The organism is Perlucidibaca aquatica (assembly GCF_001676655.1).
GTDB lineage: Bacteria > Pseudomonadota > Gammaproteobacteria > Pseudomonadales > Moraxellaceae > Perlucidibaca > Perlucidibaca aquatica.
Map to the genome: position 1 here is coordinate 230,687 of NZ_LZDB01000002.1, position 56,137 is coordinate 286,823.

Annotated in this window: 56 protein-coding genes (2 of these 56 cut by a window edge); 23 read left to right on the top strand and 33 right to left on the bottom strand. The window is 55.8% G+C overall.

All coding sequences use genetic code 11. The annotated features are described in order from the left end of the window. From A8710_RS04700 to A8710_RS04715, 4 genes are all read left to right on the top strand, one after another. Window positions 1-783: the 3' portion of an alpha/beta fold hydrolase gene (locus tag A8710_RS04700; protein WP_068858346.1), read on the top strand. The gene continues 132 nt to the left of window position 1, outside the view; the window shows 783 of its 915 coding nt (coding positions 133-915); the start codon falls outside the window, past its left edge; its stop codon occupies window positions 781-783. Between the two features lie 65 nt (window positions 784-848). Continuing rightward, on the top strand, window positions 849-2,363 hold the full coding sequence (locus A8710_RS04705) for a fumarate hydratase (protein WP_068858347.1): 1,515 nt from the start codon (window positions 849-851) through the stop codon (window positions 2,361-2,363). A gap of 80 nt (window positions 2,364-2,443) precedes the next feature. Further along, window positions 2,444-2,629 carry an antitoxin VbhA family protein gene (locus tag A8710_RS04710; RefSeq protein WP_068858348.1) on the top strand — a complete coding sequence of 62 codons (186 nt, stop codon included), beginning with the start codon at window positions 2,444-2,446 and terminating at the stop codon, window positions 2,627-2,629. After that, the gene (locus tag A8710_RS04715; RefSeq protein ID WP_082968666.1) at window positions 2,626-3,246 is read left to right on the top strand and encodes a Fic/DOC family protein; all 621 of its coding nucleotides are present in this window, start codon (window positions 2,626-2,628) and stop codon (window positions 3,244-3,246) included. The genes A8710_RS04710 and A8710_RS04715 overlap by 4 nt, the downstream gene beginning before the upstream one ends. Window positions 3,247-3,344: 98 nt before the next feature. Here the strand turns inward: A8710_RS04715 and A8710_RS04720 are convergent, their stop codons facing one another. The 5 genes from A8710_RS04720 to A8710_RS04740 all read right to left on the bottom strand — a co-directional run bounded on the left by A8710_RS04720 (window position 3,345) and on the right by A8710_RS04740 (window position 8,802). Continuing rightward, window positions 3,345-4,016, bottom strand: a complete 672-nt coding sequence (locus A8710_RS04720) for a hypothetical protein (RefSeq protein ID WP_068858349.1) — start codon at window positions 4,014-4,016, stop codon at window positions 3,345-3,347. A gap of 36 nt (window positions 4,017-4,052) precedes the next feature. Continuing rightward, entirely contained in the window at window positions 4,053-4,454 is a 402-nt protein-coding gene (locus A8710_RS04725; RefSeq protein ID WP_068858350.1) for a hypothetical protein, read from the bottom strand. Window positions 4,455-4,714: 260 nt separating this feature from the next. Then, window positions 4,715-8,167 carry a class I SAM-dependent DNA methyltransferase gene (locus A8710_RS04730; RefSeq protein ID WP_068858351.1) on the bottom strand — a complete coding sequence of 1,151 codons (3,453 nt, stop codon included), beginning with the start codon at window positions 8,165-8,167 and terminating at the stop codon, window positions 4,715-4,717. Window positions 8,168-8,254: 87 nt separating this feature from the next. Further along, a complete protein-coding gene (locus A8710_RS04735; protein ID WP_068858352.1) occupies window positions 8,255-8,578 on the bottom strand; it encodes a type II toxin-antitoxin system PemK/MazF family toxin in 324 nt (107 codons plus the stop codon). Further along, window positions 8,578-8,802: an antitoxin MazE family protein gene (locus A8710_RS04740; RefSeq protein ID WP_068858353.1), complete on the bottom strand. Its 225-nt coding sequence runs from the start codon at window positions 8,800-8,802 to the stop codon at window positions 8,578-8,580. Before A8710_RS04740 ends, A8710_RS04735 begins: the two co-directional genes overlap by 1 nt. 178 nt (window positions 8,803-8,980) lie before the next feature. Here A8710_RS04740 and A8710_RS04745 point away from each other — a divergent pair, with 178 nt between their 5' ends. The 6 genes from A8710_RS04745 (at window position 8,981) to A8710_RS04770 (ending at window position 13,312) form a co-directional block, all read left to right on the top strand. Next, complete coding sequence (locus A8710_RS04745) at window positions 8,981-9,793, top strand: class I SAM-dependent methyltransferase (protein WP_068858354.1); 813 nt, start codon at window positions 8,981-8,983, stop codon at window positions 9,791-9,793. 148 nt (window positions 9,794-9,941) lie between these two features. Further along, window positions 9,942-10,313 (top strand): toxin-antitoxin system TumE family protein, encoded by a 372-nt coding sequence (locus A8710_RS04750; RefSeq protein ID WP_198341619.1) that lies wholly within the window; start codon window positions 9,942-9,944, stop codon window positions 10,311-10,313. After that, window positions 10,310-10,657, top strand: a complete 348-nt coding sequence (locus tag A8710_RS12390; RefSeq protein ID WP_068858356.1) for an HVO_A0114 family putative DNA-binding protein — start codon at window positions 10,310-10,312, stop codon at window positions 10,655-10,657. The genes A8710_RS04750 and A8710_RS12390 overlap by 4 nt, the downstream gene beginning before the upstream one ends. 81 nt (window positions 10,658-10,738) lie before the next feature. After that, window positions 10,739-10,924, top strand: a complete 186-nt coding sequence (locus tag A8710_RS04760) for an antitoxin VbhA family protein (RefSeq protein WP_068858357.1) — start codon at window positions 10,739-10,741, stop codon at window positions 10,922-10,924. Next, window positions 10,921-11,541 carry a Fic/DOC family protein gene (locus A8710_RS04765; RefSeq protein ID WP_068858358.1) on the top strand — a complete coding sequence of 207 codons (621 nt, stop codon included), beginning with the start codon at window positions 10,921-10,923 and terminating at the stop codon, window positions 11,539-11,541. Before A8710_RS04760 ends, A8710_RS04765 begins: the two co-directional genes overlap by 4 nt. 178 nt (window positions 11,542-11,719) lie before the next feature. Further along, window positions 11,720-13,312, top strand: coding sequence for a GMC family oxidoreductase (locus A8710_RS04770; protein WP_068858359.1), 1,593 nt, complete (start codon window positions 11,720-11,722; stop codon window positions 13,310-13,312). Window positions 13,313-13,315: 3 nt separating this feature from the next. Here the strand turns inward: A8710_RS04770 and A8710_RS04775 are convergent, their stop codons facing one another. Next, window positions 13,316-14,035, bottom strand: a complete 720-nt coding sequence (locus A8710_RS04775) for an esterase/lipase family protein (protein ID WP_068858360.1) — start codon at window positions 14,033-14,035, stop codon at window positions 13,316-13,318. A 146-nt stretch (window positions 14,036-14,181) separates the two neighbouring features. Here A8710_RS04775 and A8710_RS04780 point away from each other — a divergent pair, with 146 nt between their 5' ends. Continuing rightward, window positions 14,182-15,216, top strand: a complete 1,035-nt coding sequence (locus tag A8710_RS04780) for a helix-turn-helix domain-containing protein (RefSeq protein ID WP_068858361.1) — start codon at window positions 14,182-14,184, stop codon at window positions 15,214-15,216. Here A8710_RS04780 and A8710_RS04785 read toward each other — a convergent pair. After that, window positions 15,196-15,996: a hypothetical protein gene (locus tag A8710_RS04785; protein WP_068858362.1), complete on the bottom strand. Its 801-nt coding sequence runs from the start codon at window positions 15,994-15,996 to the stop codon at window positions 15,196-15,198. The two genes, A8710_RS04780 and A8710_RS04785, sit on opposite strands and share 21 nt — an antisense overlap. Before the next feature lie 143 nt (window positions 15,997-16,139). Between A8710_RS04785 and A8710_RS04790 the strand changes: the two genes are divergently transcribed. From A8710_RS04790 to A8710_RS04800, 3 genes are all read left to right on the top strand, one after another. Continuing rightward, on the top strand, window positions 16,140-17,171 hold the full coding sequence (locus A8710_RS04790) for an RNA methyltransferase (RefSeq protein ID WP_068860586.1): 1,032 nt from the start codon (window positions 16,140-16,142) through the stop codon (window positions 17,169-17,171). A gap of 26 nt (window positions 17,172-17,197) precedes the next feature. Continuing rightward, window positions 17,198-17,692 (top strand): TspO/MBR family protein, encoded by a 495-nt coding sequence (locus tag A8710_RS04795; protein ID WP_068858363.1) that lies wholly within the window; start codon window positions 17,198-17,200, stop codon window positions 17,690-17,692. A gap of 66 nt (window positions 17,693-17,758) precedes the next feature. Next, window positions 17,759-18,217: a hotdog fold domain-containing protein gene (locus A8710_RS04800; RefSeq protein ID WP_068858364.1), complete on the top strand. Its 459-nt coding sequence runs from the start codon at window positions 17,759-17,761 to the stop codon at window positions 18,215-18,217. Between the two features lie 26 nt (window positions 18,218-18,243). Here the strand turns inward: A8710_RS04800 and A8710_RS04805 are convergent, their stop codons facing one another. Next, window positions 18,244-19,458, bottom strand: a complete 1,215-nt coding sequence (locus A8710_RS04805) for an iron-containing alcohol dehydrogenase (RefSeq protein WP_068858365.1) — start codon at window positions 19,456-19,458, stop codon at window positions 18,244-18,246. A 147-nt stretch (window positions 19,459-19,605) separates the two neighbouring features. On the opposite strand from A8710_RS04805, the gene A8710_RS04810 reads away from it, so the two are divergent. Together A8710_RS04810 and A8710_RS04815 are read left to right on the top strand one after the other, a co-directional pair. Then, the gene (locus A8710_RS04810; protein WP_068858366.1) at window positions 19,606-19,869 is read left to right on the top strand and encodes a hypothetical protein; all 264 of its coding nucleotides are present in this window, start codon (window positions 19,606-19,608) and stop codon (window positions 19,867-19,869) included. A 15-nt stretch (window positions 19,870-19,884) separates the two neighbouring features. Then, the gene (locus tag A8710_RS04815; protein ID WP_068858367.1) at window positions 19,885-20,226 is read left to right on the top strand and encodes an FKBP-type peptidyl-prolyl cis-trans isomerase; all 342 of its coding nucleotides are present in this window, start codon (window positions 19,885-19,887) and stop codon (window positions 20,224-20,226) included. Here the strand turns inward: A8710_RS04815 and A8710_RS04820 are convergent. The 5 genes from A8710_RS04820 to A8710_RS04840 all read right to left on the bottom strand — a co-directional run bounded on the left by A8710_RS04820 (window position 20,223) and on the right by A8710_RS04840 (window position 25,008). Next, window positions 20,223-21,233: an NAD(P)/FAD-dependent oxidoreductase gene (locus A8710_RS04820; protein ID WP_068858368.1), complete on the bottom strand. Its 1,011-nt coding sequence runs from the start codon at window positions 21,231-21,233 to the stop codon at window positions 20,223-20,225. The genes A8710_RS04815 and A8710_RS04820 overlap by 4 nt on opposite strands. A 98-nt stretch (window positions 21,234-21,331) precedes the next feature. Continuing rightward, entirely contained in the window at window positions 21,332-22,642 is a 1,311-nt protein-coding gene (locus tag A8710_RS04825; protein ID WP_068858369.1) for an NADH:flavin oxidoreductase/NADH oxidase family protein, read from the bottom strand. Window positions 22,643-22,679: 37 nt separating this feature from the next. Beyond that, the gene (locus A8710_RS04830; protein WP_068858370.1) at window positions 22,680-23,336 is read right to left on the bottom strand and encodes a DUF6989 domain-containing protein; all 657 of its coding nucleotides are present in this window, start codon (window positions 23,334-23,336) and stop codon (window positions 22,680-22,682) included. Continuing rightward, window positions 23,333-24,298, bottom strand: coding sequence for an NAD-dependent epimerase/dehydratase family protein (locus tag A8710_RS04835; RefSeq protein ID WP_068858371.1), 966 nt, complete (start codon window positions 24,296-24,298; stop codon window positions 23,333-23,335). Before A8710_RS04835 ends, A8710_RS04830 begins: the two co-directional genes overlap by 4 nt. Further along, window positions 24,295-25,008 carry a TetR/AcrR family transcriptional regulator gene (locus A8710_RS04840; protein ID WP_068858372.1) on the bottom strand — a complete coding sequence of 238 codons (714 nt, stop codon included), beginning with the start codon at window positions 25,006-25,008 and terminating at the stop codon, window positions 24,295-24,297. Before A8710_RS04840 ends, A8710_RS04835 begins: the two co-directional genes overlap by 4 nt. Window positions 25,009-25,113: 105 nt before the next feature. Here A8710_RS04840 and A8710_RS04845 point away from each other — a divergent pair, with 105 nt between their 5' ends. Both A8710_RS04845 and A8710_RS04850 read left to right on the top strand, forming a co-directional pair. Beyond that, window positions 25,114-26,187, top strand: a complete 1,074-nt coding sequence (locus tag A8710_RS04845; protein WP_068858373.1) for an MBL fold metallo-hydrolase — start codon at window positions 25,114-25,116, stop codon at window positions 26,185-26,187. After that, window positions 26,184-27,011 carry an SDR family NAD(P)-dependent oxidoreductase gene (locus tag A8710_RS04850; protein ID WP_068858374.1) on the top strand — a complete coding sequence of 276 codons (828 nt, stop codon included), beginning with the start codon at window positions 26,184-26,186 and terminating at the stop codon, window positions 27,009-27,011. Before A8710_RS04845 ends, A8710_RS04850 begins: the two co-directional genes overlap by 4 nt. A gap of 31 nt (window positions 27,012-27,042) precedes the next feature. Here the strand turns inward: A8710_RS04850 and A8710_RS04855 are convergent, their stop codons facing one another. The 5 genes from A8710_RS04855 to A8710_RS04875 form a co-directional block, all read right to left on the bottom strand. Beyond that, window positions 27,043-28,536, bottom strand: coding sequence for an AbgT family transporter (locus A8710_RS04855; protein ID WP_068858375.1), 1,494 nt, complete (start codon window positions 28,534-28,536; stop codon window positions 27,043-27,045). A 2-nt stretch (window positions 28,537-28,538) separates the two neighbouring features. Next, window positions 28,539-29,939, bottom strand: coding sequence for a VTT domain-containing protein (locus A8710_RS04860; protein WP_068858376.1), 1,401 nt, complete (start codon window positions 29,937-29,939; stop codon window positions 28,539-28,541). Between the two features lie 190 nt (window positions 29,940-30,129). Next, window positions 30,130-30,963: a transglycosylase SLT domain-containing protein gene (locus A8710_RS12030; protein ID WP_082968669.1), complete on the bottom strand. Its 834-nt coding sequence runs from the start codon at window positions 30,961-30,963 to the stop codon at window positions 30,130-30,132. A 5-nt stretch (window positions 30,964-30,968) separates the two neighbouring features. Beyond that, complete coding sequence (locus tag A8710_RS04870; RefSeq protein WP_068858377.1) at window positions 30,969-31,196, bottom strand: DUF350 domain-containing protein; 228 nt, start codon at window positions 31,194-31,196, stop codon at window positions 30,969-30,971. Between the two features lie 261 nt (window positions 31,197-31,457). Beyond that, entirely contained in the window at window positions 31,458-32,267 is an 810-nt protein-coding gene (locus A8710_RS04875; protein ID WP_157686298.1) for a helix-turn-helix domain-containing protein, read from the bottom strand. A gap of 298 nt (window positions 32,268-32,565) precedes the next feature. On the opposite strand from A8710_RS04875, the gene A8710_RS04880 reads away from it, so the two are divergent. Further along, window positions 32,566-32,910 carry a YnfA family protein gene (locus tag A8710_RS04880; RefSeq protein WP_068858379.1) on the top strand — a complete coding sequence of 115 codons (345 nt, stop codon included), beginning with the start codon at window positions 32,566-32,568 and terminating at the stop codon, window positions 32,908-32,910. 3 nt (window positions 32,911-32,913) lie between these two features. Here the strand turns inward: A8710_RS04880 and A8710_RS04885 are convergent, their stop codons facing one another. The 7 genes from A8710_RS04885 to A8710_RS12035 all read right to left on the bottom strand — a co-directional run bounded on the left by A8710_RS04885 (window position 32,914) and on the right by A8710_RS12035 (window position 41,197). Further along, the gene (locus tag A8710_RS04885; RefSeq protein WP_068858380.1) at window positions 32,914-34,401 is read right to left on the bottom strand and encodes a SulP family inorganic anion transporter; all 1,488 of its coding nucleotides are present in this window, start codon (window positions 34,399-34,401) and stop codon (window positions 32,914-32,916) included. A gap of 32 nt (window positions 34,402-34,433) precedes the next feature. After that, entirely contained in the window at window positions 34,434-34,982 is a 549-nt protein-coding gene (locus tag A8710_RS04890; protein ID WP_198341620.1) for a DNA-deoxyinosine glycosylase, read from the bottom strand. Further along, window positions 34,983-35,708 carry a dienelactone hydrolase family protein gene (locus tag A8710_RS04895; protein ID WP_082968671.1) on the bottom strand — a complete coding sequence of 242 codons (726 nt, stop codon included), beginning with the start codon at window positions 35,706-35,708 and terminating at the stop codon, window positions 34,983-34,985. Window positions 35,709-35,719: 11 nt separating this feature from the next. Further along, on the bottom strand, window positions 35,720-36,652 hold the full coding sequence (locus tag A8710_RS04900; protein WP_068858381.1) for an alpha/beta fold hydrolase: 933 nt from the start codon (window positions 36,650-36,652) through the stop codon (window positions 35,720-35,722). 97 nt (window positions 36,653-36,749) lie between these two features. Next, window positions 36,750-38,225: an amidase gene (locus tag A8710_RS04905; protein ID WP_068858382.1), complete on the bottom strand. Its 1,476-nt coding sequence runs from the start codon at window positions 38,223-38,225 to the stop codon at window positions 36,750-36,752. Between the two features lie 163 nt (window positions 38,226-38,388). Further along, window positions 38,389-39,519, bottom strand: coding sequence for an OmpA family protein (locus A8710_RS04910; RefSeq protein ID WP_068860594.1), 1,131 nt, complete (start codon window positions 39,517-39,519; stop codon window positions 38,389-38,391). A gap of 37 nt (window positions 39,520-39,556) precedes the next feature. Beyond that, window positions 39,557-41,197 (bottom strand): ice-binding family protein, encoded by a 1,641-nt coding sequence (locus tag A8710_RS12035; protein ID WP_082968672.1) that lies wholly within the window; start codon window positions 41,195-41,197, stop codon window positions 39,557-39,559. A gap of 337 nt (window positions 41,198-41,534) precedes the next feature. On the opposite strand from A8710_RS12035, the gene A8710_RS04920 reads away from it, so the two are divergent. Further along, window positions 41,535-42,572: an AraC family transcriptional regulator gene (locus tag A8710_RS04920; RefSeq protein WP_068858384.1), complete on the top strand. Its 1,038-nt coding sequence runs from the start codon at window positions 41,535-41,537 to the stop codon at window positions 42,570-42,572. 3 nt (window positions 42,573-42,575) lie between these two features. Here the strand turns inward: A8710_RS04920 and A8710_RS04925 are convergent, their stop codons facing one another. Beyond that, the gene (locus A8710_RS04925) at window positions 42,576-44,660 is read right to left on the bottom strand and encodes a DUF1302 domain-containing protein (protein WP_068858385.1); all 2,085 of its coding nucleotides are present in this window, start codon (window positions 44,658-44,660) and stop codon (window positions 42,576-42,578) included. A 215-nt stretch (window positions 44,661-44,875) separates the two neighbouring features. Between A8710_RS04925 and A8710_RS04930 the strand changes: the two genes are divergently transcribed. From A8710_RS04930 to A8710_RS04940, 3 genes are read left to right on the top strand one after another with little or no spacing between them, the layout of a single operon-like run. After that, window positions 44,876-46,246 (top strand): DUF1329 domain-containing protein, encoded by a 1,371-nt coding sequence (locus tag A8710_RS04930; RefSeq protein ID WP_068858386.1) that lies wholly within the window; start codon window positions 44,876-44,878, stop codon window positions 46,244-46,246. Window positions 46,247-46,254: 8 nt separating this feature from the next. Beyond that, on the top strand, window positions 46,255-47,283 hold the full coding sequence (locus A8710_RS04935) for a WD40/YVTN/BNR-like repeat-containing protein (RefSeq protein ID WP_068858387.1): 1,029 nt from the start codon (window positions 46,255-46,257) through the stop codon (window positions 47,281-47,283). Continuing rightward, complete coding sequence (locus A8710_RS04940) at window positions 47,280-49,631, top strand: efflux RND transporter permease subunit (protein ID WP_068858388.1); 2,352 nt, start codon at window positions 47,280-47,282, stop codon at window positions 49,629-49,631. The genes A8710_RS04935 and A8710_RS04940 overlap by 4 nt, the downstream gene beginning before the upstream one ends. Window positions 49,632-49,633: 2 nt before the next feature. On the opposite strand, the gene A8710_RS04945 is transcribed toward A8710_RS04940, so the two are convergent. The 7 genes from A8710_RS04945 to A8710_RS04975 all read right to left on the bottom strand — a co-directional run. Then, a complete protein-coding gene (locus A8710_RS04945; protein WP_082968674.1) occupies window positions 49,634-50,407 on the bottom strand; it encodes a sulfite exporter TauE/SafE family protein in 774 nt (257 codons plus the stop codon). Continuing rightward, window positions 50,404-50,607: a cbb3-type cytochrome oxidase assembly protein CcoS gene (gene ccoS / locus A8710_RS04950; protein ID WP_068858389.1), complete on the bottom strand. Its 204-nt coding sequence runs from the start codon at window positions 50,605-50,607 to the stop codon at window positions 50,404-50,406. The genes A8710_RS04945 and ccoS overlap by 4 nt, the downstream gene beginning before the upstream one ends. A gap of 20 nt (window positions 50,608-50,627) precedes the next feature. Then, a complete protein-coding gene (locus tag A8710_RS04955; protein WP_068858390.1) occupies window positions 50,628-53,063 on the bottom strand; it encodes a heavy metal translocating P-type ATPase in 2,436 nt (811 codons plus the stop codon). Then, window positions 53,060-53,572 (bottom strand): FixH family protein, encoded by a 513-nt coding sequence (locus A8710_RS04960; RefSeq protein ID WP_068858391.1) that lies wholly within the window; start codon window positions 53,570-53,572, stop codon window positions 53,060-53,062. Before A8710_RS04960 ends, A8710_RS04955 begins: the two co-directional genes overlap by 4 nt. Before the next feature lie 38 nt (window positions 53,573-53,610). Further along, window positions 53,611-55,047 carry a cytochrome c oxidase accessory protein CcoG gene (ccoG, locus tag A8710_RS04965; protein WP_068858392.1) on the bottom strand — a complete coding sequence of 479 codons (1,437 nt, stop codon included), beginning with the start codon at window positions 55,045-55,047 and terminating at the stop codon, window positions 53,611-53,613. A gap of 120 nt (window positions 55,048-55,167) precedes the next feature. After that, window positions 55,168-56,052: a cytochrome-c oxidase, cbb3-type subunit III gene (ccoP, locus tag A8710_RS04970; RefSeq protein WP_068858393.1), complete on the bottom strand. Its 885-nt coding sequence runs from the start codon at window positions 56,050-56,052 to the stop codon at window positions 55,168-55,170. Further along, on the bottom strand, window positions 56,049-56,137 hold the 3' end of the coding sequence (locus A8710_RS04975) for a CcoQ/FixQ family Cbb3-type cytochrome c oxidase assembly chaperone (RefSeq protein ID WP_068858394.1). Its footprint extends 97 nt past the window's final position; the window shows 89 of its 186 coding nt (coding positions 98-186); the start codon falls outside the window, past its right edge; it ends in the stop codon at window positions 56,049-56,051. Before A8710_RS04975 ends, ccoP begins: the two co-directional genes overlap by 4 nt.

Consider the following 56,137-nt stretch of genomic DNA (forward strand, 5'->3'; position numbering starts at 1 on the left):
CCAGACACCCCGCACGGTTGGGATGGCGTGACGCAGGGCTTGCTTGCGGCGGGTTATCGGGTGTTAAGGCCTTGGCTTCGGGGCTATACGCCCAGTTCGGTGCACCCCGATGCCGATTACGATGCCTATGCCGCCAGTCTGGATTTATTGGCGTGGCAGCGTGAAATGGGTGGACTCCCCATCCATCTGGTCGGGCACGACTGGGGCGCTATTGCGGCAATGGCGGCGGTGGCGAATCAGCCGGCCGCTTGGCAATCCTTGAGTATTTTGGCTATTCCACCGTTTCAGCGCGTTGAGCGTGCCTGGCGCTTACTGCCCGCGCAATTAAGAAATTCCGCTTATATGTTGGAGATGCAATCGCTGAATGCCGTGCAAGGTGTTCGTGCCAACGACTGTGCGCGCTTGCGCGAGCTCTGGCAGATTTGGTCGCCGGGCTGGGCGTTTACGCCTGAACAGTTCGCGCCCGTGCAACAGGCGTTTCTAGAGGCTGATGTGGCTTGGGCAGCAACACGGTATTACCGAGCGCTGTTTACCCCGTGGCGAGGTAATACCCGCACGCTCTACGCCTTAGCCAGACGTGCGCTGAACGTGCCGACACTGGCGTTGACCGGCGCTTTGGACGGCTGTATGCAGGCAGATTTATTTAATGTGCTAGTGGACCCGACCATGTTTCCGGCGGGCATTACTTGCCAGCGTCTCAATGATTGTGGGCATTTTTTGCAAGCTGAACAGCCCCAGGCGGTGGTGGCGGCATTGCTTTCCCATTTAGCCGCACGCCGCTAGCTGCGGTTATACTCGAGTCCACATTTTCCGCTAACCCATTCGATCGTTCCGATGGAGCTTCACCCATGACCGTCATCAAGAAAGACGACCTCATCCAGAGCGTCGCCGATGCCCTGCAATACATCTCCTACTACCACCCGGTAGACTTCATCCAGGCCATCAACGCCGCCTACGAGCGTGAAGAAAACCAGGCGGCCAAGGATGCGATGGCGCAGATTCTGATCAACTCGCGCATGTGTGCCGAGGGTCATCGCCCGATCTGCCAAGACACCGGCATCGTCACCATCTTCGTCAAGGTCGGCATGGACGTGCGCTGGGATCTCGGCGACCTCAGCCTCGATGACGCCATCAACGAAGGCGTTCGCCGCGCCTACCTGAACCCGGACAACGTGCTGCGCGCGTCGATCCTGCGTGACCCGGCCGGCAAGCGCACCAACACCAAAGACAACACGCCAGCGGTGATCCACTACAGCATCGTGCCGGGCAACAAGGTCGACATTACCGTCGCGGCCAAGGGCGGCGGCTCCGAGAACAAGTCGAAGATGGCCATGCTCAACCCGTCCGACAGCATTGTGGATTGGGTGCTGAAGACCGTGCCGACCATGGGCGCCGGCTGGTGCCCGCCGGGCATGCTAGGCATCGGCATCGGCGGCACCGCCGAGAAGGCCGCGCTGCTCGCCAAGGAATCGCTGATGGACCCGGTGGATATCCAGGAGCTGATCGCCCGTGGCCCGTCGAACCGCATCGAAGAGCTGCGCATCGAGCTCTACGAGAAGGTCAACGCGCTCGGCATTGGCGCTCAGGGCCTCGGTGGTCTGACCACCGTTATCGACATCAAGATTCTCGACTACCCGACCCACGCCGCCTCGCTGCCGGTGGCGATGATCCCGAACTGTGCCGCCACCCGTCATGTGCATTTCGAGCTGGATGGCTCCGGCCCTGCCGAACTGGAAGTGCCGAAGCTGGAAGACTGGCCCAAGCTCACCTTCGATGCCTCGAAGTCGCGTCGCGTCAATCTCGATGACATCACCCCGGAAGAGATCGCGTCGTGGCAGCCGGGCGAGACGCTGCTGCTCACCGGCACCATGTACACCGGCCGCGACGCCGCGCACAAGCGCATGGTCGAGATGTTCGCCAAGGGCGAAGAACTGCCGGTGGATCTGAAGGGCAAGTTCATCTACTACGTCGGCCCGGTCGATCCGGTGCGCGACGAAGTCGTCGGCCCGGCCGGCCCGACCACGGCCACCCGCATGGACAAGTTTACGGAGACGGTGCTGGCGAAGACCGGGCTGTACGGCATGATCGGCAAGTCCGAGCGCGGCCCGGCTGGCATCGCCGCCATCAAGAACCACAAAGCGGTCTACCTGATGGCCGTGGGTGGCGCGGCGTATCTGGTGTCGAAGGCAATCCGCAAGTCGCGGGTTGTGGCGTTTGAAGACTTCGGCATGGAAGCGATCTACGAGTTCGTGGTTGAAGACATGCCAGTCAGCGTAGCGGTGGATGTGACCGGTAACTCCGTGCATGAGACTGCGCCGAAGATCTGGCAGGCGAAGATCGGGAAGATTCCGGTGACGAACTGAGCTTTATTGTTGTGATGGACAGGGAGGTTCGCATCAGCGGGCCTCTTTGTTTTCTGGCGTATTGAGGTTATCTTGACGAAATGCGTACTCCAGCCGAATTGACAGTCTTCAAGGTTCAGCAAGCCATAGGCTCCATGGCTATTGAAGGCATTCGCCTGTCTCCCAAGACTCAGCATGTCATGCTTGAAATAGCCAGCGGTCAGGTATCGGCCACTGAAGTGAAGCAAGCCTTGATTGCGCAGTACAAGCAGAAAGCCTCTGCATGACCGTTGCAGCGGGCTATGAGCATTACGACATTCAGGATGAAGATCCTTACCTGATTCCCGGCTCTACTTGTTTGATTAATAGCTTGGGCATCACAGACACTCAACTGCTCAACGAGGCTGAAGAAAAAATCAGTGCTGCCGCGTATGCTGAGTTGATCCAGTCACCTGCTGTGCCAACCTTTGATCTGCATCATTTGTGCCTGATACATCAGCGGTTGTTTGGTGACATCTACCCTTGGGCGGGCATACCGCGCTATACAGAAATTGCCAAAGGCGGAGTTCTATTTTTGCCTTACCGTTTGATTGAGGCCAAGGCAATTGAAGTATTCGATGATTTGCATGCTGAAAATCTTCTGCGCGATCTGCCCATGGCCGATTTTGCAACGCGAGCAGGGTATTTTTTGGCGCGTATCAATGCCATGCACCCGTTCCGCGAAGGCAATGGCAGAACACAGCGCATTTTGCTGGATCAGCTGGCTGAACTTTCTGGGTTCGCATTCGCATGGTCGGCTATTTCTGGCGAACAGATGGCAATGGCATGTCGCGCAGCGCGTCAACATGAAGCGGACTTCAACAAGCTGAGTCATTTGTTACGACTGCACATCATGTTGATTTGAAGCACAAAGCTAGGGGCTACTCAAATTTGGGAAAATGTCGGCTCACCGCCACTTTGACTTGGCTCGCAGGCCCTAAGCAAGCCACGCCAGGTTAGGTATCATTCTTTCTCCTTAGCGCCGTCAATCGACTGCCGCAACTCATACAGCTGGTCGAGAAGCTGTTGAAGATCGCTCAACAACTCGTCGAAGCGAGGCGGCGGCGGAAGACTTGCGTTGACTGGAATTGGAGTAAGCGCGTGCGCTGGCTTTTCAGACATAGCCACTTTCATTCCTTCGGCCAAGACACCGATTCCAAAAATGTCGCCGGAGATTCGGACGATTATGTCGACGCAAGTACCTGGCATGAATCGGAAGCCGTCACGCTGCAGAAGTTCCGCATACCGTTCTTCAATGGATTTGGCGATTTGCGCGAGCGCGAGCGTGGGGCGGCCACCTTCACTGAGCATTTCCTTGGCATAGCCAACCCTTGCATGCAGATCCTTCGTGATCGCGATCAAGTGATGGGTTGTTCTAACAAGCTCTTGCCGCCTGTCGTCTTCTCTGAGGATGTGGCCATTTGAGATCAGCCGATTTGCCATCCGGACAGCGACCAAGACCGATAGAAGCGGAACAACTTGAGGCAGCAATGGCCAAAGCTCTTGATGCCGGCACTCGTAAATCAACATTGCTCCACGTAGGGCAAAGGCGAGCAAGAAGGCGATCACCACATACGTCAACGCGTCTATGTCGCGGTCACTTCGCTTGTATGCGGCTAAGAGCGTTTCGATCATGAGTACTTGATCCTTAACCTGTTGTTAGGTCTTGCCTCACAGGAGCCCCTGAACTGCAGTGGCAAGCTTCTGCAGAAAATCTAGATTTACAGACGCAGCGCTCTGCTCGTAAATGTATCGCCACTCCTCAAACGCATTTGCTACGGTAGCCAACTCTCGCTTGAAGTCGACGTCTGTAAATCCAACGGCTGCAATCAGGGCTGCCTGCTCGCTGCCATTCAATTTTCCGAATAATTTCTCAAGGTTATGGCTCTTAAACGTGTCATCTCTTCTGAGCAGAAGTGTTTTCATGCCCAGTTCAACGGAGAAGGCAGCCGAAACAATAGCAGGCACAACCAAGAACTCTATTTGAGCTGGACCCACTTGCCGCTGCTCCATGCAGCGCTGGAATGCTTTGTAAAACGACAACGATGAATTTTGTGTTTGTCCAATGTTCATGATGTTTCTCCAAAGACCTAACTTGGTTTGTTCCGCAGCATTACGGCGTAATAAGTTTCGCCTACTATATCAATCGGAGAGAAGAGCAATGCCTTCAATACCTTGGTACAACAGACACAGCACTCCTTCCCGACAAATACCGCAAATTCTCTGGCCTTGAGCATGCCAGCAGGCTGCAATCGGAGCAACCAGCTAGATATATCGTAAAGGCCGCCGATTCAAAGCAAGCGCTCATGTGAGCGCTTGCTTTCGAACGCCTTTCAGCCCGCCAATCGATATCGCCGCTCTTCACAAATCACCATACCTAAGTCCTGCAATGCATCCAGCACGGACTGAACCGATTGCACGGGTGAGCGCTTGTAGTGGTTCGCGACTTCTTCAATAGTCTGTTGACCTGTGCTGAGAGCCAATCGTACTGCAGCCACTTGCTCGCGCATCTGCTTCGGCCAGGCTTGCTTGTTTGTGCTAGCAGGGATTGGCGCGATGGCGTCATCGCTTGTTTCTTCAAGATCAGCCTCTTGCTGAACGGGTGTGTGATGGGCCGAGGGGTTTTGATATTCAGGCCTCAGCCAACGCACATGGCCCTTGGCTTCTTCGGCAGCGCGTTCAGCGTTTAGGGCAACTAAACGGCGTAGCAATTCTTCCTCGGCTTCGGCCTGTGCTTCAGATTTGTCTGGCAGCGGCGTGGTTGCGCCGGGCAGGCCGACCAACTTGTCGGCCAAGTCATCCCAGCCATAGGCGGTGAACACGGCGCGGTCGAGTTCGTCGTGCAGTTCGCGCAGCACGGAAACCAAACCCTGCTCGTGGATGGTCTTGTCTTTGGCGGACAGAGCCTCGCCGCTACGCAGCTTTTCCAGCACATTGTACATGCCGGTCAGCGTCAGTTCAGGATGTTGAGCTTGTTGGCGTTTACGGTGGGCATCTAGGCGCACGGCCAGGTCGCGGACTAGCGTCTGCTGCTCGACGCTGGCATCAGGAAACGGGAAAGTTTCAAAACAATCAGTATGGTTATAGGTTGAGTCATTACCGATACCTAACCATGCTCCCGATGACATTGCCCAGGTTACGTGAACTCTTGAAGTTAAGCACCCAAGTTCATATCCGGTTTCAATAGCAATAACAACGATTTTACTCTCTGCAATTATTTCGCTACTGAGTAGCTGAAAAACGCGGTGCTTGGCAGTTCTAGTTGTAGCTACGTAGTACTGAAGTCCAGAAATCGCATCTCGAAGTGTTTGACCAGATCGCCTAAATAGCCACCAGTTTTCAGCAGTACGATTCTCCCTGTTTAAAGTTCGCATATCTTTAACACGGTCATAAACCAACTGGTAAAGCTGTGGATACTCTATGCTCAAATTTGTATTGTTAAGCCCGTGAAAATCTAAGACGTAATACTTAATTGCACCATCAACTAGTTGGCTGCCATTCAAATATGGTTTAAGCACTTTATATGTGCCCGGAATTGCTTCAAGTAAAATTCGAGCCTGCTCTTTATCGACAAGAAAACCTTGATTGCCAAGCTCAAACCCTTTTAGAGCTATTTTTTTATTTGATGCTAAGTGAGAAGCGCCAGCCACATCTGCTCCAACCTTCAAGTCAGCAAATAATCGACCATGCCGTTCCTGTAAATTAACTTCAATCTCATCTTGGCTTAGTGCATTGCCGAACTCCTCTCGTACCAGCAGTAGCCGGCCACGCTCGGAGCTCACGTAGCCAACCGTCATCGCAATTCGCACAGCGGCACCATCGGCCGAATCCACCCACGGATGGTCAGGAATGGCAAAGGCCAGCGACAGCGGATTCTTGGCACTTAACTGCTCTTGAATTACGCGGCGATTAAAAGTCTGGCGAATGCTGTTGGTGGTAATAAAGCCGAATCGCTTGGCCTGTCCAGCGCGCACACTTTCGGCGGCAATGTGCCACCAATACATCACAAAATCGGCAGATTCTGGCACGGCCTTCCAGGTATTGCGCACGGCATCCACATAGCCATCACCCAAGGCGCGGCGCATGGTGGATGCGCCAATAAACGGCGGATTCCCCACAATATAATCCGCTTGCGGCCACACCGCTTTGCGCGGGTTGCGATACACAGACTGCTCCACCTGCGCCGATTCATCGGGCACCGGCTCGCCGGTAATCGGGCTGGTCTTGGTGGTCAGGCCATCCCAGCGCGTCACAGGTTTGCTCGTGTCGTCGCGCAGTAGCTCCACCGAGTCGTAGCTCAATAGGGCATCGCGGCTTTCGATGTTCTTGAAGTCACGCAGCACCGGCTCCGGCGGGTTCACCGCGCCGAAGGTGCGGAAATGCCATTGCAGGTAGCCAATCCACAGCACAATTTCGGCGATGCGCGCGGCGCGCGGGTTGATTTCCAGCCCCAGAAACTGGTGTGGGTCTACCGTTACGCCTTGCAGCTCCAGCAGGCCCTGCGATTCGCCCAGGTCATGCAGCAGGTTCAGCACTTCGCCTTCCAGGCGCTTCATGTGCTCTAGCGTGACATACAGAAAGTTGCCGCTGCCGCAGGCGGGGTCCAGCACGCGCACGGTACACAGGTGGTGGTGGAAAGCGCGCACTTCGGCCACGGCGTCTTTGTGCTTGTTCAACGATTCATAGGTCAGGGCGGCGGCCTGCACTTCCTGCCATTCGGCGCGCAGCGGTTCGATGACCGTGGGAAACACCAGCCGCTCCACATAGGCACGCGGCGTGTAGTGCGCGCCCAGCTTGTGCCGCTCGCGCGGGTCTAGCGCACGCTCTAGCAGGGTGCCGAAAATGGCCGGCTCCACATAGCGCCAGTCCGCCTCGGAGGCTTTCAGCAGCAAGGCGATTTGGTCGCGATTCAGCGGGATGGCATGCGCTTCGGCGAACAGCCCGCCGTTGAACTTGAGCACGGTGGTTTCCAGCAGCGGCGAGAAGCCGCCCTGGTTCATGGTTTGCCACAGGTGCTCGACCATGGGCGCGAAGGTGTCGGGCTTGTGCTGCAGCTTGTGCAGCAACTCCGTGAAGCCGCGCTCCGGCAGCAGGCCCACATCTTCGGCGAACATGGTGAACAGGGCGCGCATGAGGAAGCTGGCCACGAGCTGCGGTGGGTGGCCGCCGCCTTCCAGCGATTTCGCCAGCTTGGCGAGCTGGTCGGCAATTTCGCGGGTGACTTTGGCCGAGCGTCGCGCCGGGTCCAGCGCCATCGGGTCGGTCCACACGGCGCGCAGGCGTTCGCGGATGCCTTCGTTTTGCAGGTCTTCCAGCCGAATGCGATGGCTGCGTGCATCGGGGTAGGGCGTGTAAGTGGCCCCGGAGCGGCTGAATTCGGCATACAGTTCAATGTTGCGACCCACATCCACCACCAGAATGAACGGTGGCCGGCCTTCATCGGCGGGCAGGGCGCGGGCGTACTGGTCGGCCTGGTTGTGGGCCTTGAGCATGGCTTTGTCCCAGCCTGAGCTATCCAGCGTTTTGCCGGTTTGCTTGGCTTCCAGCACAAAGCTGCCGCGTTTGTAGAGGTCGATGAAACCGTTGTTTTCGCTACCGTCCGGCTGCTTGATGATCACGCGGCGCTCGAACACATAGGCGTTGTCGCGAGTGTCATCGCCGGCCGGCTCGGGTAGCGGCAGGTCGAGCAGGGTGCAAAGTTCGGTTAGAAATAGCTGGTAGTTGGCGCGTTCAGTGCCGCCGGCTTGCTGCCAGCGGGCCATGAATGTAGGTAGTGCGTCCTTCACATGCTGCTCCCTGAGTTATGTGGCCGACTATAACGGCTGGCAAGCTCACAGAGGTAGCCTGTCGGAAATGTTGCGGCGATACGACCGTTAACGAGCGATCCCGAGAAACACCAGCAATGCCCGCTCCACCGCCACCAGCGTGTCTGCTCCCACGGTACCGAATGCCGGCCCCAGTTTGTCGCGGCGCACTGTCACGGCCTTGTCCACCATGATCTGCGAGGCGGCTTTCAGGCCATTTCGCGCATCAGGCAGCAGAGGAATGCGGAATAGTGGTGAGTGCGTGACCGTGCTGGTCAAGGGCAGTACGGTCACGGAGTCCAGCGCGGTGAAAGCATCAGCTTGCAAAATCAAGGCGGGGCGGGGTTTGCCAAAGTCGCCGGATGTGACAATGGTCACCAGATTGCCGCGCATCAGGCAGTCCAGTGGTCAATGTCGGAGAGCGCATCATCGAGCAGAGTATCTAGTTCGTGATCGCCTGCATCGGCCTGATTGGCGAGCAGGCATTGCTGCCGCGCGATGTCGGCAAAATCTGATCGACGAGTATCCATGACCCAGAATTGCACCGGGCGAAGCCCAGCTTCACGCAGCGCATCGCGATGCTTCTGCACGCGCTGATTGATAGGTTGGTTGGCCATGATGAGGCTCCTGTTGTGTTTCATGTAACATTCTGGCGCAGAAGTGGTGTTACATGCAACATGTGCTGGCGGTTCAATAAAAGGTATAGACTGCTGATTCATGTTTCGCTAGAGCGAGGGGTGCGATACTTCATCGTCATTCGCGCCTCCTTGTTCCCGCTACTGCAGGAGCTTGACCATGTCCGATATCGACAAAGTTTTCTCCGGCTCAATTCCGGCCATCTACGAGTCTCATCTCGTCCCGCTGATCTTCGAGCCTTACGCGGCGGATCTGAAGCGGCGCGCAGGTGCCATGAACATCTCCCGGATACTGGAAGTGGCGGCGGGCACCGGCGTGGTGACGCGAGCGCTTGCCAGCATCCCGAACAAAAACATGATCATTGTTGCCACTGACCTCAATCAGGCCATGCTCGACCAAGCCGCTGCGGTAGGCACCGCACGACCTGTGCACTGGCAGCAGGCCGATGCCATGGCCTTGCCGTTCAACGATGGCGAGTTCGACGCGGTCGTCTGCCAGTTCGGCGCGATGTTCTTCCCGGACAAAGCCAAGGCATTTTCCGAAGCGCGTCGCGTGCTCAAGCCGGGCGGCATCTTCGTGTTCAATGTGTGGAACAGCCTCTCGCACAACGAGTTCGCCGACACGATTGCGACGACGCTTGCGGCCGTCTTCCCGGACGATCCGCCGCGATTCCTGTCACGCGCACCCTACGGCTACCATGACCGCTCGATCATCGCGCAGGACCTTGCGGCCGCCGGCTTCACCAAGTCACCTCGAATAGAGACCATCACGGCGCGCAGCCGGGCACCATCGGCCCGCGAGCCTGCCATTGCCTACTGCCAGGGCTCGCCCCTGCGCAGCGAGATCGAAGCGCGCGATGCTTTGCGACTTGGCGAGGCGACCGACAAGGCGGCCGCTGCACTTGCGCAAAGGTTTGGGCCGAATGCCGTGGATGGCAAAATTCAGGCGCTGGTTGTGACTGTCGAGAAGTAGTGATTTCTGGCGACAAGCGCAGGCTTTTTTGGCTTGCCGCAGCGAGCTCGTCTTTGCTGTACTAGACTTCTTAAGCATTAGGACGCAGCGGGCCAGTCCCGCTTGAAACGTCACGTTCAGTGACAATAGCTATCATCGGATGATACTCTTGAGCGCACATGAAGATCCGGGCATCACTACACTTGTGGACCTTCACGACCAGGTCATTGATCAGGGCAATGGCTACTGGATCAAGATCGAGGCTTGGCGTGTGGGGGCTTCCTCGGACATTCCGCATGGTGTCCGCTACTCGCTGACTCTGCACGAACCTTATGGTGGGCGAATTCTGGGCTATGACAACGCCCATGCCGTCAAGCCACCAGGCAAGTTCAAGTATGCGGGGACGCGGTTGCCCTATGACCACCGGCATCGGCATGTCAGTGACAAGGGCGTGCCCTACGCGTTTCGCGATGCCCATCAGCTGCTGAGCGACTTCTTCACGGAAGTCGATCGCGTGTTACAGGAGATCCGAGGATCATGAAAACCGTCGTGATTGGCATATTGCCGCAGGAGCGCATTCGCGAGCGCATGCTGGCGATTGCGAAGGGTGAGTACAAGCCCAAGCCGGGTGAGCCCAAGATTTGGTTCACCTCCATGCGTTCGCTGGCCGAAGTGCTGAGCGACGAGAATCGTGCGCTACTCAAGATCATCCAAGAGGCCAAGCCGCAATCCATCGCGTCGCTGGCCGAGCTTACGGGCCGCAAGCCTGGCAATCTTTCTCGTACGCTCAAGACTATGTCGAATTACGGATTTGTGGAGATGAAGCGAGAGAGTCGTCAGGTGCGCCCGATTGCCAAGGCAACCGAGTTCAGAATTGTGGCTTGAGCATCATCTGAACGCAGGTAGTGGGAACAGACGCTCGTCGCGTCTCTTTGTTTTTGAGCGTATTGGAGTTATCTTGGGCCCATGCGTACTCCAGCCGAATTAACAGTCTTCAAGGTTCAGCAAGCCATAGGCTCCATGGCTATCGAGGGCATTCGCCTGTCTGCTCAGACTCAGCGCACCATGCTTGAAATTGCTAGTGGCCAAGTCTCGGCCAGCGAGGTCAAGCAAGCCTTGATTGCCCAGTACACGCAGAAAGCCTCTGCATGACCGTTGTCGCGGGCTATGAGCACTACGACATTCAGGATGAAGACCCCTACCTGATTCCCGGCTCCACCTGTTTGCTCAATAGTCTGGGAATCACTGACACCCGGTTGCTCAACGAAGCTGAAGAAAAAATCAGTGCAGCCGCATATGCCGAGCTGATTCAGTCGCCGGTTGAGCCGACCTTCGATTTGCATCATTTGTGCCTGATTCATCAATGGATGTTTGGTGATATTTATCCTTGGGCTGGCATGCTACGCCATACGGAAATCGCCAAAGGTGGGAATCTGTTCCTGCCATATCGCTTGATCGAGGCTAAGGCGCTGGAAGTATTCGCTGATTTGCATGATGAAAGTCTTCTGCGAAATCTGCCCAGGACCGACTTTGCGACGCGTGCAGGCTATTTCTTGGGGCGCATCAATGCCATGCATCCGTTTCGCGAAGGTAATGGCAGATCGCAACGCATTCTGCTGGATCAATTAGCCGAGCTTTCGGGGTTTGCTTTCGAATGGACGGCCATTTCCGGCGAGCAGATGGCTTTGGCATGTCGCGCAGCTCGCCAGCATGACGCGGATTTTAGCAAGCTGAGTCATTTGCTGCGGCTGCACATCATTTTGATTTGAATCAATTTAGGTCGGCACATCGCTCGTTCTATACCTTCTTCAACACATAAGTGACGAGCCAGCGTTGAGCGCAAAAACCATACTTTTGTCAGTTTTGTGCATGACCACTGCGTCACAAGCAAGCTAATATCGCGCCAGACATTTCTCTATACGCATAACAAAAAAATCGGAGCGCAGCATGCAAAGCACAGTGGATTACCTGATCGTGGGTGGCGGCTCCAGCGGCTGCGCCTTGGCTGGCCGTCTCAGTGAGGATGCCAATGCTCAGGTACTGCTGCTGGAAGCTGGTGGTAAAGGTGATAACTGGCTGGTGAACACGCCGGCGGCGGTGGTGCTGATGGTGCCCAAGAAGTTCAACAACTGGGCCTTCGAGACCGTGCCGCAGCCAGGCCTGAACGGTCGCAAGGGCTATCAGCCGCGTGGCAAGGTGCTGGGTGGCTCATCGTCCATCAATGCCATGGCCTACATCCGTGGTCATCGCAACGATTATGATGAATGGGCGGCGCTGGGCAATGCCGGCTGGTCCTTTGATGAGGTGCTGCCGTACTTCAAGCGCTCCGAAGATAATCGCCGCATCAAGAATGAGCTGCACGGGCAGGGTGGTCCGCTGGTGGTCAGTGATCTGCAGACCGATAACCCGTTTCAAAGCCATTATTTGGAGGCTGCGCGCCAGGTCGGCTACCCGATCAGCGACGACTTCAATGGTGCCGAGCAGGAAGGTGTGGGCCTGTATCAGGTCACCCAAGAGAACGGTGAGCGCTGGTCATCGTATCGCGGCTACATCAAGCCGCATCTGGACACGCGCCCCAATCTGCGGGTGGAAACTGGCGCGCAGACGCAGCGCATCCTGTTCGAGGGCAAGCGCGCGGTGGGCGTGGAGTACAAGCAGGGCGGCCGCCTGCTGACCGTGATGGCGCGTAAGGAGGTTATTTTGTGCGCCGGTGCCTTCCAGTCGCCGCAACTGCTCATGCTGTCCGGCATTGGCGATGCCGCCGAGCTGCAGAAGCATGGCATCCCGGTCGTGCATCATCTGCCGGGCGTGGGCAAGAACCTCAAGGATCACCCGGACTTCATCTTTGGCTACAAGTCCAGCGACAGCAATCTGCTCGGCATTTCGCTCAAGGGCGGTCTGCACCTGTTCAAGCAGATCGCACGATACCGTCGTGAGCGCCGCGGCCTGGTTAGCTCGAATTTCGCCGAGGGTGGCGCTTTCCTGAAGACCAGCCCGGACTTGCCCGCGCCGAATATCCAGCTGCACTTCGTCATTGCGCTGGTGGATGACCACGCCCGTACGCTGCATCCGGGCCACGGTCTGTCTTGCCATGTCTGCCTGCTGCGCCCGCGCAGCACGGGCTCGGTGACGCTGCGTGACAGTAACCCGGACAGCCCGCCGCTGATTGATCCTCAATTCCTGTCGGACCCAGCGGATGTGGAGGAGCTGGTCGCCGGCTACAAGATGACCGAGACGCTGATGAAAGCGCCGGCGCTGGCGAAGTTCATCACCGAAGATCCGTTCACCGCTCATGTGCAGAGCGACGAGGACATCCGCGCCGTCCTGCGCCAACGCACGGACACGGTGTACCACCCGGTGGGGACCTGCAAGATGGGTATCGATGACCTGGCGGTGGTCGATCCTTCGCTACGCGTGCACGGCATTGAAGGCCTGCGCGTGGTCGATGCGTCGATCATGCCGACCATCATCGGTGGCAACACCAATGCTCCGGCCATCATGATCGCGGAGAAGGCGGCGGATCTGATCAGGCAGGGCTGACTGTCAAGGCTGCTCCAGAAACTCCCTCACCAGCGTGAGGGTTCCCGCTACATGCAGCAGCCCGGAGTGCGTTGCCACCGCCTTCGGGTACTTGTCTTGCAGCAGGATATTGGTGACATCAGGTTCATCCATAAACTGACGCTCCACGGGCGTTACCACCAGGTCTTGGCGTGTAGCGAGAATCAGCGAGCGCACGCCGGGCGGATTCACTTTTTCCTGATGAAACGCTTGCAGGAAGGCAGATTGGTCGGATTGCTGGGCGCAGGCCGGGCAATGCTTCATGGACATCCCAGCGGGCACTCGCGTGGTGCCGTTCAGGCTGGGCGCCAGCGCCACGAGGCGATCAATCTTTCCTGCCAGAGGCGCTGATCGGGCGATCATGAAGGCCAGCAGGCCGCCCTGGGAGTGCCCGATCAACGTGACCTTCGTTGCGCCCGTGCGCACCAGCACGAGGTTCACGAAATCACTGATCTGTTGCGCAGACTGGTTGATGTCCATCGTGCCGTAAGGACTGAGTGGCCCCTGACGCCCGTAATTCAGCGCGAACAGGCAATGCCCGTCGGCTTTGAGCGCCGGGGCCAGGCTGGAGAAGGCGCGTCGGGTGCTGGCAAAGGTGCCGTGAATCAGCACGATGGGGGTTTGCTTGCTCTGCGGGTCGCAGTCGGCATTAACGAGCCCGGTGGGCAGACCCAGTGCGTCGTTTGCCACGGCAAGTGTCGACATCAGGCAAATTACTGCGGCGGCAAGCAGGTGATGAAGTCGTGCGTTTGGCACTGTCGGAAGTCCTGTCGGCATTTGGGGTAGCGCTTGGTCTGTGAAGTTTAACGTGCAGGCTGATTGCCTGTCCGCTATCGCGCTACTATCACCCCATGCCCACACCTGACGCCATTCTGCAGCAGTTGATTTTCCCCACTCAGTATCTCGATGTGGGTGAGGCGTTGACGCGCGCCTGTGGCGGCGATGTTGCGGCCTACTACCGGCACTGTGGTATTGCCTGGCTACCGGGCGACATGCCCGGTCATTCACTCACCGGTGTACAGCTGCGCCGCTCCAACGAATGGATGCTGGCGATCTGCCCGCCGGGCATGCCGCCGCTGGTCAGCTTCATTCAGCATTTCCCGGTGACCAGCCACGGTGCCATGGGCATGCTGGCCATTACCGCGCGTACCTTAGGCGAGGCACTGGATGGCGCACTGCATTATTTTCCCTTGGTCATGCCGGCCTACACGCTGCGGCGGCAGGATACTCAGGGGCGAGTACATCTGATTGCCGAGCCGCGTTTTGATTTTGGGCTGGTCTCGCATTTCTTCACCGAAACGGTGCTGGCGGCGTTCATGCAGCTTGCGCCTTTCCTGAGCCGCCAGCCGGCGCTGCTGCCGGAGATGCATTTCACCCATGCGCCGATGGGTCGCGTTGAGGATTATGAGCGTGCCTTTCCGTGTCGTTTCGTTTTTGGCAGCACGCAGAACAAGCTGGTACTGGATAAAGAGGCCTTGGCGATTCCGTTGCTCACCCCCAGTGTGTCGTCTCACCGTGTGCTGAAAGCGGGACTGGAGCAGCAGGCTCGGCTACTGGGCGTGTCCAGTCCGGTTACAGCGGATGTGAGGCGCAGGTTGCAGCAGGCCTTGCGTGAGAACCGTACGCTGACCATTGAAGCGCTGGCGGCTCAGCTGGCGATGTCTTCGCGTACGCTGAGCCGGCGCTTGCAGGAGGAGGGGGCGACGCTGCCGCGTTTGCGTACCGAGGTCGGTTGCGAGTACGCGGAGCTGCTTTTGCTGGAAACCGACAAGCCGGTTGCGCAGGTGGCAGCGACGGCCGGTTTTCAGGATGCCGCCGCCTTTACGCGTGCGTTTCGTCGTTGTCGGGGAGTGACGCCTACCGCGTTACGAGCGGGACGAAACTGAGCCAGAGCGCGATGCATCGGCTTCCAGCGCCAGTGCCGGAAAGCGCGAGATCAGAACTTGGCCGCCAAAGTAGACAACCCAGTTCAGCGCATACAGCTCGAAAGTCGCCACGGGCGGATCGCCCGCTTTCAGCCAGGAGTTGAACAGCACCAGGTCGGAGTACGGAATCAGCACGCTGCCGATCAGCACGATTAGCGCGCCGGTACTGTATTGGCTCACCTGGTAGAAGCGGAAGGCCAGCAGCGGCATCAGCACATAGAGGGTCGCGTTGAACACGAAGGAGCCGTAGTAAAGCAGATCGTGGCCTTGCAGATTGGCCTCGACGAACCAGGTCCACAGCAAGACATTGACGATCAGATTCTGCAGCGCCATGCCCAGCAGCAGCACTTTGCTTGCTGGGGCGTTGGCAAACTGGGTGCGGCCATGTTGCCACAGCGCCAGAATGTAGAGGCCGTAGCCGATGCCGAAGAGCAGCATGGCCCAGGTCAGTTTCAGCGATACCGGTTGCACGCTGCTGAGTGTGCCGTTGATGTAGTCGCCGACCATCGTGAAGGCGGCGCCGACGGCGAACCAGAGCGCGTATCTCCTGCTCCGCAGTTGGGCATCGGCCGTCAGATACAGCGCCAGTTGCGAGCCGATCAGCATGGCCATGAAGGCCAGATGCAGGCTGTGATAAATAGCATCCGGCAGGCTGAAAACGCCAGCCAGCAGGGCGATTTCAAGCATGACGGATGCGGCGAGCAGAACGATGGCGAATTGATGCGAGTGACGGGGTGTCATGGCGGCTCCATAGCGGTGTTCGGAATTTCGCTGTGTATTGCAACAGCTCGTCTTATGCTGATGTCGCCAATTTCATGCTGAACTCGCCAGAATCAAGGTGTTGCTCATGCGCAGGCTGTTGCGCAATGGTAACCTCCGCGCCTATGCGCCTCTCTGACCTTTATCAACGCTTCGCCGACCTTGGCGCTCGCCCCATCCATCGCGATGTGGTGATCCGCGCTTGGCTAAAAGGCCAGCCGCTGGATACGGGCCGACGGCATCAGCCCACCGACGATTTCCTGCCCAAGTCGGTGCGTGCCGGCCTGCCGCAACTCAGTGCCGACCTCGATGCGCTGGCGCGGGTGCGCTCCGAGCATCCGGGTGCCGATGGCTCATCACGCCTTCTGGTGGATATCCCCGATGGCCAGATGGTGGAGACCGTGCTGCTGCCGCGCGATGGCGTTTGTGTGTCGTCGCAGGTGGGTTGCGCGGTAGCTTGTCGATTTTGCATGACCGGCAAAAGCGGCTTACTGCGCCAAGTCAGCAGCCTGGAGATCGTGGCGCAGGTGGTGCAGGCGCGGCGGCGACGGTCGGTGAAAAAAGTCGTGTTCATGGGCATGGGCGAGCCGGCGCACAACCTCGACAATGTGCTGGAGGCCATCGACATCCTCGGTACGCTGGGCGGCATTGGCCACAAAAATCTGGTGTTTTCCACCGTTGGCGATAGGCGTGTATTCGAGCGTCTGCCCGAGCTGCGCGTGAAGCCGGCGCTGGCATTGTCGCTGCACACCACCAAGGCCGATCTGCGCGAATATCTGTTGCCGAAAGCGCCGAAGATTGCGCCGGATGAGCTGCTGGAGCTGGGCGAGGCCTATGCCCGATGGGTGGGCTACCCCATTCAGCTGCAATGGACCTTGCTCAAGGGCGTGAACGATGGTCAGGACGAAGTCGATGCCATTGTGTCTTTAGTGAAGGGCAAATATGCCGTGCTCAATTTAATCCCCTTTAATGCCGCCGAGGCAGAGGGTATGCCCGGTGAAGCGTGGCAACGACCCGATGATGAGCGTACGGTGGAGATCGTGCGCGAGCTCAATCATCGCGGGGTACTGAGTCGCGTGCGAAATAGTGCAGGGCAAGATGTAGCTGGCGGTTGTGGTCAGCTTCGCGCGCGCTCCGTCTTCTTCACGGCCACTTAAGTCTACGGCTAGTTAAGGAAATTAAGATGACTCACCCATCACGCCTACGCGACCTGCTGGCCTTAGCTGCTTTCCTTGTTTTGAGTTTTGTTACGGCGGGCGTGGGCGCTGTCGCCTCGGTGTCGGCCAAAGATTTTTACGGTCAACTCGTGCAGCCGAGCTGGGCACCACCGGGCTGGTTATTCGGCCCGGTGTGGACAGTTTTATTCATCTTAATGGCCGTGGCCGCCTGGCTGATTTGGCGTCGTCGTGCAGACACTCAAGTGCGCCCGGCACTGACCGTGTACGGCGTTCAGCTGGCGTTTAATGCGCTGTGGACGTGGTTGTTTTTTGCTTGGCAGCAGGGCGATTGGGCGTTGGTGGAAATTGCCCTGCTATGGAGCTTAATTGCCATCACCATCAATCGCTTCTGGGCTATTCATCGTGTGGCGGCGCTATTGCTGCTGCCGTACTTAGCCTGGGTCAGCTTTGCAGCTGCACTGAATTTTTCCTTGTTGCAGTTGAATCCGTTAGCACTTTAGGCGCTAACGGTACGACATGCAGCCTGGCAAAAAGCCTCGGCACTTTCACAGTAGGAATGGATGAATATGAACACCTTAGCGATGTGGAATAAACTCAGCAGCCAGCCTGGCGGGAAATGGATTTTCTCGCGCGCGCTGTGCTTGAAAGCTCCTTACTTTGGCAGTATCCGCCCACAATTTGAGGCGTTAAAGCCAGGCTATTGTGAAGTGCACATGCGTAAGCGCAGGAGTGTGCTGAATCATTTAGATACCGTGCATGCCATTGCCATGTGCAATATGGCCGAGCTGGCGGGAGGCTCCATGACGGAGGTTACCGTACCGTCGACACACCGTTGGATTCCAAAGGGTATGACGGTTGAGTACTTGAAAAAAGCCACCACCGATTTAGTGGCAGTCGCCACGCCCATGGCAGACATCGATTGGTCCGGAGCGAGTGAGTATCCGGTGAAAATCGTCGTCAGCGACACCCACGGCGTGCCTGTGTTTCAGGCGGTGATTGCCATGTGGGTGTCGCCGAAAAAGTAAGTTTCAGTTCTCTATAGCGCGCTGGTTTAGGCGTTAGCGGCCACCCCATCCAAAACACGATAAACATCCTGCTCATCCATGTAGCGCGGCACGGCATACATGCCATGGGCTTCGGTCAGCGCGTCGGTGGCCATGCGCGCGTAATCACTGCGTTGAATCATGCTGCCGCTGCGGCGTATCGGCAAACGCGCGAGTAAGTCGCTGACCCGTGTAGACAGTGCGTTGGCCGCGACGGTATCGGTTGCACCGGCAGGTGCTAGCTCAAGATCGCGAGACAAACTGGCGAGCTTCTTCAGGCAAGCCGGTTGGTTAAACGCCAACACATGCGGTAATACCATGGCATTCGCACGACCATGCGGCACGCCGTATCGAGCGCCGAGTTGATGGGCAATGGCATGCACATAACCCACCGCCGACGTGCTCAGGCACAGGCCGGCATAATGAGATCCCAGTGCCATCGCGTCACGCGCGGCTAGGTTGTTAGGCTCAGTACAAGCAGTCTCTAGGTTATTCAAAATCAGGCGCACCGCCGTTCGGTTGTAGCCATCGGTTTGCTCGTTGGCAAACAGACTCATCCAGCCCTCGAGGGCATGCGTGAGGGCATCAATCCCTGTTTCTGCGGTCACGGAAGCTGGCATACCTTGTGTGATGAGCGGATCTAGCGCGGCGGCCAGGGGCACTAAACCAGGATCCACCACCAAGGCTTTCACATGTGTGCTGCTATCTGAAATGACAGCGGCCACGCTCGCCTCAGAGCCGGTGCCCGAGGTGGAGGGCACCACAAAGAATGGTAGGGCGGGTTGCCGACCTTTAAGAACGCCCACCAATTGTTGAGGCGTTTTACCCGTGGTGGCCGCGAGGGCGATGACTTTTCCGGCATCAATGGCCGATCCGCCGCCAATCACCAGAAGGGCATCAGCACGTGCCTGCTGGCAGGCTTGCAATCCGGCTTCCACAATTTCAAAGGTCGGGTCTGGTCGAACGCCGGTAAAAATTTCGGTGATAACGCCTCGCGCATTGAGGGCGGCAACCAACGGGTCAATCGTACCCAGCTTGGCTAAAACATCATCCGTAATGACGAGAACGCGCTTATGCCCTTGGTCGGCGATGCTATGACATAAACGCACAGCTGAGCCTTCACCAAACAACACCAGAGGCCGTGGCACCGCCAACACTTTACCGATGGCCCAGATGGCGCTGAGTTTTGGGAGAGCCTTTAGGCGGTTAGTTAGTGCGGACATGGTGTGGCAACTCCAATGAATTTGACTGAGTGGTCACGCTACAGGCCAGAATTGAATTGAGCAAGACTTGACACGGAAAGTAAGCCGCAATTTGCCATAGGACGTATAGTGCCTAGGTTACATATCATTCATTTTGAGTATGTCAGCATGTCTAAAACACGATTTTTACCCGTCATTCTATTGGCCACGGGGGTTGTTGGTGCCTTTGTGCTTAACCCATCTGCCGATCAGCATCGTGAAAAAATTAAGGTCGTGGTGTCTGAGCGCAGTCCGGTGGAAGGACTCTTGGGGCTGGGCCAGTTGACCTCGTTCGTGTCGAAGTACCATAGCGTTGGCTTGGCTTCGTACACAACGGTAGGCGATAAAACGGCTTCAATCGGCGCGTTTGGCGTAGTTTATGTGGTTGATTAAGTGGGAGAATACGTGATGAGCGATGAGTTACAGGTAGTGGATCTGGTGCTGGGCGAGGGTAAGGCCGTGGTGAAAGGCGCGCTGATCCGCGCGCATTACCGAGGCACTTTAATCGATGGCACCGAGTTTGACTCATCATGGACCCGCGGCCAGCCGTTTCAATGCGTGATTGGAACGGGTCGCGTTATTAAAGGTTGGGACTTAGGTTTGATGGGCATGAAAGTGGGCGGCAAGCGTCAATTGCATGTGCCCGCGCATTTGGCTTATGGCGAGCGCCAAGTGGGCGCACACATCAAACCCAACAGCCCGTTGACCTTTGAAATTGAGCTACTCGAAGTCCTCACGCGCGACGATTAAGTCGCGGTAAGGATTTGCTCTGCCAGGCTTTGGCCACTCAGCCAGGCACCTTCTACCTTGCCTCCATTGAGCCAATCCCCACACAGCCCTAGCCCTGCCTGTGCTTCCCACACCGCCCCCACATTCAAGGGTTTAGCGGTGTCGGCGTAGCGCCAACGATGCGCGCTCCAAGCATCTGGCGTGCGCCCACCCAGACTGATAAATGCCGCAATAAGTGGCGCGGCCACTGCGTCGCTGGTGGCTTCAATGTGGGCCTCACTCCATTCCGCGCTGGCATGAAGCAACCAACAGTGTTGGCCGTTTCGCCCCGGCTTATGGCTGTCTTCCGCCACCCAGCGTAAGGGGCCGTGGTTAACAAACGCGGCTTGGAAGGCCAGCTTCATGGGCTCGTGATAGCGCAACATGAGCGCCCAGCTGCCGCGCATCGGCGCAGTGCTAGCCAGCTCGGCTAAGCCAATATGAATTGGGTGAAGCAGGGGTTGGGCTTGCGGTGCAGGAACGGCCAGCACAACGGCATCGTAGCTGGCGTCAAGCCAAGCGTGCTCGGCGCTGCGGAGTTGCCACTGCCCTTCGTGCTTCTTTAACGCTTGGATGGTGATTTGGCTTTGCACATTTAGTGTCGCAGCTACGTGGCGAGCGGGCGCTGTCATGCGCGGAGTACCGACAAAGCGCTGTGGCTTAGCCTGGCTGGCGCTTGGTTCCGATGCCTCGGGCAAGGAGCCAAATACTTGCAGTTCCGGATCCCACGCGGCAGCCACGCCCAGACTTACCCAGCGCTGAACCTCAGCATGAAAACGGGGATCGCGTGCGGTGAAGTACTGCGCGCCGGTATCACATTGCCAAGCATTGCCATGTTCAGTTTCGCCACGCTTCGTGCTCATACGACCGGCAGCGCCACGGCTCTTTTCGAACACAGTGACGTGGTGGCCGGCAGCCTGTAAGCGTTGAGCGCAGGACAGTCCGGCAATGCCCGCGCCGATCACGGCAATTTTTTTTACGGCAGTCATGTCGCGTGCTAACCCTTCAAACCATGAGATGCGCTAAGTGTAGCGACCTGGGTCGTGGGCTCGCGCTAGGACAAACGCGAGCCGCAACGATCTATGGCTTAGTGACGAATGCGCCACGCTTGGCGTAATTCATCGCCATAGTAGGCGGTGAGTGCGCGCAGTAAGCCCATCTTGGGGTCGGCTTCCAGGCCATCAGCCAAGCGGAATATTTGTTGGTAGTACCAGGCTTGGCCACCAATCACATTAATGAGCTTGAGGGGCAGCACCGGGCTCGCGGGTGAAAACAGCCCTTTGGCAGCCAAGCGTAGGGTGTGCTCATACGTTGCCACGCGATCAATTTTCCCGCTGAGTAAGTCGTTGACGGTGTTGGGGTCGGTGCAGAGGGGGCGCCCCAGACCGATGACATCGCAGTCGCCGGCTTGCAGTGCCTGCTCCATGGCCTCTCGGCTGCGGAAGCCGCCCGTGACCATCAAGGGCATGGTGGCGACTTGGCGAATCGCCGCAGCGTATTCAAGGAAGTAGGCCTCGCGTTGGCGCGTGCTGGTGCGAACTGCCACCGTTTCCGTTTTGATGGAGTCGCTGCGTCCGGTGTGGCCCAGCAGCTTGGGCTGCTCGTAGGTGCCACCAGAAATTTCTAACAGATCCACCTGCAAGTCATTCAGCCAGGCCACGACCTGTAGGCATTCTTCGTGAGAGAAACCCCCTTGGCGGAAGTCATCTGAATTGAGCTTGATCGCAACGGGGTAATGGGGGCCGACAGCCGCCCGTGTAGCACGTACCGTTTCGAGCAGAAAGCGGGCGCGATTGGCTAAAGAGCCGCCCCAGGCATCGGTGCGTTGATTGGTGATGGGCGATAAAAAGGACGACAGCAAGTAGCCGTGCGCCGAATGAATTTGCACGCCAGTAAAGCCCGTTTTCTGCGCGACGCGAGCGGCATGGGCATAGCGCTGAATGAGGCCGAGAATTTCTGCTTCGGTGAGTGCTCGAGGTGAGGCGTAGTTGCCCATGAGATCGAGTTTAACGGCAGACGGCGCAACAGGCTGGCGGGTGACATAGCGCGGCGATTGACGACCCGCGTGATTGATCTGCATCCACAGTTGATTGCCGTTGACGGTGCCCGCCGCGGCCCAGGCTTGTAGTCGCGCCATCGCCACGCTGTCTTGCTCGGTCTCCGGCACGATCACGACATTGCCGGGACGCTCCAAGACCTCGCGATCAATTTGCACATTGCCGGTAATGAGGAGGCCTGAGCCACCTTCAGACCAGCGCCGGTAGAGTGTATTGAGGCGATCGGTGGCGCGTTGCTTAGCATCGGCCACGCCTTCGGTCATGGCAGCTTTGGCCAGGCGGTTGGGTAGCGTGACACCGCAGGGCAAGGTAAAGGGTTGTGCGAGTAGATCAAGCGTCATGGTGAATATCCTGAATTTGAAAAAGGTTAGATCGCTTTTAGCCAATCCAAAGCAGCGCGAGTGATAGTGCGCCGGCATAAAAAACGGCCACGCTGACAGCGCAGAAAAGGCGTACCGGCAAGGTCGAGCGACCGTGCTGGCGCCACATCCACAGAGCGGCTAAGACCAGTAGCATCTCCGGGATGAGAGGGTAGAGTGCAAAGCCAGCGATTTGCTGAACGTCTTGGGCATGCCACAAATTCATGGGGCGGGCGGCCCATTCCCACGTCAGGAAGGCTGCTAAGCCACCCACAGCGCTGACGCTGTAGGGAAAACGGGTGGCTTGGGCCAGCCAGCACAGCGGCCAGAGCAGCATGATCCACAAGCCCATGAAGTACACCGGTACGGCGCCGCCGAGGCGATAAATACCGTGATCCGGGAAGGTGAGCGTGCCCATCTGTTTCACCAGCATCCAGTCTGCGCAGGGCAACGCAACAGATAAGGGCAGTAAAAATAGCCAGAGATTCAGGCCTTGGCGATGCCCACGCCAGTAGCACATGAGGGGCAGGTTGATGTTGTACGCCGCTGCTAGAAGCAAAATGGCCCAGCCCAACATGGCGCCTTGCGACAACAGGGCAATGGGGATGGCAATCGCAAAAAAAACGAGATGAAAACGCAGGGCATCCTGCATACCACGATGGCTGACGGTGGTCATGGGGCTAGGCTCCGAGCAATGTCCGCCATGCCATCGGCGAGCGAAATGTTAGGGGTATAGCCTAGCTCACGCTGCGCCTTGGCAATGCTGTAACGATGGCGTCTTAAAAGAAACCTCATGGCAGCGGGGCTGGCTAACGGTTTTTGGCCAAGTAGCTTGAGCGCTGGCGCACTGGCAGTCAAAAAGGCGTTAAGCGCCCAAGCGGGCAAGGCTGGGACACGTTTTTTCCCCGCCATCTTGGCATGATAAGCAAAGAAGGTGTGGCAGGGCGTGGCGACGCCGTCACTGAGGGTAAACACGGAGCCGCCCTGGGCTTTTTCGAGGGCGAGAAAAATGCCATCCAGCAAATTGTCGACATGCACATGGTTGATCACACCGCGTCCGAAGTCCGGCAGCACAAAAAGCCCCCGCCGAATTAGGTCGATGGGACGCTGCACCCAAGGTACGCTGCCAGCGCCGTAAACATCGCCGGGCCGAATCACAATCACCGCAAAATTGGTGGTGTTAAACGTCAGGGCAACTTGCTCGCTGGCCAATTTGGTGTCGTTGTACACATTGCCTTGACCATTTAACGGGCCGTCTTCGGTGACATCGGCCGGATAGTCAAAGCCATAGACCATGACCGAAGACAAATGCACTAATTGCCGCACGCCTTGTGACTGGGCTACCCGGCAAACACGCCGCGTGCCCTCTACATTCACCCGTTCATAAGCCTCACGAGGACCGTCTTCTTCCACAATGGCCGCGGTATGAAAAACCACATCGGCTCCGGCAAAGGCGGCCTGCAGCGTGGCTTCATCATTGATGTCGCCTACCGTGACTTGGATGCCTAACGCATGCGCACGTTCTGCCGCGATGAGCGAGTGATCCATGCCTTGAACCTGCCAGCCCAGCGCCAGTGCGCGCTCGGCCATGCGCAATCCAATGAAGCCGCCGATGCCGGTAATCGCAAGCGTTGTCATGAGGTGATTTCCTGAGTGAGTAGGGTGGGCGGCAAAACGGCACTGCCACGAATCAAGGCGTAAAAAATCCGGATAATTTCATGGCTTAACTGGGTGATGCTGGGCGGTTCGGCAACGGTGAGCCATTCGGCCAGGAGTTCATTGATGCCCCCCACGAGTGCTACGCACACGAGGTGGTAGTTATGTGCGGGCAATTCGCCTCGGCTGACCATGGCGTTCACGAAGCCTTCAATAACACCCGCCATGTCATGAATGGCTGCGCGGCGACGCGTTTCCATGGCGGCGCTGACGCCAACCGACTCCAGCACGCCGACCCGCGCGAGTCGGCTATCTGCCAAGTAATGATTAATGAGCGCTTGCATGGCGCGGGGGATTTTTTCTTCGAAACTTTGCTCGGGGGCATTAATGGCTACCAAAGCGGCTTCACGCAGATCCTGCAAGATGCGGTCGTAGAGATCGGTGAGTAAGGCCTCGCGCGAGGGATAAATAGCGTAGAAGTGACGCGCGGTGACCTTAGCCTCGGAACAGAGCTGCTCGATGGTCGTGCGGGCATAGCCCTGCCTTGCAAACAATTCCAAACCCGCTGCGAGTAAGCGCTGTTGGCGTTCTGCTCTGCGTTGTTCAGGCGCTACGCCACGATACGCCCGAGCCGGTTTTTCAGTTTCGCGAGGCGTGTTGGGTAGCGCAGCGTCGGTGAGCGTTACTGTCATACGTTATTTTGACAAGATTTCTTGTTGGATTTACAGTCTGCCACAGATTGCGCGTTTGGCAAGTCGGCTAGGCGTGATATTTATCCTGACTGTTGAGGACTAGGCATGACCGTTTTGCAGCCCCTGAAGCACTTTGACGGCACCCGCGATGCCCGTCGCCCCATGGCACGCGTCGACCATGTGCGTGAAGCCGCCAAGGATTTTCGCCGCGATATGCTGGCCAAGCCCAAGGTGCGCTTCTACAAATCCTTCGAGCTAGTGCGCGTGCCGTATCCGGCCAAATTTGCCTACCTCAACGCGTTTAGCTTGCCGACGCCGTTTGTGCATCTGTGCAATCGTTTGAGTGTGATTCAGTTCGACTCCGCTGACGGCATTAAGACCTTGCTGGTCGGGCCATCTGATTGGGAACATCAACGCGAAACGCCATTTTTTGCCCAGCTCGACCAGCAGGCCGGGCGATTTACGGGTGTGATGGATAAGCTCATCGTTCGCAGGACAGCGACCGTGCTGGACTGCCTTAAAAGCATTGGTCTTAGCCCTGAAGATGTGGACTACATCACCTATGACCATCTGCATACGCAAAATGTGACGCGCTGGCTCGGCGGCAATGGTCAGCAGGCACTGTTTCCGAATGCCAAGCTCTTGGTGATGCGGGAAGAGTGGGAGAGCGCGCAGGCGCTGATTCCGTGGCAAAACCAGTGGTATTGCCCGGATGGCATCGCTGCCGTGCCCGAGAGCAAGTTGATCTTTCTCGACGACAGCGTGGCGCTGGGCGATGGCTCGGTGGCCATTATGCGCACCAAAGGGCATACCGAAGGTAATCACTCCATTGTCTCCCACACCGACACGGGCCTGATCGTGACCAGTGAAAACGGCGTCAGTCTCGATGCTTATGAGCCCAAGTACTCGACCACGCCAGGCCTGGCCGCGTTCGCGAAGCAGACCGGCGCCGAGATCATCATCAACGGCAACACCATGGAGTATGTGGTGGATCAGTACATCTCCATGGTGCAGGAAAAGAGCGTAGCCGGCCCCAACCCCAAGGACGAGCGCTTCCCCAATGTCGCGCCGTCGTCGGAAGTCACCGCGTTTTGGCTCTTCCCCGGCACCGCGCCAACAGCCACCGTGGGTGAGCAAGAGTTTGGTCAATTGACCTTGAAATCAGGAGTCGCCGCATGAGCCTGCATTGGATCGTTTCAGGGGCAGCCTCGGGCATTGGGCATGAATTGGCTAAGCAACTGCTGGCGCGTGGTGATCGCGTCTGTGCCTGCGATGTTCAGCCAGCTGGTTTACAGGCATTAAAGGCATTAGCCGGTGCGTCTGCGCAGCTGCGCGTGGAAACCTTAGATGTGCGCGATGCCGAGGCGTGGAAGGCCTTAGTGGTTCGGGTTGAAGCGGAAGATGGCGCGGTCGATGTGCTGGCCAACATCGCCGGTGTGCTGAAAGAAAACTGGGTGCAAGATGCCACGGCTGCCGAAGTCGATTTCCACTTCGACATTAATGTGAAGGGTGTGATTTTTGGCACTCAGGCGGTCTTGCCCAGCATGCTCGCGCGCGGTCAGGGCCACATCATCAATATCGCGTCGCTGGCAGGTTTATCGCCGGTGCCTGGTATCGGCCTGTACAGCGCCAGCAAGTTTGCCGTGCGGGGTTATTCACTGGTTGCGGCCATGGAGCTTGCCGACAAGGGCATCGCGGTCACGGCAGTGTGCCCGGATGCGGTACAGACGCCAATGCTGGACATCCAGCAAGGCAAGCCGCAGACCGCGCTAACCTTCTCTGGCCCGCGTGCATTGACGGCGCAAGAGGTTGTTGCCGCCATTCTCGGCCCGGTACTTCGGGATCGTCCGTTTGAGATTGCTCTGCCGGCTTGGCGAGGTACTACCGCGAAACTAGCGGGTAACCTGCCACAGCTCGGTAACAAGGCCATCGGCCTATTCCGCAAGGCTGGCGAGAAGCGCCAGAAGCTCATTCAAGCCGGTAAAAGCAGTACCGAACGCTAAGCCTTTCACTTCAGCGCGCAGGTGGCGGAGTTCAGCCCGGCCCCAACGGCCAGCCTAGGCTCAGCCAGAGCGCGAGCAGGCCGCCCCAGCCCATCAACAGCGCTAGCGAGTAGGGCAGCATCATCGCCATGAGTGTGCCGATGCCCGCTTTCGGCTCGAAGCGCTGGGCAAAGGCCACCACCATCGCAAAATACGGCATGAGTGGGGTGATGATGTTGGCGACGCTGTCTCCCACGCGATAGGCCGCCAAAGTGCTCTCGGCCGGGATGCCAGCAAGAAAAAACATGGGAATGAAGATGGGTGCCATCAGCGCCCATTTCGCTGATGCGGAGCCAATCAGCAAATCCAGCGTAACCGTGAATAAAACAAACATCAGCAATAGCACCACCGGCGACCAGTCCATGGCTTTGAGCTGTTCAGCACCGGTGATGGCAACGAGCTGCCCGATCTGGCTCCACTGAAAATAGGCCACAAATTGCGCGGCAAAAAACATCAGCACCAGATAGCTGGCTAAGGTTTTCAGGGTTTCCTCTAAGGCAGGAACGGCATCGCTGCTGCGAGCCCAACGTTGACTCACCCGCGCATACAGAATGCCGGCAATCCCCGCATAAAGAGCGACCAATACCACCACGCCTTTGATCAGTGGCGACTTCGTGACGCTGCCATCTTCCCCACGCAAAAAGCCATCCGCAGGGAGCAAGCCAGCGAGTGCGAAGGCCAGCACAGCCAGTGTCCACAGCAGTACCGCGCGCGCTCCGCCACGGTGTAAACGGCTATCGGCCAGCTCAACGGGCGCGTTGATCGCAGTCGATGCGGTGGCCGACAATCGGGGCATGACAAATTGATGATTGACCCAAGACACGATCAAGGTGACCCATAGCGTGGACGCCAGCATAAAAAAGTAATTAGCGGTCACAGCGACTTCCGCGCCAGGCTTCACCGTTTGCAAGGCTTCGCTGGCGATACCGGCAAGCAAGGCATCGACGGGCCCAATCAGCACATTGGCAGAAAAGCCGCCAGAAACACCAGCAAAGGCACAGGCGATGCCAGCGAGTGGTGGTAGTCCCGCGCGTTGGAAGAGCAGGCCAGCGAGTGGAATGACCACCACATAACCGGCATCCACGGCAATGCTCGACAACACACCGGCCAGTGCAACGACCGTTGGCAATGCGCGCACACCGCTGAGGCGAACCAGCGATGACAGGATACCTGCGAGTAAGCCTGAGCGTTCGGCCAGCCCCAAACCGAGCATGGCCACGACGACATTGCCGACGGGCGCAAAACTGGTGAAATTGGTCACGGTGTCGTTGAACAAATGGTTCAACCCGACCAGAGAGATCAGATTAACGGCGGTAATGGTCTTACTGCCATCCGGCCATGTGGCTTGCCAGCCTAGGCCCGCGGCAATGGCGGAGGCCACCAATACGATGCCGCAGAGCCAAACAAAGAGCCACGCGGGCGGGGGGAGACGATTCCCTAGCGTCTCAATACGATCCAGTGTTCGTAAAAAGCGAGTTGCTGCCATGTTTAGCTACCTGAGCCTAAAACGGTGTAGGGGATTAATGCGGATGCCCAGCTATGTCGCAGCCACAAGAAGCCCGATAAGACTAAGGCAAGCATAATGATGAGTGTCGGCTCCCAGTGCCTTACCCGGATAAAGCCTGCGCCGCGGTACCAAGACCAGCGCAACCCGGCTACCACAGCCGTACCTAACATGACACCAGCCATCACATCACTGATCCAATGTAGGCCCAGAAATGCGCGTGATATCGACGTGAAAATAATGAGCGTTAGGCTCACCGCCAGCGCCCAAGGCTTGAGGCCGGGCCAAAAATCGCGGGTCATAAAAACATAGAACAAACCCCACAGCACGGTCACGGAAAAGGCGTGATCGCTGGGGAAGGATGCCTCGTCGCGCATGGTAAAGACGGGCTGTGGGCCTGGATGGGCAAACAGTGTTTGCAGCAGTGAGGGCAGGAATAAACACAACAGGCTGGCCACAACGGTAAAGCTGAGGGCACGCCATTCGCGGCGAAGCAGCAACCAAAACGCCACGATGCCGCCCAGGGTCAGTAAGGCGCGGTTATCGGCTAGCAGCGTAAATGCCGTAAACAACCAATCAATGCCGGGCTGTCGGAGGCGGGTGAACTCCGTTGTGACCCAGGCATTGAGGTCGGCCAACAAGGGTAAATACAGGGCAAGCGAGATAAAACTAACTAAGCCGACGCTGCCCACCAGTAACGTCATAAATTGGTTTTCTGGAATGCCATCGGCGCAGGCAAATACCCCGTGGTTATGCGGCGCATGTTGCTGTCGCCAACGCCGTGTGAGGCTGTTAAGGCGGGGCAGTAACCAAACCAACGTTCCAATAGTAATGAGAATGGCGCCCACAAAAAGGAGCTGATGCTTGCCGGGTAGCAGTGGGCTGTCGATGGCAGCACCGGCAAAATAGCCTGGCAAAATATTCGGCGGAGCCCAAAGCAGGGCGGAAATGACATTAAAAAAGAGGAAGCGTGGAAATGGCATTTGGAAAATGCCAGTCGCCAGAGGAACAAAGGCGCGGATAGGACCAATAAAGCGTCCAAAGATCAGGCTTTTGCCGCCGTGTTTTTCGACAAAAGCTTCACTGGCCGCCAACCAATGCGGATTTTTTCGGAAAGGCCAGACATGCTCAATGCGGTGTTTAAAGTGATGCCCGATGGCATAACTGATGCCGTCGCCGACGATGGCGCCCGCCACCGCATAGAGCAGCACTTCATAGACATTTATGCCGATATGTCCGGCCAATAAGGTCAGACCAATCATGACCGGAATAGCAGGAATGATGGAGCCGATGACGGCCAGTGACTCAAGTGCGGCAAGGCCAAAAATGAGTAGCAGTGTCCAATCCGGATTCTGCGTTAGCCAGGCCCACCAGGTTTCAGTCATGTGCATAGGAGCTTAGGCAAATGGGCAAGTTGCCTGCACCCTACTCAGCTGAGGCCGCGCCTGCAAGTGGGATTGTAAGTGTGCGGCAGTTTCTGGTTAATTATTAAGCACTTTGGCAGTGCTTTAAGCCGCTATTGGCAAACGTCATCGACTTGATTGGACTTAAAAGTAGAAAAAATTAGCTTAAATTCTATCGATTGATTTTTTTGTATTCTCTTTCGATTTTGAAAACATAATGTTTAGGGGCTGTGTGAAGTAGCGGCGTTAAGTGCGTAAAGGAAGTCACATTTCCTGCTCGCTTATAAGTTCGCTGGATGCTGCCAAGCCCAGCATTATAGCTAGCAAACATGTATTTCCTTCTGTCTTCGGGGTCTTCAATTTGGGGCCACGATTCATATATTTTACGGTTGTAATATATGCCGGCAGCAATACTGTAGTAAGGGTCGAATGCATCTTCAAAATGTGGGTTTTTGCGTTTAATTTCAAGATAAGTTTTAGGCATAATCTGCATTAAGCCCATGGCGCCGGAGTGAGACTTAGCGTGGGGTTTGAGCTCAGACTCAACAATTGCTTGCGCTTTGAACCATGTCCAATCAGCACCAATACCGAAGTAGTGCTTAGTGTATTTTCTAAAGTGATCGTCATAATTGTTTTTAAATTTAGTATTATTGCGTGGGTGCCTCTGTTTAGAATTTGTTATGGAAGAATTATCTGAACTTTTGGTGTCGATTTCAGGTGATATTATTTCGTTGTTTTCGTTATCAGCAGAAAAGAAAAAAGAAAAGTATTTTGCGATTAGGCCTGGCTTTTCTTTTGGCTCAGACTCACTCACGGTGTGTGAATTTATTTGTTTTTGATGTGCAATTTTTTCTTTTTGGGCGGCAGTATCCGCTAAGCTAATCGAAATACTTGGCGGTTCTTGCGTATAGTCACTAGCATGTAATACGCTTGAATATATTGATATGTACGCAATAAATGTAAATACAGTAAGTGGGTTATTTTTGTATTTAATGACTAATGACATATTTATTAGTTCAGGCTCATGCCTATAATAATGCCCATGCCAATACCGTTCCCAACAAAAATACCCAGCATAACTAGGCCAATGGCCAGATTGCCTTCCGCTAACTTTTCTTTTAATCTAAAGCCCATTCGTCGCTCAAATATTGCGCTGGCTAACCAACTGATAAGCAAGCTCAACGTAGAGCCAGACATGGCATAAATTAAATTTAGAATTATGGGATCAAAGTTTGTCATAGTTTTTTACTCAAATTTTATTTTAATTATCGGCACCAGATTTCTGTATTAGGCGATATTTCTTTTGTGCGGCTGTTAAGTTCTGCCTGACAGGTCTCAAGCGATGGAAAGCGTATAAACGTCGTGTTGTAGCCAAACTGTGTCTTGGTGGAGATCCAAAGCATTGCATCTTTAATATTTTCTGCAAATAAATTTCCGCTTAACGATGCTAATAAAATAAATGGATAAATATACTTTTTCATTATAACTTGACCTAATAAATTAGCTGTTTGTAGAGGCATAGAGTTCTGAGCTGGAATCATTCACACTGATGATTCTAACCGTATTGAATCTTTCTGCATTCAATTTAAATGGTGTCTTACCATTAATTTGTACTTTTTTGGAAGGTTTAACTAAGCCGCTGTAAACGATCAGGCCACTAGCGTCGATAACTTGCACGTGGGTTGTTGATGACGCAACGAGAAAACTGGATTTTTTTACGGTGGCTCGAGTACGAGTAACCATGGTTGACGTTTTTTCGGATAATTTGCTTTCTGAAGAATAAAAAGTATTTGACGTTAAATTATCTTGAATTGACACCGTAGCTTGAATCGTGCGTTTAGGTTGATTAGTGTTGGAACCCATGCTGAGGAAAAAAGCAAAAGTACCAATAAAACAAGACGCCAATACAGCTTGACCTACTTTACTATGAGTGGATTGCAGGATACTTTCCAGATGATTCTTAACCTGAGAGACCCAAGAGATAGGCGGAGTCATTGTTGCTTTAGAATTAACTTCACTGTGCTGTAAGTCGTTTTTCAGCCAATACGTTTCCAGCCAAGCGTCATAGAGAGCAATGACTTCAATGGGGTTGAGTTTTAGCGCGTTTGCATAGCGACGTAGATAGCCTTTAACGAAGATGGGCTCTGGTAGACTCAGGAACTGCTCCAGTTCCAATGAGTAAAGTGTCTTTTCACTCATTTGTGCAATGTCTGAAGCCTCGGTAATGGTTAGTCCTAGTACGTCACGTTGTGCTTTAAGCCAACGGCCAACGGGCGGGTAAGCAATCGGGTCGAGTGTAATTTGGCTCAATTCAAACACCTTACAATGTCGTGAAGAGCAATGTGCCTGCTGTTTAGGTCTTTGCTCTATAATTGAGCGGCAAGTTACATAAAATTACATAAGGCTACAATCGTACAAAAAATTTTTATTGCGTTGTACACAAGCAATTCCGAGCACAGAGTGCTGTGATCACTCGGTTCCCAAATAATCAGTGAGGTTGCGTTGATTTTTGTTCAGCTTTCAACGATGGAGGCATTCATTAACACTATTCCGAGGTTTGTGTGCGTCTGTTGATTGAAGGCATGGCCACGCCAACGAGCACTTCCACTTGAACACCCTCGGGCTACTCCAAACGTCAGCCTTGTTTGTACTGACCGCCGTGGCTGAAATTGTGGGTTGCTACTTACCCTATCTCTGGCTGAAAAAAGCCGGCTCGCCGTGGTTGCTGTTGCCGGCGGCGCTCAGTCTGGCGCTATTTGCTTGGCTGCTGACGCTGCATCCGGCGGCGAGTGGTCGTGTTTATGCGGCCTACGGTGGGGTCTATATTGTGGTGGCGCTGCTGTGGTTGCGCTGGGTTGATGGCATCACGTTACAGGCAACCGATTGGTTGGGCGCTGGCATCGCGCTCATCGGCATGGCAATCATCGTGTCGGGCTGGAAAGCCGCCATCTAAGGACTAGTGACCAACCACACGATCAATGGTCTCGGGCTTATCGTGCACACCAAAGCGGTCGACGATGGTGGCACTGGCCTCATTGAGGCCGATGACTTCAACGGATTTGCCTTCACGGCGGAACTTGAGCACGACTTTATCCAGTGCGGCGACCGAGGTGATATCCCAAAAATGTGCGCGCTTAAGGTCAATTTGCACCTGTGAGATGTCCTCTTTAAAGTCGAAAGACGCACTGAATTTATCGGCAGATGAGAAAAATACTTGGCCTACGACTTTGTAGCGGCGCGTTTGGCTGGCGCTTTCTAAGCTCGCCTCAACGTACATGAAGTGGCTGATTTTATTAGCGAAAAAGAGTGAAGCAAGTAGCACGCCGGCGAAGACGCCGTAAGCCAGATTATGTGTCACCACCACAAAGGTGACCGTGACCAACATGACAATCGAGCTCGACATCGGATGCTTTCGCAGATTGAGTACGGAGTCCCAGCTGAACGTGCCAATAGACACCATAATCATGACGGCAACGAGTGCGGCCATGGGGATTTTCGACACCCACTCGCTGAGAAATAAGCACATGATGAGCAGTACAACGCCGGCGGTTAATGTTGATAGACGTGTGCGCCCACCGGATTTCACATTAATCACGGACTGACCAATCATTGCGCAGCCCGCCATGCCGCCGAGCAAACCGGCACCGATATTGGCAATGCCCTGACCTTTGCATTCGCGATTTTTGTCGCTAGGGGTGTCAGTCATTTCATCCACAATCGTGGCTGTCATCATGGACTCGAGCAGGCCGACAACGGCGAGAGCCGCGGAGTAGGGAAGAATGATTTGCAGGGTCTCAAAGGTTAGAGGAACCTCTGGCCAAAGGAAAATGGGCAGGGTGTCGGGTAGTTGCCCCATGTCGCCGACGGTTCGGATATCAAGCCCCAGGACCAGTGCAAAAGCCGTCAGCGTAAGAATGCAGACCAGAGGAGATGGAATGACCTTGCCGATCACGGGGAGGAAGGGAAATAAATAGATGATGCCCAGGCCCGCTGCCGTCATGGCATACACATGCCAGCTCACATCGGTTAATTCAGGCAATTGAGCCATAAAAATTAAGATGGCTAAGGCGTTAACGAAACCGGTCACCACAGAGCGCGAAACAAAGCGCATGAGACTGCCCAGCTGCAAATACCCCGCCAGTATTTGCAGTACGCCACAGAGTAAAGTGGCCGCTAATAAGTATTGCAATCCATGCGACTTCACGAGGGTGATCATGAGCAAAGCCATGGCCCCAGTAGCTGCCGAAATCATGCCGGGTCGGCCGCCTACAAATGCAATCACCACGGCAATGCAGAAGGACGCATAAAGGCCTACCTTCGGGTCGACTCCGGCAATAATTGAAAACGCGATGGCCTCTGGAATGAGCGCAAGTGCGACGACTATGCCAGCAAGCACATCTCCACGTACGTTCGAAAACCACGTTTCTTTGAGTTGGTTATACATACGAGATTCTGGGAGCAGCTGTTGCGGTGGGCTTAACGCAGGAGCGGCATATTAACACAGTGGGTTATGCAGGCGGCCCACGCAGCGAGCTTTGCGGCATAAGTCATGCCCGCGTGGGCGGGACTGGTCGAGGGTAGGCGCAATAAGGCCAATGTGTGCTGTCGTGGCAACGCTAACGCGGGTTTAACGTGACGATGCCAGCATTGCTCGGCTTTAGCTCCGTTGAAGCAGACTTGGCGGATGTGCGGGTGCTGTTGCAGAAAGCCGGCGAAGTCATTGACCACGATGCTGGCGTCATCGATATCGGCATCGAGGCTGCCGGGGCGATGGCAGGCCGCGAGTACATCCCACAGGGCAATGCCGTTAGCCTGCAAAATTAAGAGCCGTTCGGCATAGGGCAGGTCGGGCGAAAAGCCGAGCACATCGGCGAGGATGGGCCAGAAGGCGTTGCGCGGGTGGGCGTAATAGGCCTGTGCCTGCAGCGAGGCCTGGCCGGGCATGCTGCCGAGAATCAGCAGCCGCGCATCGCTACGGGCGACCGGCGCGAAGCCCTGCGCTTGCGAGTTATCAGCAATAGCCAATCACAACACCTTGTCAAAAAACGCGAATACGCGCTCCCAACTGTCTTCGGCGGCGGCCTCGTTGTACTTCGAGCGCAGCGGGCTGTAGTCACCGAGTTCACGAAAAATAAACGTGTCGTGGTTGTTCATGTAGGAGTGGCCGGCATCGGGGTAGCTCTTCACATCGTGTTCAACGCCGAGCTTATCCAGATGCTTGTTGAGCAGCTTGCCGTGCTTGCCCATGATCATGTCTTTCTCGCCCCAGCCGCCGACCACCGGGCAGATGCCCTGCAAGTCTTCGGCCTTGGGCGGCACCATGCCATAGAACGGCGCCACCACGGCCAGCGGTGCTTGCGCGCCGTAGAGCAGGGCAAAGCGGCCGCCCATGCAGAAGCCCATCACGCCGACTTGCTGCACATCCAGCTCCGGCTCGATCAGCAGCCACTGGCGCACGGCTTCGAGCTGTTCGAACGCCAGACCCTTGCCGGTCTCGTGTGCGAGCAGCGTCTTGGTCACGCACAGCGGCTTCATCGAGCCGTTGTCGTAGAGGTCGGGCACCACCGCCGGGTAGCCGGCATCGGCGAGACGACTGGCGATGCGGCGAATGTCATCGGTCAGGCCGAAGATGTCATGGATGGCAATCACCGCCGCACGCTTGCTGTTGCGGCGCGCCGGCAGAAACAGCTCGCACTGCATGTCATGACCGTTACTGAGTGACAGGGTGAAGCGGCGATTGGCGACCGTCATGGTGGCTGTCCTTACAGAGATTTGTTCAGGAATTGGGTGTAGAGCTCGGCACTTTCGCTCGGACGCTCCAGGTGCGGCATGTGGCCAATGCCCTTGAATACGAACACGCGCGAACCGGGAATCTTGCGCCAAACCGAGGCCATGCTGATATGCAGCAGCTTGTCTTCATCGCCCCAGATGATCAGCGTCGGCACCTTGATCTTGCTCAGTTGGTCATCCAAATTCACATTGCTGATCTGCTTAAAAATGTATTCGTGGCGCGGTACACGTGCGATGGCCTGCTCGCCAACGGCATCCAAGACAAAGCCAGGAATAAACGGTGGTTGGCTCATGGTCATGGCGTAAAAGGTGTGAAAACCGGCGATATCTTTAGCAAAGAAGCCGTTCTTGCCGGCGGCAATTTGCTGACGCAATACGCTAGGGGTAGGGCTACTTACGCCAGAGGCATTCATCAGGCCTAGGCTGTGCACTTGCTCAGGATGACGTAGCGCAAGCTCGGCGGAAATGAAGCCACCCATTGAGTTGCCGATGACATCCACCTGAGGATTTTTCGGCTTCAATGCCTTAATCACGGCACTGACGCGATCCGCTTGCGTTGCCGCATCATAGGCTGCCGTTGGAATGAAGCTGGAGTCGCCAAACCCCGGTAAATCCAGCGAGATGATGCAGCGTTCGGCGGGCATCTTTTGCGCCATACGGAACCAGTGCGCGCCCCGCGCGGTGAAACCATGGATCATGACGATGCAGGGCTCGCTACTGTCGAGCTTGCGCGTAAAGACCTTTACGTCATGGCCATCAACGTTGACGGAGCTAGTCTTTAAGTCGGCGCGGAATTGCTCTAAGCCCAGCGCCTTGTCCTGTACCCAGGCGCCGAGTGAGGCCTGTGCCAATCCTGTTGTAGTGAGACCGGCAGCCAGTAACAGGGTCTTCAGGGATAATTTCATGGAGTCACTCCGCGCCACTAAAATCTGGCGATTTTTGTTGTCAGTTCGAGTCAGCTGCGCAGACTAGCTGAGCAGAAGGTATCTGCCAAGCTTGTGATCAAGTTGGAACGCGACTGAACCAGGGCTGCGCCTGTTCCAGTTGAGCGGCCAGCCTGAACAGCAAGGCCTCATCGCCGAACGGTGCCACAAATTGAGCGCCCAAGGGCAGGCCATCGGATGTCCAGTACAGAGGAACCGACATGGAGGGCGTGCCGGTCAGATTCGAGAGCTGGGTGAAGGGCACGCGGCGCAGACTTTCGCTGGCCATTTTTTCGACCTGACCACTTTGCAGCAGGAGTTTACCCAGGCCCAGAGCCAGTAAGGGCTTGAGTGCGGCCTCCTGCCAAGCGGGTGTCTTTTGCTCGCCAATCTTCGCCGGCAGGCAAGCTTGTGTCGGAGTTAGATACAGATCATAGGTTTGAAAGAAAGTAGCGAGCGAGCGTGAAAAGCCATTCCATTTGAACAATGAGCGCGTGTATTCGCCAGCAGACAGTGCGCGTCCGAGCAGACCTAGAGCCCGTGTATCAAGTTCGAAATCCTGCTCGCGAGCACCGTGCAGTCGCTGGGCCTCGACCATGTTCGCGGCCGTCTGACCCATGTACATGGTCAGGAAACATTCGGCCAGCTCCTGACCATCAATTGCCGGTTCGGCCTCTTCGACCTCATGCCCGAGTTGACGCAGCAGCGCCACGCAAGCCTCGATTGCCTGGATCGCATCGGGATCTACACCCAGCCCCAGGGGCGAGCGCGTTGAATAACCAATGCGCAGCTTGCCGGGATCACGCACGACTTCCTCAAGATACGGCCGAGCCGGTGCCTGAATATGAAACGGTGCGCCCGAATCCGGGCCTTGCAAGGCATCCAGCATGGCCGCGCTGTCACGCACACTGCGGCTCACCACATGCTCGCTGGATGCCCCGTGCCAGAACTCGGCATGACGCGGCCCTGCCGGCACACGACCACGCGATGGCCGTAGCCCGAACAGCCCGCAATACGCCGCCGGAATACGAATCGAGCCGCCGCCATCGCTGGCTCCGGCCATCGGCACCATGCCCGCCGCCACGGCTGCCGCCGAGCCTCCGGATGAGCCTCCGGTGGTGTAGTCCGGGTTCCACGGATTGCGCGATGGCCCCCAGAGTTCCGGCTCGGTCGTGCCTTTCAGCGCCAGCTCCGGCGTGTTGGTCTTGCCGAAAATCACCAAACCGGCAGCCAGCGCTCGGTTCACATATTCGGAATGGCTGGCCGGCACATAATGGCGAAAAGCACGACTGCCAGCGCTCGACGCCACCCCGGCATGATCCTGCGCGATGTCCTTGATCAGGAATGGCACGCCGGCAAACGGGCCGCGCAGCTCATCTCTCACACGTGCTTTGGCGATCTCGTGCATGGGAGTGATAATGGCGTTGAGTTCGGGGTTGACGGCTGCGGCACGGTCTAGAGCACAGTCGAGCAACTCGCTCGGTGTCACTTGCTTGCTGCTGACCAGCGCGGCGAGCCCAAGGGCATCGTGTTGGCGATATTCTTCGAATTTCATTTGTTGTCCTTCGGGTCAAGCGGAACTTTTTTGTTGTTCGGTTATCCTCTTGGCGAGAGACTAGCAGGTCAGTCGTATAGCTCGATAGCGTCGCGCACCGAACAAACGCCTCACTGCCAGGGCGTTTGACACTGCGCAGTGGGGAATGAGTCGGTATTCGTAATCATTTTCTGCCGGTGACTTGGACTTCTACTCGACGGTCGGGCTGCAAGCAGACGATTAATGCGTTGGTCTTTTTTGTGCCTTTGCATTCATCTGGCTTCGTTACGGGATCTGCTCCATTAACTCCGCTGGCTGAGATCTTATCGGCCGGAATACCTGCGGACTTCACCAGATAAGCTTTGACCGCTTCGGCACGACGGGTCGAAAGCTTGAGATTGTATGCATGTGAACCAATTCGGTCGGTGTGACCTGTCACTATGATGGCATTGAAATCGACATCTCGCAGGTCAGCAACCAGCGTGTCGAGCGCTTGTTTCCCATCAGGCTTCACCGTTGATTTGTTGAAATCGAAAAGAGAATCTGCTGAGAGCGTCACCTTGCGCAAGGGCTGTGGCTGTGGCGTTGGTGCGACTGCCACCTGTTCTTGGGGAGCAGCAGGCGCATAGGCAACAGGTTCTAGCGTTGTAACGCGTTGGACAGGTGCAGGCGTCTTCCCAAATCGATAGACCAAACCGGCCGAGATAAGATCAATATCGCCTGTGTTGCCGATCGCATCATTAATACGGTATCGCTCTGCTTCGACGCGCATCCCAAGGGATGGGGTGAAATCGTACTGAACACCTAAGCCAAATTTGTAATTTGCAGCCCGCTTGCTTTGATTGGGAAACGTGCCGACGGATCCCGTGTTGGAGAATGAGCTTTTTACATCAGAGAAATTTACGCCTATCCGTCCCAACGCTGAAAATTTATCAGTAAGGGGCAGAGTTCCGACGGTGTCTAGATTGATGCCTTTTAGTTTCATTTCACCACTAAACGTTCCAGGCGGGCTTGTCGTTGCGTTAAAGCTAAAATTTCCCGTATCGAAATATCCACTTTCTAAGGCAAAGTATTTGGTGAATTGGTAACCACCAAAAACTTTGTACCCGAGTTTTCGATCATCATCTTTGAATGAAGTGGTCGTTAAGCCTGCTCGCGCGAGGCTACCGATAATCCTTTCGTCATCAATGGTTGCTCGTGATTGACCAAGGCTTCCGCCAACGTACCAACCCGAATCGTCTGCCATTGCCAATGAGCTCGCCATTACACCCATGGTCAGTAGACTCAATCTCAACACTGTAGTTGCTAATGTCATGTTTCCCCCTGGAATTTTTTGAATTAATGACCGAGGCTTATGGCCCAGGTACATTGATCACTGTATTTACTAGGGTCACTGAAGCGTCCAGTGACAGCACCCTGCCATTTAGCGTCAGGACAGTCATATTCCCCGCGGTTGAGAACGCTGCACCCGATTGCGCGATTATCGTGCCGACCATGGTGCCGCCACCTCCTGCATTAATGATGGCCGCACTACCGACCTGCCAGAAGACGTTCTTGGCTTGAGCGCCATTAATTAATGTAACGCTTTGCGGAAATGCAGCGCCTGGGCCACCAACGGTGAGTGTGGTCGCCATCTGGAATACCCAAACCGCATTCGCATCACCATTGGCGTCCAGGGTCAGATCTGCACCTTGAATTCTGAAAGTGCCTGCCGGGGCTTGATAAACACCAGGGGCGAGAGTAAGGCCGCCCAAATTTGCGGCACCTGAATTCCCAGCTAACCCGGCCAGCATGTTGTAGGCAGTTAACGCATCGTCACGAGCCTGTTTTGCTATGGCGAACGTTTGCGCAGTGCCTTCTGATGGGCAGGCAATGGTAGGAGGTGGTGCTGCGGTATAGATCTTCCCATTCACAGTTCCTACATTGTCACCCGTTTCGGTATAAGTACATCCCGGTCCAGCATCATGGAACCCCGTCACCGCGGTAGAAGCGGCAGTCGTTCCAATGTCGCCATTGATCACCGTAAGCGTTCCTTGGTTTGTCATTCCCGCCGAACCGCCAATGATCCCGAATGTCTTGGCCGATAGCAGCGATGGAGCTTGTGCATTGCATGTACTTACAGGGCCTGCAGTGAAGGTCCAGACCTTGTTACTCGCCAGCGTATTGCCGGCCACATCCTTAACCCCTGTTGTCATGGTCGCCGTATATGTTGTCGTGTTGACGAGGCTGCTGGATGGCGCAAAGCTGGCAATCTTGGTCGCCGCATCGTAGGTCACCGAGCCATTGAGTACAGGTCCTAATGGTGGCCCACTGGTTTGCAGCGTAAATGTGCTGGTTGTGATCGTTGAGGGATCCATCGATTCACTAAATGTCGCACTGACCACTGCGTTGGGGCACACGCCAGTGGCAAGATCAGCGGGGAATACAGTCGTCACGGTAGGCGGGGTGAGATCGGCAACGGCACCCGTCGTAAAGGTCCAAACGTAGTTGCTTGCTGCGGGGGCAGGGGCTTTATTTCCCCCCAATGCATTACCCGCAAGATCCGTCGCACCTGTCGTGACGGTTGCTGTATATGTGGTCGTTGCAGCAAGTAGTACTGTCGGAGAAAAAGTTGCGGATCTAGCGCTTGCTACATAGCTCACCGTGCCGCCAACAAGGGGAGTAGGACATGGTGAGATGGTACTAGCACACAGGGTGAAATTAGCTATTCCAGAAGCTCCGCTTAGTGTTGCGGGGTTCATGTCTTCGCTGAATGTTGCAATGATTTTCGTACTGGTAGGAACAGCGACCGCAAGTGCATCGGGAACCGTTACGGTTACTTGTGGACGAATCGTGTCGGGGACTGGAATAGGTACAGGAAAATCACCTATTCCCAAGATGGGGTCCCTACCCTGACTGCCGCCGCATCCCGGAGCTAATACCAAAGCAAAAGCGCTAAAAATGAATGTGACTAAAAACGTCAGATATCCAGTTTTTGTTTTTATGCTATTCATTTGAATCCCCTAAACTGATTTTGACAGTCATCGACGTAATCATTGAGAAGCCACGATGGCCTCTGTGCGTTCGCTAATTACAGAACACGAACCTTACTGAGCAGTATTTGCTTAGGCGTTAATAAGTTCTGTGTGCTAGCGCACATAGACAAGAGATTCCTGCGTTTACGGAAAGATCAATGTGAAACCTTGAGTCGAGCTGCGCGGCAGCTTTTGGGTTTCCGCTGGCAAACAAAAAATTACATTTCAGCAAATGAAGTGATACATTGCGGCCAAAGGTGATGTGCTGAAGCACATCTACCGATCAAAAATAATAAAACGCCTAGCTGACATCGCCATGATGAACAAGACGCTATCTGATCGCGGCCGATTTGCCGTGCTCTGCTACCAGGCCATCGGACGGGCCGGCCACGACGCCGAGACTTTTTTAGAAAGTCTGGGGTACTCTGCTAAGCAATTTCAGCAGCCTGATTTTTGTTACCCCCACGATCGAGTCATTCACTTTTGGACAGCGCTTGAGCACTTTACCGGCGACCCAGACATTGGTTTAAGCATTGGCAGGCATCTGCCGTCGTCCCGGGGCAGTGTGCAAAGTTGCTTGTTTCTCGGCGCGCCAAACTTTGGAGATGCCCTAGTCACGAGCTTTAAGTACATGCGCTTATTGTCCGATGCCATTACGGTGCAATTGCATGGCTTGGGCGACACCAGCTATTTGCATCTGCAGTCGCGATGCCCGGATGTGAATGCTTTCAGGCACTACACCGAGTGTCTGCTACTGGGGTTCATTGCATTTTATCGGGAGGTTACCGGCAACCAGTTCAAGCCGACCCGCATCGATTTTGCTTGTGAGGCCCCAGTCAATATGGCCGAACGCACCACGATCTATGATTGTTCTTTGCACTTTGGCTGCAGTGAAAATCGCATTTATTTCGATACTGCCGTGTTGGCGTGCAACTGTGGTTATGCAGAGCCTGAGCTCTTGCGCATGCATGAAAATTACGCCCGTAGTGCGTTGCGCAAAATTGAAGAGCAAGATTTTCTGCTGCGCGTGCAGACAGTTATCTCGAGTTTGTTGCAGCGGGGAGAGGTGACGTTGGAAGCGGCCAGCCGCTCCTTGGGCCTCAACACCACCGAGCTGAAGTATCGACTCAGTACGTTGGGTACGCACTTCATTCGTGAGCGGGAAAACTGCCGCCGTCGTTTAGTCAAAGAGATGTTACGCCGGAGCAGTGAGAGCATTTCTCAAATTGCATTTACCGCAGGATTCTCCGAGCCCAGTACGTTCTATCGAGCCTTTAAACGCTGGAGCCATGGCGAGACACCGGCAGATTTCCGGGCTCGCCATCAGCGCCATGATGTGGCGCCTAAGCTTTAGTCATTAAAAGCTGTAGGTGCCGTAGAAAAGAACACGGTCGCGATCGCGCTCAAGGTATTCGCGAATATTGGAACCGAACTTTGCTTCATAACCCGCACCCAATTGCAGCTGATTGGGGAAGCGCAGCACCATGCCGAGATTGGCCATTCTGCGGCCTTCAATAAAGTTAGCCTGTGGCGCAGGCGTAATGCCCTTTAAGTCATGAAAGAAGATGATGCTGGGCTCAAACACGGCGCCCGGAATCAAATTGTTATAGGCAAAGCGTGCCACGGCGCGGTAGCCGTAAGACAGTTCAGTTGGGCGATTCCATGTTTGCTGGGTAGGATTCTGTCGGCGAATATCGGGAGCACCTGTGGCCGTGCCCGTGCCATCGGCACCCGGACTGGTATGCGTATTTTCGCCGGGCCCATTCAAGGGCAGTACCTGTGACCCGGTCATGTTCTCGATATAGGTCGCGCCGAGTTCGAGAATCGTCGTCATGTCATCTGCTCCAAACGGATTGTGTGGAAACAGCTTAAGAAACGACAACGAAATGTTATGCACGGGGAAGCGTTCGTAGCCCTGCACGTACTGATTCCCCTGAACTTGAAAGCCACGATACTTTTCAATGTAACTCGGCAGTGCATTCTCGCCACTGGGAATAACGGTGCCGGCGCGCACGGGCGTGTTAGGCGCAGCAACCAAGTCTTGTGTGGGCAGGGCGGGCTGTAATAACGAGAACAACACATCAGTTGTTAGAATTTGCAGGGGCATATTAGGGCGATACGCGTATTCGCCGGAAAACGCGACGCCTAGCACATTGGTGTTGAAGCTCAGGCCCAGTAGGTCGATGTTCTCGGGGTAATCGAGGAATACCTTGAGCGTATCGACGGTGAGTGGGTTTTCACCAACGGGGGAGTTAGCAAAGCCACGGCAGTCAGCCAGTGCATCTAAAAAAGCGGCGGTGCCGTTAATGCCACTGGATCGATGCCAGCACGATTCATCTGCCGCAAAACCACTCAGGTAAGGAAAGGGGCTGTGATAGTGCAAATAATGCAGGCTCACTTCGGTGCCGTTATTGAGCCAATCAGCCACATAGGTTAAGCGACCGCCGTACTGGCCTTTATTTGAGGCATAGCCAAACTCGGCAGGTAGCACTTGGGGGCTGTAGGAGGTATCGGTAATCAAGCCATTAACCCCGTAAGCGGTAGAAACCCCATCCGGATTTTCCTTCTGGTTGCCAAGGCCTAGGGTCAGGTAGTCGTTATCCACGGGATCCAAGGTGGAGGCGAAGCTGCCGTGGGGTGGGGCGCGAACGGCACGCCATTCGAGAGGTGCCACTAGTTCGAGCGATACGCTATCCAAAATGGGGAAGCTGAGTACGGCCATATTGACGGGCGTAGATACATCACTGAGCTGGAAGCCGGGACGAACAGCGGCATTGGCATCGAGTGGATTGAGTTGGTTCAGGTTGTGAAACAGGGTCAATAATGATTCGCCCCAGGGCAGGACTTGCCGTCCCACTTTCAAGTTAATGGGCAGGCCGAATACTTCCGGCGTGTACTGAAAAAAAGCCTTACGCAGCTCGGCGCGGCGCGCGTAAATATCAACCACATTCTGATCGCGTGGAGTGCGTTCCGGTTGGTAGGTGCTGTCGGCGTGAAACTCTTCAAAATTGGCGTTCACGGGGTCGTAGTAGAAAAGACCGGAGAACTCGACTTTCAGATCGCCGCGTTGCAGCTTGATCTCGGGGGATATGCGAATTGACGAGTCGGTAATATCGCCTTTGTCGTAATTCCAGTTGCCATCGTCCGAGTTAGTGCCGGTGAACGCCCCTTTGGCATTGATCAAATCGCGATTGCCCTGCTCGCTGGTGCAGCCATTGCTGGCTTGGCCCGCACTGTCATTGCCATCGCAGAGGCTCTCTTGGCCGGGAATGGAGAGTTTGGCGACCTGATTTAAGTCGCGATCTTCGGCACGAAAAGCCACGCCGGCTAAAACATTGGTCTTAACATCAAAACGGATGCCCGCTAATTCGCCTTCGAGCGCCCAGGCAGGGGTCGACAGAGTCAATAAGCAGGTCACCCATACAAGTCCGCGTTGTGTCATTTTTATTCTTCCGGACAAACTGGGGGGCGGTGTTTTTTTCCATTCGCATCTTTTGCAGGGGTGTGCCAAGGTGGCATTGGCCGGCGAGAAATTACTTGTTCGCCGCAAGGCCAATTCATGACTATCGGTGGCTTCGTACACTGATCGACTACATCGTGCTGCATGCCTGTAACGACAGCGCTTAGATCAAAAAAAATGGCGGGAGAATAAGAAGAATGAACCAACTCTTAAAAATGAGCGTTTTGCTACTGCTATCCGGCGCAGCTCAGGCCGGTGTGTCCGCAGCTGAGGCTGATCGTTTAGGCAAAGATCTGACGCCGGTTGGCGCTGAAATGGGGGCATCGGCGGATGGCCTCATTCCGGCATGGCAGGGAAAGAGCTTTTACAGTCAGGCCCAGTTGGACATTAATCGACCTGCATTGGTTGCGATGGGGCGTAATAACCCAACAGGGGCCTATGCCCTGCTGGCCGGTAAACTGGCCGATGATAAACCCCGTCTGACCATCACTCGCGCCAACATGGCGCAATACGCCACCCAGCTCACCGAAGGCCATAAGGCCATGTTCCGCTTGTACCCGACTTACAAGATGAATGTGTACCCCACCGAACGCACCGGGTTTTTCCCCGAGCAGATTTACGCGGCCACTAAGAAAAACGCTACATCAGCCACGCTGCAAGGTACGGATGATCTGAAAGGCGCTGCCATCGGCTTCCCATTCCCTATCCCGAAAACCGGCGCTGAAGTGATCTGGAATCACCGTTTGAAGTATCGCGGTAATGCGGTGCGTTTGGTGAACAATTCCGCCATCGTCTCGCAGGACGGTGGCATTCAGCAGTCGCGCTTTATTGCGGATGTAAAGTTCGTTTACGCCAACTACAAAAATCCAGCACCGGCAGACAACAAGCTGGCCTTGTATTTCTTAGCCAAGAACCAAGCACCCGCGCGAGTCGCTGGGCAGACTACGCTGGTTCATGAACCCATTATGGGCTCGCGTTCGGCGTGGTTGTTTGATCCGGGTCTAGGTCGTGTGCGTCGCGCACCGGATGTGGGCTTCGATAACCCGACGTTGGGTGCGGATGGTGAGCAATTCAACGACCAAGTGGATACGTTCAACGGCTCTTTGGAACGTTATGACTGGAAGCTGTTAGGCAAGAAACCCATGCTGATTGCTTACAACAGCGTGCGTATGTCGTCACCAACACACAAAGTGAAAGACATTCTGACCAAAGGCCACGCCAACCAAGATCACGCTCGCTATGAGCTGCATCGCGTCTGGGTTGTTGAGGCAACGTTGAAAGCCGGTCAGCGCCATCAGTTCAAAAAGCGTCGCTTCTATGTCGATGAGGACTCCTATGCCATTGCGGCTGTGGATTGCTATGACAACCGCGACCAACTGTGGAAATTCCAAGAAGCGCATCTGGCCACCGTTCCGTTCCTGCCAACGGTTTCGCCAAGCCCAGAGTTTATTTATGACTTGCTGAGTGGCCGTTACTACGCAACGGGTCTGTTGAATGAAAGTGAGTTCAGTGACTGGACCATTGATTTCAAAGACAGCCACTTCTTGCCGCAGAGCATGTCCAAATAAGGGTTTAGATGATGTTGAAATACCTGTTGTGTGCGGCTTTGCTGACACTTTCTGCGGGCGTCAGTGCTGCGGCACCCGCAGGCCACGCCGAGATCATGCCCAAAGCGACATCTAGCACTCTGCTCGATGTCGTGGCGCTGCCCAAGGGCTTTATTGCCGTCGGTGCGAGAGGTCATATCCTCAGCTCAAAAGACGGCGTGAATTGGACGCAGAGCTCGGTGCCGACGCGGGCGATGATCAATCGAGTCATTGCCCTGCCGGATGGCCGCCTATTTGCGGTCGGACATGATGGCGTGATCTTACGGAGTGTTGATCGCGGCCAACGCTGGACCTTGCAGCATCAGACCATTTCAGATCAACGCCCGAACACCCTCTATGATGTGGCCTTTGTTTCTGCGCAACGGGGTTATGCCCTGGGCGCATTTGGCCTCATGTTGGTGACTGAGGATGGCGGCACGACGTGGCAGCCCGTGGAGAATGCGCTGTCACTTTCGGGCCTGCATTTGAATGCCATCGCCAACTTAGGTGAGGGGGGGCTGATTGTCAGTGGTGAGCGCGGCTTGTTAGGCGTTTCGCGTGATGGCGGTCTGACATGGAAATTGTCGGCACCCGCGTATGCGGGCTCGTATTTTGGTGTGTTGCCCACCTCGGCGAATACCGCCTTGGTCTATGGTCAGCGTGGTCGTTTGTTCGCCATTGACGACATTAATCGTCTGCAATCAGGCGATCCTGCCAGTTTCGATCCGCTCATTACCCCTAGTCCGGATGATGCTCAAGCCTTGAAGCTCGGCTTTCGACGCGTCCTTGTGCCCGTTGAATCATCATTTTTTGGGGGCAGCCTATTGCCCGATGGTCGTGCGGTCTTTGTTGGGGCAGATGCCACGACACTGTTAGTAGATCCTGCGTTTACCTCCGCGACATTGCTTAAGCATAAGGGTTCTGCGACCTATTCCCGTGTTGCTCTCCAAGGTCAGCACTTGCTGGTGGTGGGTATGCACGGTGTCTCTCGAATTAAGCTGCCGGAGCTCACCAAGTGAAAGAGTCTCTCGTTCTCTCCGAACGCACCCGACGTATTCTTGCAGTCATTGAGCCGCTGGTTTTTGCTAGGCGCAAACTCACTCTCGGCATTCTTGGCCTCATTACGCTGATTCTGCTGTATTGCGGCAGCCATCTGGCACCCGATGCCGGTTATGAAAAGACCATTCCGCTCGATCACCCCTACATGGAGGTGTACAAGAAGTACCAGCGTGACTTTGGTGGCGCCAACATTGTGCTGGTGGCGGTGCAAAACACGCGGGGCGATATTTATCAGCCGGCATTCCTAGAGAAGCTGCGTAAAGTCACCGACGATGTGTTCTTCCTGCCCAACGTGGATCGCGCGCGCGTGTCGTCGCTGTTCACGCCCAGCACGCGCTACATTGAAGTGGTTGAAGATGGTTTACGTGGCGCCGATGTGATTCCGGCGGACTATCAGCCCACCCCTGAGATGATGGAGCAGGTGCGCTCGAATGTCCGCAAGGCGGGTATCGTGGGGCGTCTAGTCTCTAACGATGAGCACGGCGGCATGGTGTTCGCGGAAATGCTAGAGGTTGATCCGGTTACTGGTAATCGCATTGATTACAAACAGGTAGCGGATCAGCTGGAGGCGATTCGCGGCAAGTATGAGAAAGATGGCGTCACCATTCACGTCATTGGTTTTGCTAAGGTCGTGGGGGATATGACCGATGCAACGGGCCAAGTCTTTATCTTCTTCTTGCTGACCCTGCTGCTGACCACCGGCCTGCTGTGGATTTATTGCGGCAGTTTACGGATGGCGGTGATGCCGCTGGTCTGCGCCCTCGTGTCGGTGATGTGGAACTTTGGCTTGCTGGTGGTCTTTGGCATGGGCTTGGACCCCTTCGCGGTCTTGGTGCCTTTCCTCGTGCTGTCAATTTCGATCTCTCATGGTGTGCAATATGTAAATGCGTGGGTGACCGAAGTGGATGCCGGCAACACCAGCCTGGAAGCCTCGCTCATCACCTTCCGACGCTTTGCCATTCCGGGCACGATTGCCTTGCTGACGGCCGTCATTGGCTTCGTCACCATCATGATTATCGAGATTCAAGCCATTCAAGACATGGCCTTGAATGCGTCGCTGGGCTGCCTCGCCATCATCATCACCAACAAGGTACTGATGCCGATCTGGCTGTCGTATATGCCGGTGAGCAATGCCAGTCAGTTTAAGGAAGCGCAGCGCGTTCGTGAGCGCTTGCTCGACCCGTGCTGGCATCAGCTGAAAAAGCTGACGCGTCCTGTGCAATCGAAAGTGGTTATTGGTGGCGCCATTTTGGTCACGATCTGGGGGGCTTGGCATTACCAGGACCTTCACGTGGGGGACATCCAAAAGGGCGTGCCTGAGCTGCGTGCCGACTCACGCTACAACCAGGACACCGCCACCATCGTCGATAATTACGTGCTCGGTGCCGACATTCTGAAAGTCATTGCTGAGGCGGGGCCCGATGCCTGCATCAACTATGAATGGATGGAGGAAGTGGATCGCTTCGCGTGGCGTATGGAGAACGTAGAGGGTGTGGCCAAGGCCTTCTCTGCGCTGACCTATGCACGACAGGTGTATGTCGGCTTTAACGAGGGCCGTCCTCACGCCGACGTGGTGCCGCGTAATGCCCAGTCCTTGTCTCGTGCCACCAGTCTGCTGCCCAGCAGTGCCGGTTTGTTTAATGCCAATTGCAGCGCCTTGCCTGTCTTTATTTACCTCAAAGACCACAAAGCGGAAACGCTGGAACATGTGGTGAATGCGGTTAAGGCATTTAATGCTGAGCGTAAGCCCAATGGCATGACCTTCCGACTGGCGACGGGCAACGCGGGTGTCATGGCCGCGACCAACGAAGTTATCCATGCCGATGAAAAGCAGGTCGTGATTGGCGTGTTCCTCATCATCGTGCTGTTTGTTTGGTTGTCATTCCGTGACGCGGCGTCGGTGCTGTCCATCGGCTTGCCGCTGGCGATGGTGTCGGTGCTGGCCTATGCCTTCATGGCCTTGCTCGGCATTGGCCTAAAGGTCGCGACGCTGCCGGTACTGGCGATGGCGGTGGGCATTGGCGTGGACTACGGCATCTACCATTACGCCATTCTGCAAGAAAGCATGGGCATGGGCATGAAACTGGAAGAAGCGCATTACCGCACGCTGCAACGCTCGGGCAAGGCAGTGATCTTCACCGGCTTCTCGCTCGCGCTATCGGTCGCGATGTGGATGTTCTCGGAGTTACAGTTCCAGCGCGATATGGGTGTGCTGCTCGCGTTTATGTTCCTCGCCAACATGGTGGCCGCGGTATTGCTGGTCCCTGCAATTACCCGCTACATGATTCCGCATCATATTCGCGACTAACGCTAGTGATGCATGCTGCCGTGATCCATGTGCTCATGGTTCATTTGTTCGTGGTTCACGGCAGCCGGCGTCATCGATGACTCATGATGATGCTGGCCGTGCGGTATGAGTTCCGGCCCGATGAGGGTCCAAAGTCCAAAGAGAATAACCAGCGCACCTGCGGTTTGGCGTGTGCCGGGCCGCTGAAGTACGCGTCGTAATTGGGCGGATGCTGTGCCTGTCACTAACAGCGTTGGCAGCGTACCCAAACCAAAAGCGAGCATGACCAGCGCGGACTGGCTAGGTTCGGCGCGTGTGATCGCTAATGCCATGGCGCTGTATACGAGGCCACAGGGTAAGAAACCCCAGAGCATGCCAGCGGCGAGTGCCTGACCCGGATGCTTGATGGGCAGCAGGCGCTGACGTAATGGCGCCATCCAGCGCCACAGCGGGCCACCGATACGTTCCAACGTTGCCAGGGCTTGGAACCATCCGGCCAAATAGGCGCCAAGTAACATCATAAAGAGACCGGCAAACCAGCGAATAGCCGTACCAACCCCGCCGAGATTTTGTAAACCAGTCAACAGAAAACCTGCCAACAAGCCCAGCAGCATATAGGTCAGTAAACGACCACTGTTGTAGATCAGCTGCCAACCGACGAGGGCGATGCCGTGGCGTGATCGCTCGGGCAGCGCGTAGGTAAAGGCACTGCTGAGGCCGCCGCACATGCCCACGCAGTGGGTGCCGCCCAGCAGACCCATGACGAAGGCCGTAGCCAACCAGCTCAGATCCATCATGGCGATGTGTCTCCGGCCTCGGTGGACGATTTGGCGGCCTCAGTGAGGGTGCGCTGGCGATCACGATCATCCAAAATGATGCGATGCGCGGGGCCCTGTAAGTCATCGTACTGAGCATTCCGCACGGCCCAGGAAAAGAACCAGACAGAGGCCACGAGAAAAAGCAGGCTGAGGGGAATAAGCAGGTATATGACTTCCATGCGGATGTCTCTATGAGCGGTTATTGACGCTGGCGTAAGCGCAGGGCGTTGATGACCACAACCAGTGAACTTAAGGACATGCCCAGCGCGGCCAACCAAGGCGGTACAAAGCCCAAGGCAGCCGGCGGCAGAATAGCGAGATTGTAGCCCACGGCCCAGCGCAAGTTCTGCTGAATAATGTGTGCTGTGCGATCGGCCATGCGAAACGCGGGCAACAAGGCGGGTAAGCGATCGCCGAGTAGAACCGCGTCGGCCGTGGTTTGCGCCAAGTCTGTGCCCGAGCCCATGGCAATGCCGAGGTGGGCTTGGCCCAAGCTTGGGGCATCGTTCACGCCGTCTCCAACCATCACCACAATGGCGCCGCTGGCTTGCAATTTCTCGATGGCCTGCTGTTTCTCCTGCGGTGTCATGGCGCCTTGGCAGTGATCAATGCCCAGTGCCTCAGCGACTTGTTGTGGCACGGCGGAATGATCACCGGACATCAAATAGGTTTGCAAACCGCGCTCGCGTAAAGCCTGAATCACCGGCAGTGCCTCGGGCCGTAATTGATCCTCCAGCGTGATGCAGGCGAGCACGACGCGAGGCGTATTTTCGGCATGAAGGGCTTGGCGAGTGAGATACAAGGTTAAGGCGGACTCGTGGGTTGCCGAGCTTTCTGCACAGGCAAACCGAGCATGACCTAAGCGATAGATAAAGCCTTCATGCGAGGCGGATACGCCAGAGCCAGCGATTTGGCTAGGCGGTTCGTTAAATGGCGTGGCCACCGCGTGTTCTTGCTGGGCGAGGGCGGTAATGGCTTGGGCAATGGGGTGCGCGGAGCCAGCCTCAAGACCGGCCAACAGGCTGAGTACCTGCTCACGCGGTAATGCCTGGGTATCGAGCTTTTTTACGATGAGCTGTGCTGTTGTTAGCGTACCGGTCTTGTCAAACACCACATGCGTGGCGGCGGCTAACGTGTCCAAGACATGGCCACGGGTGAGCAAGAAGCTTTCTCGCGCCAGCGTGTGTGTGGCCGCCGTCAACGCGGCGGGTGTCGCCAGAGAGAGGGCACAAGGGCAGGTGGCTACCAATACGGCCAGCACCGCCCAAAAGGCATGGCTGGGATCAACAAACTGCCATCCCACATAGGTCAGCACGGCCAGTACCAGCACGCGTGCCACAAAGAAATGCGCCATGCGGTCCGCTTTTTGGGCAATCAGCGGCTTTTCTGACAAGGCACGTGCAAGCAGTTGCTGCAGCGTGGCCAGCACAGACTCTTGGCCCACGCGCGTGACTTCAGCTTCTAGAACTTGCTCGCCGTTGATGCTGCCACCCAGTAAATCGGCACCGGGCTGTTTATTGACGGGCAGTGGCTCGCCGGTAATGAAGGCCTCCGAAACACTGCTGCTGCCGTGGAGCACCCGTGCATCACAGGGTACGGACTCCCCGGCGCGTATCAGAATGACATCGCCCGGTAACAAATCATCGCTGGCCACTGTTTGCCATTGACCATCCGCTAAACGGCGCTGGGCGAGGCGAGGCTCCATCAGCATCAGACTGGCCGCAGTTTCTCCGGCATGCTGTCTTGCCTTCAGCTCTAAATATCGGCTGGTCTGTAGAAAGAAAATAAACATACAGACCGAATCAAAGTAGGTTTCTCCACTTTGGGTCACGGTGGCATACCAGCTCGCGGTGTAGGCAAAAATCAGCGCGATGGACACAGGCACGTCCATGGTCAAGCTGCGGGCCTTCAGGGCGTTGACGGCGGCGCGATAAAAAGGCCATCCGGCGTAGAAAAAGACCGGGGTTGCCACCACGCCAGAAATCCAGCGCAAGTAGTCGCGATATTCATCACTAATGCCTTGAAAGGCACCGATATAGAGCCCTAGGCCGTACATCATGGCCTGCATCGTGCCCAAGCCGGCTAGGGCGACTCGAATGAGCTGCGTCCTTGCCTCACGCTTGAGCTGGGCAGCATGGGTGTCGGCTTGGAATGGGCGGGCACGATAGCCCACCGTTTCGAGTACCTTCAGCAAGCTGCTCAAAGGCCGCTGGCTGTCATCCCAAACTAAACGCAGTCGATGATTACTGAGATTCACAGAAGCTTGGGCAACGCTGTGTTCTTGCGTTAAGCGACGCTCAATTAGCCAGGCACAAGCCGCGCAGCTGACGTTCTCTAAACTAAGCTCGGTGCAGGCATAGCGGCCTTCACGGTGTACAAAGTCACTTTGTGCCGCAGGATGGTCAAATCGCAGGAGGTCTTCAAGCGCTTCGGGCAGGGCGGCGGTGGGGCTGCTGCTATCTCGTTCTTGGTAGTAAGACGATAAACCACTGGACACAATGCTTTCTGCAACGGCGACACAGCCGGGGCAACAAAAAGCTCGCCGCTCGCCAAGCACCAGGGTGTGATAGCGGGGCGTATGATCTGAACCAGACCCTTCCGGATTGGGCAGGTCGCAGTGGTAGCAGTTACTCACTCGGGTTGTAGGCTAATGCCTTCCTGTGAAGGTAAGCGGCGTGTGCCTGCTAAGCGCCAATCGCGGGTGGATAATTCAATCTGGAAGACGCCATCAAGTGGCTGCGCGAGCTGGCCACGATAGCTGTTGCCCATCAGGCGTTGTAAGACCAATTTCTGGTCCTTACCGCTTTGGGTGCTATGCACAAAGTTCAGCTCAATGCTGGGCGCTTCAACCGGTGCTTTGGCGTTCAGCGTCAGTAATACCTCACCCGTCGTGTCATCAAACGTGATGTTCGCTACTAAGCCTAAGGCTAACGCGGCTTCATCTCGGCTGAAGCTGTTATTGATGGACTTGCCATCTTCGTACCAATCATCACGCACCACGGCATCGCGATGAATAACGGCGAGGTAAACAAAGTGCAGCGAAAAGGCGACTGCAAACGCAGGGATGGCGATAACAAACCAAAGCCAAGGGTGACGATACCAAGGCACGATCGGGGCGGCACTGGTATTCGGCTTAGTACTCATAAATGCTCCGGGAGTGGCTTTAGCTTGGCGCGGTTGCGTCAAAGCTGAGGCGACAAAAAGGTATTTTTCGTTTCAGCACGCACCGACGAATTCCCGCGCTGCGTCACGACAATTTCAATCTCGGCTCGTCTGGCTGTAATCACTTCCGGGTCGGCCGTGATCGAGATGGGGCGCGTCGCTAATTCACCGGCGTGCAGGCGAATGACGATGGGTTCGCCATCCAGTTGTACGGGGAACGTCGTCGACTTGGCCCGAATTTCGTACTCGGCTGCCGTTTGTGCTTTGTTTTGGATTTTCAGCGTGTAGCTGTTTTCAATCCAACCGTCATTATTCTCGCGATAGAGCTGGCCACGATCCCGCAAAGCCTCTACAGATAAAGGCACGCGACTAATCAGTGCATACAGTAGCGCGCCCATCATCAGGCTGAGCACCACGGTATAACCAATGAGGCGAGGGCGGATAAAGTGGTACTGGCCGTCGCCGGTTTTCTCCAGGAGATTTTCCGTGGTGTATTTTACCAAGCCTCGGTCATAGCCCATTTGATCCATGACGCTATCGCAGGCGTCGATACAGGCGGCACATTGGATGCACTCGAACTGCAGGCCATCGCGAATATCAATGCCTGTGGGGCAGACTTGTACGCACATGCCGCAGTCGATGCAGTCGCCCAGTCCCGCTTCTTCACCGGTGGTGCCGCGTTTACGCGAACCGCGTGGGTCACCCCGATGATAGTCGTAAGAAATAATCAGGGTGTCGCGATCAAACATCACGCTTTGGAAGCGGCCGTAGGGGCAGACGTGCAGACAGATTTGCTCACGCATCCAGCCCGCATTCAGGTAGGTCGCCAGTGAGAAAAAGCCCAGCCAAAAGCCCATCCAAAAATCGAGCGTGCCGGTACTGACTTGTTCCCACAGATCGCGGACGGGGGTGAAGTAGCCAATAAAGGCGATACCTGTGGCGACCGAAATGACTACCCAACCACTGTGCTTAACGGTGCGGCGCAGGAATTTGCCGATGCTCATGGGGGCTTTGTCGAGGCGCATACGCGCGTTGCGGTTGCCCTCGGCAAGTTCCTCAACCCACATGAAGGCTTTGGTCCACACCGTCTGAGGGCAGGTATAACCACACCAGACACGACCGGCGAGCACCGTGACGGCGAATAGGGCAAAGGCCGCGATGATAAAAAGCCAAGACAAAAAGAAGAAATCTTGCGGCAGAAAGGTCCACCCAAAGATATAAAAATGACGCTCGGGCAGATCAAAAATGACCGCCTGACGGCCTTCCCAATTCAGCCAGGGCAGCAGGAAAAACAACGCCATAGTGGCAAACAGCGAGACATTTCGAATGTATTGAAAAAAGCCAGAAATGGAGCGGGCATGAATTTTCTCGCGCTTGGCGTACAAGTCCATCATTTGTGGCTGATGCACTTTCACCGGATCGGGCGAGAGGTCACGGGTTGGAATCTGCTGGCTCATGGTTACTTCCGACGATTCGACAATGTCCGCTATTTTACGGCCTTTTGAAACAAAACAGCCCGCGACAAATGGTCGCAGGCTGTGTTTGTTAACGCATTTTAATGATTGCTCGTATCAGACTTACTTGTTCGACAACGAGTAAACATAAGCCGCCATCAAATGAACACGTTCTGGACCCAAGGTCTTGGCAAAGCTAGGCATGTGATTCTGGCGACCGTAGAAGACAGTTTCCAATACTTTCTTCTGTGTACCGCCATGAAGCCACGTGGTGTCCGTTAGGTTGGGCGCACCAATGGCCGGGTTGCCCTTACCGTTGGCACCATGACAGCCCGCGCACACGCCAAAACGTGCTTGGCCAGCTTCGGCGAGATCGGCATTGACCTTACGACCTGAGAGCGAAAGGGCATAAGCCACCACTTCACGAACGCCTTGCTCACCCATGGTGTCTAGCCACGCCGGCATGACACCGTTGCGACCCAGTGTCAGTGTTTCCACCAGCTTTTCAGGTTCGCCACCGTAGAGCCAGTCGTGGTCGGTTAAGTTCGGGAAGCCATTGCCGCCGCGTGCGTTAGAGCCGTGGCAAACCGCGCAGTTGTTGGCAAAAATACGACCAGCTACTTTCATGGCACGTTCGTTTTTCGCCAGTTCCGGAATCGGAATGGCGGCGAAGGAGGCGTACAGCGGACCAAACTGCTTGTCATAAGCGGCTTCATCCGCCTTCAACTCGCCGTGGGAGGTCCAGCCCAGCAGGCCTTGGAACTTACCTAGGCCTGGATACAGGGCCAGATAACCCAAAGCAAAAGCGATGGAACCCCAGAAGCAGATCAACCACCAGCGCGGCAGGGGGTTGTTGTACTCCTTGATGCCATCGTATTCATGGCCTGTGGTGCCGTCTTCGGCCATTTCCGACAGGTCCATCTTGCGAGTCCACATCAACAGCCAAGACACGACCACGATGTTGGCCAGTGCCAGAACGATGATGTAACCGCTCCAGAAATCAGTCATTTCGTTTCTCCACTCTTCGTCTTTTCAGCGCGTGCTTGATAGATCGGGTCAGAGTCCAGCGCGAGTTGTCCGTCTTCTTCAAAGC

Excerpts from the sequence above, each read along its gene's own strand:
- ccoG (WP_068858392.1), bottom strand. The coding sequence starts at position 55,047 with ATGAGCCAGCAGATTCCAACCCGTGACCTCTCGCCCGATCCGGTGAAA.
- A8710_RS04705 (WP_068858347.1), top strand. The coding sequence starts at position 849 with ATGACCGTCATCAAGAAAGACGACCTCATCCAGAGCGTCGCCGATGCC.
- A8710_RS04815 (WP_068858367.1), top strand. The coding sequence starts at position 19,885 with ATGAGCGATGAGTTACAGGTAGTGGATCTGGTGCTGGGCGAGGGTAAG.
- A8710_RS04785 (WP_068858362.1), bottom strand. The coding sequence starts at position 15,996 with ATGACACCCCGTCACTCGCATCAATTCGCCATCGTTCTGCTCGCCGCA.
- A8710_RS04870 (WP_068858377.1), bottom strand. The coding sequence starts at position 31,196 with ATGACAAACTTTGATCCCATAATTCTAAATTTAATTTATGCCATGTCT.
- A8710_RS04895 (WP_082968671.1), bottom strand. The coding sequence starts at position 35,708 with ATGACGGTCGCCAATCGCCGCTTCACCCTGTCACTCAGTAACGGTCAT.
- ccoS (WP_068858389.1), bottom strand. The coding sequence starts at position 50,607 with ATGGAAGTCATATACCTGCTTATTCCCCTCAGCCTGCTTTTTCTCGTG.
- A8710_RS04910 (WP_068860594.1), bottom strand. The coding sequence starts at position 39,519 with ATGACATTAGCAACTACAGTGTTGAGATTGAGTCTACTGACCATGGGT.
- A8710_RS04935 (WP_068858387.1), top strand. The coding sequence starts at position 46,255 with ATGATGTTGAAATACCTGTTGTGTGCGGCTTTGCTGACACTTTCTGCG.
- A8710_RS12390 (WP_068858356.1), top strand. The coding sequence starts at position 10,310 with ATGAAAACCGTCGTGATTGGCATATTGCCGCAGGAGCGCATTCGCGAG.
- A8710_RS04845 (WP_068858373.1), top strand. The coding sequence starts at position 25,114 with ATGACCGTTTTGCAGCCCCTGAAGCACTTTGACGGCACCCGCGATGCC.
- ccoP (WP_068858393.1), bottom strand. The coding sequence starts at position 56,052 with ATGACTGATTTCTGGAGCGGTTACATCATCGTTCTGGCACTGGCCAAC.
- A8710_RS04725 (WP_068858350.1), bottom strand. The coding sequence starts at position 4,454 with ATGAACATTGGACAAACACAAAATTCATCGTTGTCGTTTTACAAAGCA.
- A8710_RS04830 (WP_068858370.1), bottom strand. The coding sequence starts at position 23,336 with ATGACCACCGTCAGCCATCGTGGTATGCAGGATGCCCTGCGTTTTCAT.
- A8710_RS04835 (WP_068858371.1), bottom strand. The coding sequence starts at position 24,298 with ATGACAACGCTTGCGATTACCGGCATCGGCGGCTTCATTGGATTGCGC.
- A8710_RS04825 (WP_068858369.1), bottom strand. The coding sequence starts at position 22,642 with ATGACGCTTGATCTACTCGCACAACCCTTTACCTTGCCCTGCGGTGTC.
- A8710_RS04790 (WP_068860586.1), top strand. The coding sequence starts at position 16,140 with ATGCGCCTCTCTGACCTTTATCAACGCTTCGCCGACCTTGGCGCTCGC.
- A8710_RS04920 (WP_068858384.1), top strand. The coding sequence starts at position 41,535 with ATGATGAACAAGACGCTATCTGATCGCGGCCGATTTGCCGTGCTCTGC.
- A8710_RS12035 (WP_082968672.1), bottom strand. The coding sequence starts at position 41,197 with ATGAATAGCATAAAAACAAAAACTGGATATCTGACGTTTTTAGTCACA.
- A8710_RS04900 (WP_068858381.1), bottom strand. The coding sequence starts at position 36,652 with ATGAAATTATCCCTGAAGACCCTGTTACTGGCTGCCGGTCTCACTACA.
- A8710_RS04770 (WP_068858359.1), top strand. The coding sequence starts at position 11,720 with ATGCAAAGCACAGTGGATTACCTGATCGTGGGTGGCGGCTCCAGCGGC.
- A8710_RS04800 (WP_068858364.1), top strand. The coding sequence starts at position 17,759 with ATGAACACCTTAGCGATGTGGAATAAACTCAGCAGCCAGCCTGGCGGG.
- A8710_RS04960 (WP_068858391.1), bottom strand. The coding sequence starts at position 53,572 with ATGAGTACTAAGCCGAATACCAGTGCCGCCCCGATCGTGCCTTGGTAT.
- A8710_RS04930 (WP_068858386.1), top strand. The coding sequence starts at position 44,876 with ATGAACCAACTCTTAAAAATGAGCGTTTTGCTACTGCTATCCGGCGCA.
- A8710_RS04765 (WP_068858358.1), top strand. The coding sequence starts at position 10,921 with ATGACCGTTGTCGCGGGCTATGAGCACTACGACATTCAGGATGAAGAC.
- A8710_RS04805 (WP_068858365.1), bottom strand. The coding sequence starts at position 19,458 with ATGTCCGCACTAACTAACCGCCTAAAGGCTCTCCCAAAACTCAGCGCC.
- A8710_RS12030 (WP_082968669.1), bottom strand. The coding sequence starts at position 30,963 with ATGTCATTAGTCATTAAATACAAAAATAACCCACTTACTGTATTTACA.
- A8710_RS04810 (WP_068858366.1), top strand. The coding sequence starts at position 19,606 with ATGTCTAAAACACGATTTTTACCCGTCATTCTATTGGCCACGGGGGTT.
- A8710_RS04740 (WP_068858353.1), bottom strand. The coding sequence starts at position 8,802 with ATGGCCAACCAACCTATCAATCAGCGCGTGCAGAAGCATCGCGATGCG.
- A8710_RS04860 (WP_068858376.1), bottom strand. The coding sequence starts at position 29,939 with ATGACTGAAACCTGGTGGGCCTGGCTAACGCAGAATCCGGATTGGACA.
- A8710_RS04715 (WP_082968666.1), top strand. The coding sequence starts at position 2,626 with ATGACCGTTGCAGCGGGCTATGAGCATTACGACATTCAGGATGAAGAT.
- A8710_RS04795 (WP_068858363.1), top strand. The coding sequence starts at position 17,198 with ATGACTCACCCATCACGCCTACGCGACCTGCTGGCCTTAGCTGCTTTC.
- A8710_RS04945 (WP_082968674.1), bottom strand. The coding sequence starts at position 50,407 with ATGATGGATCTGAGCTGGTTGGCTACGGCCTTCGTCATGGGTCTGCTG.
- A8710_RS04925 (WP_068858385.1), bottom strand. The coding sequence starts at position 44,660 with ATGACACAACGCGGACTTGTATGGGTGACCTGCTTATTGACTCTGTCG.
- A8710_RS04855 (WP_068858375.1), bottom strand. The coding sequence starts at position 28,536 with ATGGCAGCAACTCGCTTTTTACGAACACTGGATCGTATTGAGACGCTA.
- A8710_RS04780 (WP_068858361.1), top strand. The coding sequence starts at position 14,182 with ATGCCCACACCTGACGCCATTCTGCAGCAGTTGATTTTCCCCACTCAG.
- A8710_RS04735 (WP_068858352.1), bottom strand. The coding sequence starts at position 8,578 with ATGCGCGGCAATCTGGTGACCATTGTCACATCCGGCGACTTTGGCAAA.
- A8710_RS04905 (WP_068858382.1), bottom strand. The coding sequence starts at position 38,225 with ATGAAATTCGAAGAATATCGCCAACACGATGCCCTTGGGCTCGCCGCG.
- A8710_RS04720 (WP_068858349.1), bottom strand. The coding sequence starts at position 4,016 with ATGATCGAAACGCTCTTAGCCGCATACAAGCGAAGTGACCGCGACATA.
- A8710_RS04760 (WP_068858357.1), top strand. The coding sequence starts at position 10,739 with ATGCGTACTCCAGCCGAATTAACAGTCTTCAAGGTTCAGCAAGCCATA.
- A8710_RS04745 (WP_068858354.1), top strand. The coding sequence starts at position 8,981 with ATGTCCGATATCGACAAAGTTTTCTCCGGCTCAATTCCGGCCATCTAC.
- A8710_RS04850 (WP_068858374.1), top strand. The coding sequence starts at position 26,184 with ATGAGCCTGCATTGGATCGTTTCAGGGGCAGCCTCGGGCATTGGGCAT.
- A8710_RS04775 (WP_068858360.1), bottom strand. The coding sequence starts at position 14,035 with ATGTCGACACTTGCCGTGGCAAACGACGCACTGGGTCTGCCCACCGGG.
- A8710_RS04710 (WP_068858348.1), top strand. The coding sequence starts at position 2,444 with ATGCGTACTCCAGCCGAATTGACAGTCTTCAAGGTTCAGCAAGCCATA.
- A8710_RS04820 (WP_068858368.1), bottom strand. The coding sequence starts at position 21,233 with ATGACTGCCGTAAAAAAAATTGCCGTGATCGGCGCGGGCATTGCCGGA.
- A8710_RS04885 (WP_068858380.1), bottom strand. The coding sequence starts at position 34,401 with ATGTATAACCAACTCAAAGAAACGTGGTTTTCGAACGTACGTGGAGAT.
- A8710_RS04840 (WP_068858372.1), bottom strand. The coding sequence starts at position 25,008 with ATGACAGTAACGCTCACCGACGCTGCGCTACCCAACACGCCTCGCGAA.